50 protein-coding genes, 2 pseudogenes and 2 riboswitches are annotated in these 52,709 nt (G+C 69.7%); of the genes and pseudogenes, 35 read left to right on the top strand and 17 right to left on the bottom strand.

All coding sequences use genetic code 11. The features are described 5' to 3' along the window. Positions 1–444 (top strand): annotated as a pseudogene (locus ACFSCU_RS17780) (hypothetical protein); the annotation flags it as partial. A 35-nt stretch (positions 445–479) separates the two neighbouring features. Further along, positions 480–1,004, top strand: coding sequence for a TssQ family T6SS-associated lipoprotein (locus ACFSCU_RS17775; protein WP_377561291.1), 525 nt, complete (start codon positions 480–482; stop codon positions 1,002–1,004). A 12-nt stretch (positions 1,005–1,016) separates the two neighbouring features. Here the strand turns inward: ACFSCU_RS17775 and ACFSCU_RS17770 are convergent, their stop codons facing one another. Beyond that, positions 1,017–2,192, bottom strand: a complete 1,176-nt coding sequence (locus ACFSCU_RS17770; RefSeq protein WP_180549575.1) for an MFS transporter — start codon at positions 2,190–2,192, stop codon at positions 1,017–1,019. 116 nt (positions 2,193–2,308) lie between these two features. Between ACFSCU_RS17770 and ACFSCU_RS17765 the strand changes: the two genes are divergently transcribed. After that, the gene (locus tag ACFSCU_RS17765; RefSeq protein WP_180549576.1) at positions 2,309–2,845 is read left to right on the top strand and encodes an Mpo1 family 2-hydroxy fatty acid dioxygenase; all 537 of its coding nucleotides are present in this window, start codon (positions 2,309–2,311) and stop codon (positions 2,843–2,845) included. Positions 2,846–2,945: 100 nt separating this feature from the next. Further along, a complete protein-coding gene (locus tag ACFSCU_RS17760) occupies positions 2,946–4,379 on the top strand; it encodes an aldehyde dehydrogenase family protein (RefSeq protein WP_180549577.1) in 1,434 nt (477 codons plus the stop codon). Between the two features lie 91 nt (positions 4,380–4,470). Here the strand turns inward: ACFSCU_RS17760 and ACFSCU_RS17755 are convergent, their stop codons facing one another. Further along, the gene (locus tag ACFSCU_RS17755; RefSeq protein WP_377561290.1) at positions 4,471–5,157 is read right to left on the bottom strand and encodes a DUF937 domain-containing protein; all 687 of its coding nucleotides are present in this window, start codon (positions 5,155–5,157) and stop codon (positions 4,471–4,473) included. Positions 5,158–5,304: 147 nt separating this feature from the next. On the opposite strand from ACFSCU_RS17755, the gene ACFSCU_RS17750 reads away from it, so the two are divergent. Further along, positions 5,305–6,066: an SDR family oxidoreductase gene (locus ACFSCU_RS17750; protein WP_180549578.1), complete on the top strand. Its 762-nt coding sequence runs from the start codon at positions 5,305–5,307 to the stop codon at positions 6,064–6,066. A 435-nt stretch (positions 6,067–6,501) separates the two neighbouring features. After that, entirely contained in the window at positions 6,502–7,974 is a 1,473-nt protein-coding gene (locus ACFSCU_RS17745; protein WP_377561289.1) for an IPTL-CTERM sorting domain-containing protein, read from the top strand. Positions 7,975–8,052: 78 nt separating this feature from the next. On the opposite strand, the gene ACFSCU_RS17740 is transcribed toward ACFSCU_RS17745, so the two are convergent. Beyond that, the gene (locus tag ACFSCU_RS17740) at positions 8,053–8,574 is read right to left on the bottom strand and encodes a TlpA family protein disulfide reductase (RefSeq protein WP_377561288.1); all 522 of its coding nucleotides are present in this window, start codon (positions 8,572–8,574) and stop codon (positions 8,053–8,055) included. 104 nt (positions 8,575–8,678) lie between these two features. Between ACFSCU_RS17740 and moaA the strand changes: the two genes are divergently transcribed. The 6 genes from moaA (at position 8,679) to ACFSCU_RS17710 (ending at position 13,961) form a co-directional block, all read left to right on the top strand. Next, positions 8,679–9,836: a GTP 3',8-cyclase MoaA gene (gene moaA, locus ACFSCU_RS17735; protein ID WP_377561287.1), complete on the top strand. Its 1,158-nt coding sequence runs from the start codon at positions 8,679–8,681 to the stop codon at positions 9,834–9,836. A gap of 174 nt (positions 9,837–10,010) precedes the next feature. Continuing rightward, a complete protein-coding gene (locus tag ACFSCU_RS17730; RefSeq protein ID WP_180549583.1) occupies positions 10,011–10,958 on the top strand; it encodes a GSU2403 family nucleotidyltransferase fold protein in 948 nt (315 codons plus the stop codon). 7 nt (positions 10,959–10,965) lie between these two features. Next, positions 10,966–11,604: a molybdenum cofactor guanylyltransferase MobA gene (mobA, locus tag ACFSCU_RS17725; RefSeq protein WP_180549584.1), complete on the top strand. Its 639-nt coding sequence runs from the start codon at positions 10,966–10,968 to the stop codon at positions 11,602–11,604. A 17-nt stretch (positions 11,605–11,621) separates the two neighbouring features. Then, positions 11,622–12,143, top strand: a complete 522-nt coding sequence (locus ACFSCU_RS17720; RefSeq protein ID WP_180549585.1) for a GNAT family N-acetyltransferase — start codon at positions 11,622–11,624, stop codon at positions 12,141–12,143. 64 nt (positions 12,144–12,207) lie between these two features. Continuing rightward, positions 12,208–13,548, top strand: coding sequence for a molybdopterin molybdotransferase MoeA (gene moeA, locus ACFSCU_RS17715; protein ID WP_180549586.1), 1,341 nt, complete (start codon positions 12,208–12,210; stop codon positions 13,546–13,548). Between the two features lie 86 nt (positions 13,549–13,634). Beyond that, positions 13,635–13,961 carry a thioredoxin family protein gene (locus tag ACFSCU_RS17710; RefSeq protein WP_180549587.1) on the top strand — a complete coding sequence of 109 codons (327 nt, stop codon included), beginning with the start codon at positions 13,635–13,637 and terminating at the stop codon, positions 13,959–13,961. 142 nt (positions 13,962–14,103) lie between these two features. Here ACFSCU_RS17710 and ACFSCU_RS17705 read toward each other — a convergent pair whose 3' ends face one another. The 3 genes from ACFSCU_RS17705 to ACFSCU_RS17695 form a co-directional block, all read right to left on the bottom strand. Further along, positions 14,104–14,526: an acyl-CoA thioesterase gene (locus ACFSCU_RS17705; RefSeq protein ID WP_180549588.1), complete on the bottom strand. Its 423-nt coding sequence runs from the start codon at positions 14,524–14,526 to the stop codon at positions 14,104–14,106. Positions 14,527–14,549: 23 nt separating this feature from the next. Next, a complete protein-coding gene (locus ACFSCU_RS17700; RefSeq protein WP_180549589.1) occupies positions 14,550–15,467 on the bottom strand; it encodes a DMT family transporter in 918 nt (305 codons plus the stop codon). A gap of 141 nt (positions 15,468–15,608) precedes the next feature. Next, positions 15,609–16,391 carry an SDR family oxidoreductase gene (locus ACFSCU_RS17695; protein WP_180549590.1) on the bottom strand — a complete coding sequence of 261 codons (783 nt, stop codon included), beginning with the start codon at positions 16,389–16,391 and terminating at the stop codon, positions 15,609–15,611. A 147-nt stretch (positions 16,392–16,538) separates the two neighbouring features. On the opposite strand from ACFSCU_RS17695, the gene ACFSCU_RS17690 reads away from it, so the two are divergent. From ACFSCU_RS17690 to ACFSCU_RS17645, 10 genes are all read left to right on the top strand, one after another. Continuing rightward, entirely contained in the window at positions 16,539–18,242 is a 1,704-nt protein-coding gene (locus tag ACFSCU_RS17690) for an electron transfer flavoprotein-ubiquinone oxidoreductase (protein ID WP_377561286.1), read from the top strand. Positions 18,243–18,405: 163 nt separating this feature from the next. Next, on the top strand, positions 18,406–19,419 hold the full coding sequence (denD, locus tag ACFSCU_RS17685; RefSeq protein WP_377561285.1) for a D-erythronate dehydrogenase: 1,014 nt from the start codon (positions 18,406–18,408) through the stop codon (positions 19,417–19,419). Positions 19,420–19,532: 113 nt separating this feature from the next. Then, a complete protein-coding gene (locus tag ACFSCU_RS17680; RefSeq protein ID WP_180549592.1) occupies positions 19,533–20,504 on the top strand; it encodes a TRAP transporter substrate-binding protein in 972 nt (323 codons plus the stop codon). Between the two features lie 136 nt (positions 20,505–20,640). Further along, positions 20,641–21,612, top strand: a complete 972-nt coding sequence (locus ACFSCU_RS17675) for a TRAP transporter substrate-binding protein (RefSeq protein ID WP_180549593.1) — start codon at positions 20,641–20,643, stop codon at positions 21,610–21,612. A 90-nt stretch (positions 21,613–21,702) separates the two neighbouring features. After that, positions 21,703–22,197, top strand: a complete 495-nt coding sequence (locus ACFSCU_RS17670) for a TRAP transporter small permease (protein ID WP_180549594.1) — start codon at positions 21,703–21,705, stop codon at positions 22,195–22,197. 79 nt (positions 22,198–22,276) lie between these two features. Beyond that, positions 22,277–23,551, top strand: coding sequence for a TRAP transporter large permease (locus ACFSCU_RS17665; RefSeq protein ID WP_180549595.1), 1,275 nt, complete (start codon positions 22,277–22,279; stop codon positions 23,549–23,551). A gap of 121 nt (positions 23,552–23,672) precedes the next feature. Next, positions 23,673–23,750: riboswitch (glycine riboswitch) on the top strand. Further along, a riboswitch (glycine riboswitch) is annotated at positions 23,751–23,864 on the top strand. 64 nt (positions 23,865–23,928) lie between these two features. Then, positions 23,929–25,134, top strand: coding sequence for a glycine cleavage system aminomethyltransferase GcvT (gcvT, locus tag ACFSCU_RS17660; RefSeq protein ID WP_377561284.1), 1,206 nt, complete (start codon positions 23,929–23,931; stop codon positions 25,132–25,134). 67 nt (positions 25,135–25,201) lie between these two features. Then, complete coding sequence (gene gcvH, locus ACFSCU_RS17655; protein ID WP_180549597.1) at positions 25,202–25,567, top strand: glycine cleavage system protein GcvH; 366 nt, start codon at positions 25,202–25,204, stop codon at positions 25,565–25,567. Between the two features lie 78 nt (positions 25,568–25,645). Beyond that, positions 25,646–28,549: an aminomethyl-transferring glycine dehydrogenase gene (gene gcvP, locus ACFSCU_RS17650; RefSeq protein ID WP_377561283.1), complete on the top strand. Its 2,904-nt coding sequence runs from the start codon at positions 25,646–25,648 to the stop codon at positions 28,547–28,549. Beyond that, positions 28,546–29,037, top strand: coding sequence for a GNAT family N-acetyltransferase (locus tag ACFSCU_RS17645; protein WP_308645757.1), 492 nt, complete (start codon positions 28,546–28,548; stop codon positions 29,035–29,037). Before gcvP ends, ACFSCU_RS17645 begins: the two co-directional genes overlap by 4 nt. Positions 29,038–29,405: 368 nt before the next feature. Here ACFSCU_RS17645 and ACFSCU_RS17640 read toward each other — a convergent pair whose 3' ends face one another. The 3 genes from ACFSCU_RS17640 to ACFSCU_RS17630 form a co-directional block, all read right to left on the bottom strand. Next, entirely contained in the window at positions 29,406–30,530 is a 1,125-nt protein-coding gene (locus ACFSCU_RS17640) for a cytochrome P450 (protein WP_377561282.1), read from the bottom strand. Beyond that, the gene (locus ACFSCU_RS17635; RefSeq protein WP_180549598.1) at positions 30,514–30,957 is read right to left on the bottom strand and encodes a group III truncated hemoglobin; all 444 of its coding nucleotides are present in this window, start codon (positions 30,955–30,957) and stop codon (positions 30,514–30,516) included. The genes ACFSCU_RS17640 and ACFSCU_RS17635 overlap by 17 nt, the downstream gene beginning before the upstream one ends. 101 nt (positions 30,958–31,058) lie before the next feature. Next, positions 31,059–31,610 carry a DUF2889 domain-containing protein gene (locus tag ACFSCU_RS17630; protein WP_180549599.1) on the bottom strand — a complete coding sequence of 184 codons (552 nt, stop codon included), beginning with the start codon at positions 31,608–31,610 and terminating at the stop codon, positions 31,059–31,061. Positions 31,611–32,003: 393 nt separating this feature from the next. On the opposite strand from ACFSCU_RS17630, the gene ACFSCU_RS17625 reads away from it, so the two are divergent. The 3 genes from ACFSCU_RS17625 (at position 32,004) to ACFSCU_RS17615 (ending at position 35,082) form a co-directional block, all read left to right on the top strand. After that, positions 32,004–32,567, top strand: coding sequence for a DUF2062 domain-containing protein (locus ACFSCU_RS17625; protein ID WP_180549600.1), 564 nt, complete (start codon positions 32,004–32,006; stop codon positions 32,565–32,567). A 65-nt stretch (positions 32,568–32,632) separates the two neighbouring features. Continuing rightward, the gene (locus tag ACFSCU_RS17620) at positions 32,633–33,682 is read left to right on the top strand and encodes a P1 family peptidase (RefSeq protein WP_377561292.1); all 1,050 of its coding nucleotides are present in this window, start codon (positions 32,633–32,635) and stop codon (positions 33,680–33,682) included. Next, positions 33,679–35,082, top strand: a complete 1,404-nt coding sequence (locus tag ACFSCU_RS17615) for a TAXI family TRAP transporter solute-binding subunit (RefSeq protein WP_377561281.1) — start codon at positions 33,679–33,681, stop codon at positions 35,080–35,082. Before ACFSCU_RS17620 ends, ACFSCU_RS17615 begins: the two co-directional genes overlap by 4 nt. Before the next feature lie 253 nt (positions 35,083–35,335). Here the strand turns inward: ACFSCU_RS17615 and ACFSCU_RS17610 are convergent, their stop codons facing one another. Beyond that, complete coding sequence (locus tag ACFSCU_RS17610; protein ID WP_377561280.1) at positions 35,336–36,352, bottom strand: asparaginase; 1,017 nt, start codon at positions 36,350–36,352, stop codon at positions 35,336–35,338. A gap of 112 nt (positions 36,353–36,464) precedes the next feature. On the opposite strand from ACFSCU_RS17610, the gene ACFSCU_RS17605 reads away from it, so the two are divergent. The 3 genes from ACFSCU_RS17605 (at position 36,465) to ACFSCU_RS17595 (ending at position 39,021) form a co-directional block, all read left to right on the top strand. Next, complete coding sequence (locus ACFSCU_RS17605) at positions 36,465–36,800, top strand: hypothetical protein (RefSeq protein ID WP_180549601.1); 336 nt, start codon at positions 36,465–36,467, stop codon at positions 36,798–36,800. A 172-nt stretch (positions 36,801–36,972) separates the two neighbouring features. Further along, positions 36,973–37,509 carry a peroxiredoxin gene (locus tag ACFSCU_RS17600; protein WP_180549602.1) on the top strand — a complete coding sequence of 179 codons (537 nt, stop codon included), beginning with the start codon at positions 36,973–36,975 and terminating at the stop codon, positions 37,507–37,509. Between the two features lie 150 nt (positions 37,510–37,659). Further along, entirely contained in the window at positions 37,660–39,021 is a 1,362-nt protein-coding gene (locus tag ACFSCU_RS17595) for a DUF11 domain-containing protein (protein ID WP_377561279.1), read from the top strand. A 16-nt stretch (positions 39,022–39,037) separates the two neighbouring features. Here ACFSCU_RS17595 and ACFSCU_RS17590 read toward each other — a convergent pair whose 3' ends face one another. After that, the gene (locus tag ACFSCU_RS17590; protein WP_377561278.1) at positions 39,038–39,442 is read right to left on the bottom strand and encodes a hypothetical protein; all 405 of its coding nucleotides are present in this window, start codon (positions 39,440–39,442) and stop codon (positions 39,038–39,040) included. A gap of 75 nt (positions 39,443–39,517) precedes the next feature. Between ACFSCU_RS17590 and ACFSCU_RS17585 the strand changes: the two genes are divergently transcribed. Next, positions 39,518–40,546 carry a tripartite tricarboxylate transporter substrate-binding protein gene (locus ACFSCU_RS17585; protein WP_377561277.1) on the top strand — a complete coding sequence of 343 codons (1,029 nt, stop codon included), beginning with the start codon at positions 39,518–39,520 and terminating at the stop codon, positions 40,544–40,546. An 88-nt stretch (positions 40,547–40,634) separates the two neighbouring features. On the opposite strand, the gene ACFSCU_RS17580 is transcribed toward ACFSCU_RS17585, so the two are convergent. Further along, entirely contained in the window at positions 40,635–41,156 is a 522-nt protein-coding gene (locus ACFSCU_RS17580) for a DUF421 domain-containing protein (RefSeq protein WP_180549607.1), read from the bottom strand. 194 nt (positions 41,157–41,350) lie between these two features. Here ACFSCU_RS17580 and ACFSCU_RS17575 point away from each other — a divergent pair, with 194 nt between their 5' ends. Then, positions 41,351–41,635, top strand: a complete 285-nt coding sequence (locus ACFSCU_RS17575; RefSeq protein ID WP_377561276.1) for a hypothetical protein — start codon at positions 41,351–41,353, stop codon at positions 41,633–41,635. Positions 41,636–41,671: 36 nt separating this feature from the next. Here ACFSCU_RS17575 and ACFSCU_RS17570 read toward each other — a convergent pair whose 3' ends face one another. The 4 genes from ACFSCU_RS17570 to ACFSCU_RS17555 all read right to left on the bottom strand — a co-directional run bounded on the left by ACFSCU_RS17570 (position 41,672) and on the right by ACFSCU_RS17555 (position 46,039). After that, complete coding sequence (locus ACFSCU_RS17570; protein WP_377561275.1) at positions 41,672–42,523, bottom strand: hypothetical protein; 852 nt, start codon at positions 42,521–42,523, stop codon at positions 41,672–41,674. Between the two features lie 350 nt (positions 42,524–42,873). Then, complete coding sequence (locus ACFSCU_RS17565; protein WP_180549609.1) at positions 42,874–43,368, bottom strand: redoxin domain-containing protein; 495 nt, start codon at positions 43,366–43,368, stop codon at positions 42,874–42,876. Between the two features lie 257 nt (positions 43,369–43,625). Next, positions 43,626–45,287 (bottom strand): energy-dependent translational throttle protein EttA, encoded by a 1,662-nt coding sequence (gene ettA, locus ACFSCU_RS17560; protein ID WP_377561274.1) that lies wholly within the window; start codon positions 45,285–45,287, stop codon positions 43,626–43,628. 161 nt (positions 45,288–45,448) lie between these two features. Continuing rightward, entirely contained in the window at positions 45,449–46,039 is a 591-nt protein-coding gene (locus ACFSCU_RS17555; protein ID WP_377561273.1) for a hypothetical protein, read from the bottom strand. A 213-nt stretch (positions 46,040–46,252) separates the two neighbouring features. Between ACFSCU_RS17555 and ACFSCU_RS17550 the strand changes: the two genes are divergently transcribed. Next, positions 46,253–48,088 (top strand): DEAD/DEAH box helicase, encoded by a 1,836-nt coding sequence (locus ACFSCU_RS17550; protein ID WP_377561272.1) that lies wholly within the window; start codon positions 46,253–46,255, stop codon positions 48,086–48,088. A 378-nt stretch (positions 48,089–48,466) separates the two neighbouring features. On the opposite strand, the gene ACFSCU_RS17545 is transcribed toward ACFSCU_RS17550, so the two are convergent. Beyond that, positions 48,467–48,871: a cupin domain-containing protein gene (locus ACFSCU_RS17545; RefSeq protein WP_257645598.1), complete on the bottom strand. Its 405-nt coding sequence runs from the start codon at positions 48,869–48,871 to the stop codon at positions 48,467–48,469. Between the two features lie 134 nt (positions 48,872–49,005). On the opposite strand from ACFSCU_RS17545, the gene ACFSCU_RS17540 reads away from it, so the two are divergent. From ACFSCU_RS17540 to ACFSCU_RS17525, 4 genes and pseudogenes are all read left to right on the top strand, one after another. Then, the gene (locus tag ACFSCU_RS17540) at positions 49,006–50,478 is read left to right on the top strand and encodes an MFS transporter (RefSeq protein ID WP_180549612.1); all 1,473 of its coding nucleotides are present in this window, start codon (positions 49,006–49,008) and stop codon (positions 50,476–50,478) included. A gap of 91 nt (positions 50,479–50,569) precedes the next feature. Then, entirely contained in the window at positions 50,570–51,385 is an 816-nt protein-coding gene (locus ACFSCU_RS17535) for a hypothetical protein (protein WP_377561271.1), read from the top strand. Between the two features lie 54 nt (positions 51,386–51,439). Further along, positions 51,440–52,045, top strand: a complete 606-nt coding sequence (locus ACFSCU_RS17530; RefSeq protein WP_257645600.1) for a sigma-70 family RNA polymerase sigma factor — start codon at positions 51,440–51,442, stop codon at positions 52,043–52,045. Beyond that, positions 52,042–52,709 (top strand): annotated as a pseudogene (locus tag ACFSCU_RS17525) (hypothetical protein); the annotation flags it as partial. The gene ACFSCU_RS17530 and the pseudogene ACFSCU_RS17525, both read left to right, overlap by 4 nt.

Genomic DNA, 52,709 nt, shown 5'->3' with positions numbered 1-52,709 from the left:
GCCGCCGCGCGCGCCCGGCCGCGCGATGCGCGCACGCTGGCCGGCGGCGTTCTGGCCGTGGCCGGCGTGCTGGTGCTGCTGGGCCTGGCCGCCTGGCGCCCGGGCAGCGATGCGCCGGTGCCGCCCCCCGCCTCGCCCGCCACGGCGGCGCCCAGCATTGCGACGGCGACCACGCCGCCGGCCGCTGCCCCGGCCGCCGCAACGCCTGCGCCCGCGCCGGCCGCTGCCGACACCGTCGGCGCGCACCTGCGCCTCGACATCGCGCCCTGGGGCGTGGTGTACGTCGACGGGCAGATGCAGGGCCTGACGCCGCCGCTCAAGCAGTTCTGGCTGCAACCGGGCCAGCACACCATCGAAGTGCGCAACACCGGCCTGCCGAGCCATACCGAAACCATTACCATCGAAGCGGGGAAAGACGTGCAGCTTCGCCATCAGTTCGAGTGAAGCCACGGCCTGGCCCGCAGCAGGGAGACGGTCACATGCTTCGGAGATCTGTGCTGTGCTGGGGTACGCTCGGCCCCTTGACGCTGCTCGGCGGTTGCGCCACGGTGCGCGACAAGCTGGGCATCGGCCAGGCCCCGCAGCCCGCACCGGCCCGCCGCCCGGCCGAGGCGCCCCGCGCCCGCCCTGCCCCACCGGCGGCGCCCGCCCCCGCACCTGCGCCTGAAGCCGCCACCCCACCGGCCGACGAGCCGGCACCACCCACCGGCGAAGCCGTGTACGCCGAGGGCCTGCGCCTGTACCGCGCCGGCCGGTACGACGAAGCCATCGCGCGCTTCGCGGCCGTGCAGGCGCCCACCGCGCTGCGCGTGCAGGCGCTCAAGCACACCGCCTTCAGTTACTGCGTCACCAACCGGCTGCCGTCGTGCCAGCGGGCGTTTCAGGATGCGCTGGCGCTGGCGCCGGGCTTTCGGCTGAGCAAGGCCGAGCGCGGCCACCCGGTGTGGGGCCCGGTGTTCGACAAGGCCCTGCTGCAAAGCCAGCCGGCGCGCCGGCGGCGCTGACGGCGCGCGTGGTCAGCCCCGCCGCCACAGCAGGGCCGCCATGGCCACGGCGCTGAACATGGCGCCGGCGCCAAACGTCCACGCCGGCCCCCAGTACTGCCACAGCAGGCCGGCCACCACGCTGGCGGCCAGCATGGCCAGGCCGCTCATCAGGTTGAAGAAGCCGTAGGCGGTGCCGCGCAGATCGGCCGGCGCGGTGTCGGCCACCATGGCGGCCAGCAGGCCCTGCGTCATGCCCATGTGCACGCCCCACAGCGCCACGCCCAGCAGCAGGCCCGTCCAGTGCGTGCTGGCGGCCAGCACCACGTCGGCCAGCACCAGCACGGCCAGGCCAGCCAGCAGCAGGCGCCGGTGCGACACGCGGTCCGACAGCTTGCCGAACGGGTAGGCGGTGACCGAAAACACGGCGTTCATCGCCACCATCACCAGCGGCACCAGCGCCAGGGCGATGCCGACCTGCTCGGCGCGCAGCACCAGGAAGGCCTCTGAAAACCGCGCCAGCGTGAACACCGCGCCCACGCCCACCACCCACCAGTAGGCGCGCGGCAGGCGCTTCAGGTTGGTGCGGCTGATGGGGTTCACGCGCGGCGCGCCCGCGGGCCGCTCGGGCTCCTGCACGCCCAGCACCAGCAGCAGCACGCACAGCACGGCCGGGATGATCGCGACGGCGAACACGGCGCGGAAATCGTTGGCCCACACCAGCATCAGCCCCACGGCCAGCAGCGGCCCCAGGAAGGCGCCCACGGTGTCCAGCGACTGGCGCAGCCCGAAGGCGGCGCCGCGCTGCTCGGGCGGCGCGATGTCGGCCACCAGCGCGTCGCGCGGCGCGCCGCGGATGCCCTTGCCCACACGGTCGAGCAGGCGCGCCGTGAAGATCATGCCCGGCCCCGTGGCCAGCGCGAACAGCGGCTTGGTGGCGGCGCCCAGGCCGTAGCCCAGCACCGCCAGCGGCTTGCGCTTGCCGAACCAGTCGCTGATGACGCCCGAGAACACCTTCAGGATCAGCGCCGTGGCCTCGGCCAGCCCCTCCAGCAGGCCGACCAGCGCCACGCTCATGCCCAGCGTGCCGACCATGAACAGCGGCAGCAGCGCGTGGATCATCTCGCTGGAGATGTCCATCAGCAGGCTGACGAAGCCCAGCACCCAGATACCGGAGGGCAGGGATGGGCGAGGTGCGGCGGGGTTCATGGCGGTTGGCGCGGGTCGTGATCCGGGGGCGATTGTGCGCCAGCGGGCTGCGGGTTCGCCCGCTTCCGCGCGCCCGGGGCGCGGCCTACCATGCAGGCCAGCCTGGAGACCACCGCATGAAGACCCTGACCGAGCAGCTCGCCCAGTACGCCGACTACCACCGCGACCCGCGCAACATCCTCACGCACTTCATCGGCATCCCGATGATCGTGCTGGCCGTGCAGGTGCTGCTGTCGCGCCCGGCCTGGCCGCTGGGCGCCTTCGTGCTCACGCCGGCGCTGCTGGTCACGCTGCTGGCCTGCCTGTACTACGTCGCGCTCGACCGCCCGCTGGGCGTGCTGATGGCCGCACTGCTGGCCGCCGGCCTGGCGCTGGCGGGGCAGATCGCCGCGCTGCCCACCGGCGCCTGGCTGTGGTGGGGCATCGGCCTGTTCGTGGTCGGCTGGGCGATCCAGTTTGTCGGCCACGTCTACGAAGGGCGCAAACCGGCCTTCGTGGACGACCTGGTCGGCCTCGTCATCGGCCCGCTGTTCGTGGTGGCCGAGGCGGTGTTCGCGCTGGGGCTGCGGCGCGATCTGCACGCCGCCATCGAGCAGCGCGCCGGCCCGGTGCGCCAGCGCGCACCCGCGGGCCGTGGCGCGGCGCGCTCCTGAACTATTATTTCAATAGCTTCCGGCGCTTGATGGACGGGCGCTGCAGGCCAATTTGGCTTGAAACACCGGGTCGTGCGCCGATTTGCCGCAAAATGCCCGGATGCAGCTCAACTTCATCGCCGACCAATCCGTCGCCTCGCATTCCGGCCGCACGCTGCCGGTGATCGACCCGTCCGACGGCCAGCCTTTCGACGACATCCAGCGCAGCGACGAGCGCGACATCGACGACGCCGTGCGCGCCGCGCGCCAATGCTTCGAAGGGCCGTGGAGTGCGCTGAGCGCCGCCGAGCGCGGGCGCCTGCTGATGGCCCTGTCGAACAAGGTGGCCGAGCACGCCGACGAGCTGGCCGCGCTGGAGCAGCGCGACTGCGGCAAACCCACCAAGCAGGCCAAGGCCGACGCCGCCGCGCTGGTGCGCTACTTCGAGTTCTACGCCGGCGCCTGCGACAAGCTGCATGGCGAGACCCTGCCCTACCAGAGCGGCTACAGCGTGTTCACCTGGCGCGAGCCGCACGGCGTGACGGGCCACGTGATCCCGTGGAACTACCCCATGCAGATCTTCGGCCGCAGCGTGGGCGGCGCGCTGGCGGCGGGCAACTGCTGCGTGGTCAAGCCGGCCGAGGACGCGTGCCTGTCGCTGATCCGCGTGGCGCAACTGGCGGCCGAAGTGGGCTTTCCGCCCGGCGCCATCAACATCGTCACCGGCTACGGCCACGAGGTGGGCGACGCGCTGGCGCGCCATGCCGGCATCAACCACATCAGCTTCACCGGCAGCCCCAGGGTGGGCACGCTCATCCAGCAGGTGGCCGCCGAGCGGCACTGCCCGGTGACGCTGGAGCTGGGCGGCAAGAGCCCGCAGATCATCTTTGCCGACGCCGACCTCGACGCCGCGCTGCCAGTGGTCATCAACGCCATCGTGCAGAACGCGGGACAGACGTGCAGCGCCGGCTCGCGCGTGCTGATCGAGCAGCGCATCTACGACGACGTGCTGGCGCGCCTGGGCGAGGCTTTCGAGGCGCTGCGTGTCGGCCCGGCGGCGCTGGACCTCGACGTGGGCCCGCTGATCCGCCAGACGCAGCAGCAGCGCGTGTGGGATTTCCTCAGTGACGCGCAGAGCGCCGGTATCCCCATCGTGGCGCAGGGCACGGTGGTCGACGAGGCGCCCGAAACCGGCTTCTACCAGGCGCCGGTGCTGCTGGCCGACGTGCCGGTGGCGCACCGCGTGGCGCAGGAAGAGGTGTTCGGCCCGGTGCTGTCGGCCATGCCGTTCACCGACGAAGACCACGCGGTCGAACTGGCCAACGCCACTTCCTTCGGCCTGGTGGCCGGCGTGTGGACGCGCGACGGCGCGCGCCAGTTCCGCATGGCACGGCGGATGAAGGCCGGCCAGGTGTTCATCAACAACTACGGCGCCGGCGGCGGCGTGGAGCTGCCCTTCGGCGGCTACAAATCGAGCGGCTACGGGCGCGAAAAGGGCTTCGAGGCGCTGTACGGCTTCACCGTGCTGAAGACCGTGGCGGTGCGCCACGGCTGACTGGCGCGCACGGCAATTTCAAGCAAAAAGAGCTGCCGGCGCTTGTGCAGCAAGCGCTGGCAGCTATTTATTTGGAAGCAAATTCAGCCGATCAGCGGCGACCGCCCAGCAGCGAGCCGCCGATCTTCAGCAGATCGCCCAGGTCGACCTTGCCGTCGCCGTCCTGGTCCAGCACGGCATTCATCAGGCCGCCGCCCAGGCCGCCCTGGCTTTGCACGCGGCTGTGCTCCTGGCCCAGCATGCTGCCCAGGCCGCCGGCGTCCATGTTCTTCGCCATCACCTGCTTAGCCAGGAAGGCCATCACGATGGGCGCCAGGATTTTCAGCAACTGGCCCGACTGGCCGCTATTCAGGCCCGTCGCCTGGCCCAGGCCCGATTCGGCCCGCGGCTGCGCGCCGCCGAAGATGTGGCCCAGGATGCCGCCGGCATCCAGCTGCCGGCTGGCCGGGGCGCCGCCGCCGAGCACGCTGCCCAGCAGGCCGCCCAGGCCACCCAGCGCACCGGCGCTGCCGCCACCACCGCCGCCCAGCAGGCCGCCGAGCATGCCGCCCAGGTCCATGGCGCCGCTGCCGGCGTGGTCGCGCTGCAGCGCGTTGAAGAGGTCGCCCGCGCCACCCGGTTGCTGGGCATTGCGGCCCAGCGCGCCCACGATCATGGGCAGCGCGGCGGCAATGGCGTCCTGCGCGGTGCGGGGGTCGGTGCCCAGTTGCTGCGCAATCTGGCCCGCGGGCGCGCCTTGCAGTTGGCCGAGCAGATCGTCGATGAGGGAGCCGTTCATGAGAAGTCCTTGCTGGTGTGTGAAGGGATGGATCAAACAACGTACATGGTATCCCCAGGGCCGACATCCCCGCGAATCGGTGGGCGCGCGGCGCGACTAAACTGCCCGACCAGCGACCATTTCACGACCATGAGGAGCAAGAGCAACATGCGCGTTTCGGGCAAATCCATCATCGTCACCGGCGCCGGCGGCGGCATCGGCGAAGGCATTGCGCGGCGGCTGGCGGCCGAGGGCGCCGCCGTCATCGTGAACGACATCAACGCCGCGCTGGGCGAGAAGGTGACGGCCGACATCACCGCCGCCGGCGGCCGGGCGCGCTTTGTCGCCGGCGACGTGACCCAGGGCGACGACTGGCACACGCTGGTGGCCGCCGCGCAGGATTTCGGCGGCCGGCTCGACGTGATCGTCAACAACGCCGGCTGGACGCACCGCAACCGCCCCATGCTGGAAGTGAGCGAGGCCGAGTTCGACAAGGTCTACGACGTCAACATGAAGAGCATCTACTGGAGCGCCATCCACGGCGTGCCGGCAATGCAGCAGGCGGGCGGCGGCAGCTTCATCAACATCGCCTCCACCGCCGGCGTGCGCCCGCGCCCGGGGCTGACCTGGTACAACGGCAGCAAGGCGGCGGTGATCGTCACCAGTAAGTCGATGGCGGCCGAGCTGGGACCGCAGAACATCCGCGTGAACTGCATCAACCCCGTGTTCAACCCCGACACCGGCCTGTCGGCCGATTTCGCCGGCGGCCCGGTCGACGAGGCGCGCCGCGCCCGGTTTCTGGCCACCATCCCGCTGGGGCGCTTTTCCACCGCGCTGGACGTGGCCAACGCCGCGCTCTACCTGGCCAGCGACGAGGCCGCCTTCATCAGCGGCGTCTGCATCGAGGTGGACGGCGCGCGCTGCGTCTGACGACCGCCCGGCCCCACGGACCGACCACCCTCCGCCTGAACCCACCGACCACGTCGGGCAGGCGTGTTCGCGCGCCTGCCCGCCTGTTGGCGCGCCCAAACCCGGGCGCAGCCGGCGTGGAGCGCGCCTGCGCGGCAGACCTTGCACGCGCGTTGGTCGCGACAAATCGACCAATACTCCACCGATTTCGTGCAATCTGGCACGGACCAGTGCTGCGCCTGCGCACCCACTGCTTCTTTAGGTGTCCACGCGTCATTACACTTTGAAGCACCAAAACCGCGATGAGTTGACCACCATGCGACCGACCGCCGCCGCGCTTGCCCCCCCGTCCTGCCCCGTCGCTTGCGCCCGAGCGGGGCGCTTGCCGGCGCTACTTTGGCACTGGCCGCGCTGGTGGGCGCGGGCGCGCAAGCGGCCAACGCGCCGTTCCCCACCGTGACGACGCCCGTCAAGCTGGACACCCGGGTGCTGGCATCGGCCAGCTGGTATGAGGCGCTCAACACCATCGTCTACGAGGCCGGGACGTACCACATGTGGTATGTCAACCCCGATCTCACGGGCGTTCGCCACGCCACCTCGTCAGACGGGATCAACTTCACCACCCTCGGGGGCGACCTCACCCTGCCCGCCAACTGGTGGACGGCCTATGGCGCCACGGTGCAGCCCCAGATCAACTACCTGCGCGTCTCGCGCGACGGCGGCGGCAACTGGATCCTGATGATATGGCACCCCAATGGCGCCAACCAGGGCCAGTTCAAATACAACACCAGCCTGTGGCTGCTCGGCAGCAACATCGCCAACACCGCGCCAACGCTGATCGGCCCGCTGCCGATCAGCCCGGGCGGCAACCACGTCGGCCCGTTCGGCATTGTCGGCGACCACCTCTATCTCGGCCAAGACACCGCGCAGGCCTTTGGGCGGTATCTGCTCACGCCCAGCACGACCAGCTCGCCACCCACCACCTGGCCAACCGGGATGGTGGAGGCCGCCAACGCCTATGCCGGCACCGGCCTGTGCTCGTTCGCCATCTGCCCGGGCGACCCTAATTCGTCCTACATCCACAACTACGGCCGCACGCTCGACCAGGGCGGTGTGCTGGGCACCTACTACACGCTTTACAACTACAACTCCTGGACCCGACGCAGCAAACAGCTGTGGTACATGGAAAGCACGGACGGCGGCGACACCTGGGGCAGCGCCCAACCGCTGTTCACCGACGGCAATGCCGTCACCGTGGATGGCCTGCCCAACGCCGGCAACTTCAGCCTGCCCGAGGTCACGGCCCTGGGCGGCGGCCAGTACCGCACCTACTTCAATACCGTGGATGCCTGCGGCAACTTCGTGACCGTGACCGCGCCCCTGGCGGGCACGCAACAGGGCCTGACCGTGACCAAGGGCTTCAGCCCCAGCACCGTGGCGCCCGGCGGCAGCAGCCAGCTCACCGTGACCCTGACGGCCCCGGCGGCCACATGCGCCCCGGCGCCCACCACGCCGATCTACACCGGCCTGGGCTTCACCGACACCCTGCCCGCCGGCATGACCCTGGCCGCCGCGCCGGCCGCCAGCACCACCTGTGCCGGGGCCACGCTTGCGGCCACCGGCGGCGCGGATTCGTTCTCGCTGTCCGGCGCCAGCCTGGCGCCGGGGGCCTCGTGCACGGCGACGGTGACCGTGGCCGTGGCGGGGGCAGGCACCTTCCACAACGTCATCAGCGCGTCGATGGGCCAGCCCGGCGCGGTCACCAACGACCAGGCCGTGCCCGCGCTGGCCGACGCCGTCGCCAACCTGCAGGCGGGCATCGCGCGAGTGGCGCCGGTGCCCACGCTGGGCGAAGCCGCGCTGATGGCCATGGGCCTGCTGCTGGGCGCCATGGGGCTGCGCCGCCTGCGCCCCGCGCGCCGCAGCTGATTCAGAGGTCAAACAGCCATCCGGCGCCCGTCCAACGGGCGCTGGCAGCTATCAAGTCAAAAGCAAACTGCGGCCCAGCTAGAGCCAGCGCGCCAGGTCCACCACGTCCTCGGCAAACAGCTGGCCCTTTTCGGCCTGCACCACGCGGCCGTCCTTGCCGCGCACCACGGTGACGGGCAGGCCCTCGGGCTTGGGGTAGGCCGCGGCCAGTTCAGGGCCGAGCCACGCGGCTGGGAAGGTGTAGCCTTTTTTCTGCAGGTAGGCCACGGCTTCGTCGGGCTTCTTGTCGATGGACAGCGCCAGCATGCGCAGGCCTCGGTCTTTCTGAGCCGCCCACAGCTTCTGCATCTCCGGGCTTTGCTGGGCGCAGAACGGGCACCAACTGGCCCACCAGTACAGCACCAGCGCGCGGCCTTCGGCTTGCGCCGGCTCGAAGCGGCCGCCGCCCAGCAGCGGCACGGCGGCCAGCGGATAGGGCGCGCCCACCGCCGGCAACGGCGTCGCGGCGGCCTTCTGCGCGGGGGCCCAGGGCACGGTCAACACACTCGCAGCGGCGCCCGCTTGCAACAGCTGGCGGCGTGACAAGGCAAGGCGGTGCATGGCGAAATCCTTCGGTGGCTGGCGGCGGACGATGCAGCCCATGGTAGCGCGGCCCGATGGCCTTGCTGCAAGGCGGATTCAGGCGCTTTGGGATAATTTGCCGCATGGGCGAACGCGTCATTCCCTTGGTTGATCACCGCACCGTCGGCTTGGCGGTGCCGGCGCCGGGCGCGCCCGCGCCGGCCGGCACACTGGTCGACACGCGCGGGCGGCCGCTGCGCGACCTGCGCATCAGCGTCACCGACCGCTGCAACTTCCGCTGCAGCTACTGCATGCCCAAGGACGTGTTCAACAACGAATACGCCTACCTGCCGCACAGCGCGCTGCTGTCGTTCGAGGAAACCACGCGTCTGGCCACGCGCTTTGTGGCCCACGGCGTGCACAAGCTGCGCCTGACGGGCGGCGAGCCGCTGCTGCGCAAGGGGCTGGAGACGCTGATCGCGCAATTGGCCGCACTGCGCACACCGGATGGCCAGCCGCTCGACATCACGCTGACCACCAACGGGTCGCTGCTCGCGCGCAAGGCGCAGGCGCTGAAAAGCGCCGGCCTGAATCGCGTCACGGTCAGCCTGGATGGCTTGGATGACGCCACCTTCCGCGCCATGAACGACGTGGACTTTCCAGTCGCCGACGTGCTGGCCGGCATCGAGGCGGCGCGCGCGGCGGGCTTGGGCCAGTACCCGGACGGGCGCCCTGGCGCCCTGAAGGTCAACATGGTCGTCAAGCGCGGCACCAACGACGACCAGATCCTGCCCATGGCGCGGCACTTTCGCGGCACCGGCGTCACGCTGCGCTTCATCGAATACATGGACGTGGGCGCCACCAACGGCTGGCGCATGGACGAGGTGTTGCCATCGGCCGAAGTCGTCAAGCGGCTGCAAGCCGAATTCGCGCTGGTGCCGCTGCAAGCCAGCGCGCCGGGCGAAACCGCCGAGCGCTGGGGTTATGCCGGTGCCGATGGGCGGCACGACCCGCTGCTCGGCGAAGTCGGCTTCATCAGCAGCGTCACGCAGGCTTTCTGCGGCGACTGCAACCGCGCCCGCCTGTCGATGGACGGCAAGCTGTTCCTGTGCCTGTTCGCCGGCCAGGGCTACGACCTGCGCGCCCTGATGCGCGATGGCGCGACAGACGAACAGCTCGATGCCGCCATCGCCGCCATCTGGCAAGGCCGCAGCGACCGCTACAGCGAACTGCGCGCCAGCCTGCCGGCCGACGTGCAGCAGGCGGTGCGGCGGGTGGAGATGAGTTACATCGGGGGATAAACGTTCCCCCCTGAGTCGCCTGTGGCGCCTTCCCCCGGGGGACAACGCTGGCGCTCGGGGGAACCCCGAGCGCGGCGTTCCCGTGTGGCCTGCTCCGCGGCCTTTCGATTGCTGGGGCATTGGCCGTACAATTTTCAAAATTGAAATTTATACGGCCAATTGATTGAGATTGCCATGGACTGGATTGCCCTGCCCGATGCCGCCGTGCGCCAAAGCATCGACAGCGCCACGGTCTTCGCTGAATTCCAGCGCGTACAGGGTGAGGCGCGCAGCGTGGCTGGCGGCATGTACTTCAAACGCCAGGGCCCATATGAATACCTGGTGCGCACCAGCCCCGACAACCGCCAGCAGCGCATCGGCCCCCGAACCGCCGAAACGGAAGACATCCACGCCCGCTTCATCGCCCGGAAAAGCCGCATCGAGGCGCGCCACAAATCCTTGCGCGACGCGGTGCGCGAAGCCGAGCGGCTGAACAAGGCGCTCAAGGTGGGGCGCGTACCCGCCATCGTCGTGGCGCTGCTGCAGGCCCTGCACGAGGCCGGTCTGGCCGAACACTTCCGGGTGGTGGGCACGCACGCGCTGTACGCCTATGAAAGCGCAGCCGGGGTGCGCATCACGCCCGGCGCGCTGGCCACGCAGGACGTCGATCTGCTGTGGGATGCGCGCCGTCGCGTGCGCTTTCTGGCCGACATGGCGCGGCTGGACAGCTCGCTGCTCGACGTGCTGCGCCGGGCCGACCGGAGCTTCGAGCGCAAGGAAGACCAGCTGGAAACCGCGATCAATGCGCGCGGCTTCGAGGTCGACTTTCTGCGCCGCCAGCCGCAGGACGACGACCCCCACCCGTTCCGCTTCTCCGACGACGAGGGCGACCTGTGGCCCGTGCAGGCGCGGCGCGCCGCCGTGCTGGCCAGCGCGCCGGTGTTCGAACAGGTGGTGGTGGCCACCACGGGCGCCATGGCGCTGATGCGCACTGTCGAGCCGCGCACCTTCGTCGAGTTCAAACGCTGGATGGCGACGCAACCCTCGCGCCCCGCCCCGCGGCGCCAGCGCGATGCGCGCCAAGCCGACATCGTGCAGGCCATGCTGGACGACGCGCTCATCGCACCGCACGAACAGGTATAACCCCCGCATGACTTCCACCGACCTGCCCGCCTCCGACGCCATCACCGCCCTCCTGCTCGCCGGCGGTCGCGGCAGCCGCATGGGCGGGGTCGACAAGGGCCTGCAGAACTACCACGGCACGCCGCTGGCGCTGCACGCGCTGATGCGGCTGCAGCAGCAGACGCTGCCGCCCGCCGAGGTGATGATCAACGCCAACCGCAACCTGGGCGCCTACGAAGCCTTCGGCGCGCCGGTGTGGCCCGATTCGCTGCCCGATTTCGCCGGGCCGCTCGCTGGCTTTCTGACCGGGCTGGAGCGCTGCGAGACACCGCTGCTGCTGACGCTGCCGTGCGACGTGCCGAACTTTCCGCTATCGCTTTGCGAGCGCCTGGCGCATGCCCTGCAAGCGCAGGATGCCGACATCGCCATGGCCGCGGCGCCCGAGGAAGATGGTCAGTTGCGCACGCAACCGGTGTTCTGCCTGCTGCGCACCAGCCTGCTGGAGAGCCTGGTGGGCTTCACCCAGAGCGGCGGCCGCAAGATCGACGCCTGGACGGCGCAGCACCAGCAGGTCGTGGTGCCGTTCAACGAACCCGGCGACGACCCGCGCGCCTTCGCCAACGCCAACACGCTGGCCGAATTGCGCGCGCTCGAACACCCACGATAACGCCCAGGAGACACGCCATGCCGCCCGCCGACCTCACCATCCGCCTGCTGACCCACGCCGACCTGCCCGCCTACAAGGCGCTGCGCGACACCGGCCTGCAGCACGACCCGGAAGCCTTCACCAGCGACTTCGACACCGCCAGCGCGCTGCCGCCCGCCACCTACGCCACGCGCCTGGGCCAGCCGCCCGACGACCACTTCATCCTCGGCGCCTTCGACGCCGGCGGCGCCATGCTGGGCGCCGTGGTGTGCGAGCGCGAGGCGCGGCTGAAGAAGCGCCACGAGGCCGAGCTGGTGGGCATGATCATCGCGCCCGCGATGCGCCAACGCGGCATCGGCAAGGCGCTGCTGAAAGAGTTCGACACCCTGGTGCGCAAGCTGCCGGGGCTGGAGCATGTGGTGCTGAGCGTCACCGCCGACCACGCTGCCGCCGTCAAGCTGTACGAGGGCGCGGGCTTCGTGCGCTACGGGCTGCAGCCGCGCGCCATCAAGATCGGTGAGCAGTACCACGACAAGGCGCTGATGCTCAAGCAGCTATGATTTACATAGTTGCCTGCGCTGACTACACAAGCGCTACAGCCCATTTTTGTTCATAAATACAGCCATGAAGACGATCGCCCAGATCGCCGCCGAACTGCAGGGCTACGACCCGCAGGCCCTGCCCGCCGATGCGGTGAACGCCTTCCTCGCCGAGTTGGTCGCACCCGTCACCCAGACCGAGCGCGTGCCCTTGTTCGAAGCCCTCGGCCGCGTGCTGGCCGAGGACATCGTCTCGCCCATCAGCGTGCCGCCGCACGACAACTCGGCCATGGACGGCTTTGCCTTCGACGGCGCGCAACTGGTGCCGGGCCAGCCGCTGGCGCTGAAGATCGTCGGCACCGCCCTGGCCGGCCCCGCCTGGCGCGGCCGCGTGGTGCGCGGCGAGTGCGTGAAGATCATGACCGGCGCCGTGATGCCCGAGGGGCTGGATACGGTGGTGCCGCAGGAGTTCACGCGCGTCGAAGACGACACGGTCACCGTGCCCGCCGACGTGGTGAAACCCGGCGACAACCGCCGCAAGCTCGGCGAAGACCTGATGGCCGGCCAGACCGCGCTGCAAAAAGGCGAGCGCCTGGCGCCTGCCGCGCTAGGCCTGGTGGCCAGTCTGGGGCTGGCGGAGGTGACCGTGTTCCGCCGCCTGCGCGTGGCCTACTTCTCCACCGGCGACGAGATCCTGTCGTTCGGCGAAGCGCCGCGCGAAGGCGCTGTGTACGACAGCAACCGCTACACCGTGTTCGGCCTGCTCACGCGGCTGGGCGGGCAGGTGATCGACCTGGGCGTGGTGAAGGACGACCCGGCGCTGCTCGAAGCCGCCTTCACCCAGGCCGCCGCGCAGGCCGATGCCGTGATCACCAGCGGCGGCGTGAGCGTGGGCGAGGCCGACTACACCAAGGCCATGATGAGGAAGCTGGGCGATGTGGCCTTCTGGCGCATCGCCATGCGGCCCGGGCGGCCCATGGCGGTGGGGCGCATCGCGGGCGGTTCATTGGCCAAATCGGCCTTCAGCGCAGATTCAGCAAGCGCCGACAGCTATTCAGACGATAGCAACCATGCCATCCTGTTCGGCCTGCCCGGCAACCCGGTGGCGGTGATGGTGACCTTCTACGCCTTCGTGCGCCCGGCCCTGCTGCGCATGATGGGCGCGCGCCCTGAAAGCCCCGTGCTGCTGCGCGCCGCCAGCGAAGAGCCAATGCGCAAGAAGCCCGGCCGCACCGAATACCAGCGCGGCATCGTCACGCGCCACGCCGATGGCAGCCTGAGCGTGCGCACCACCGGCAACCAGGGCTCGGGCGTGCTGTCGGGCATGGTGAAGGCGAACGGGCTGATCGTGCTCGGCCATGCGCAAGGCAACGTGGCCGTGGGCGATGCGGTGAGCGTGATGATGTTCGAGGGCGCGACGGGCTGACGGCGGCGCCGCACGCGCCCGGCGGCGGCAGCGCCTTGCGCCGCTGTCCGACAACCGCGCCGCGCCGGCTCCGTAAGATCGGTGCCATGCCCTACACCGCCACCTTCACCCCCGAAACCCTGACCCGCGCCGACGTGGACGCCTCGCGCGGCCCGCTGGTGCTGGAATTCGGCACCAACTGGTGCGGCTGGTGCGGCGGCGCGCAGCCGCATGTGCAGGCCGCGTTCGAGCAGGCCGGCGCCAACGTGCCGCACGTCAAGGTCGAGGACGGTCCGGGCCGGCGGCTGGGGCGCAGCTTCGGCGTCAAGCTGTGGCCGACGCTGGTGTTTCTGCGCGATGGCGTGGAGGTCGAGAAGCTGGTGCGGCCACAGGGCGCCGACGACATCGTGGCGGCGCTTCAGCGCATCGCCTGAACAAGCCGCAGCCTCTTGCCCAGAGGGCGCAAACAGCTATCAAGACCGAAGCAAAAAACAAACCGTCTGCCACACCGGTTGGTGCCGATCGATGATGTCCTGGCAGCGCTGAAAGCGCACGCAAGGCACCACCTGGCGCCGATCAATCCGCCACCACCTGGCGCAGCCAGTCGGGCAGCGGGGCCGACTTCTGGTTGGGGAAGTCGACCCACACCGTGGTGGCGCCGCCGGTGGAGCAGATCACGCCGGGCTGGTCGGTGCGCTCCATGGTGCACCAGCTGTCGAACGAGGTGCGGCCGGCGTTGCTGACGTAGGTCTTGATGAGGATGTCGCCCGGGTACTCGAACTGGCGGATGAAGTTGCAGAACGCGTTGACGATGACCAGACCCTCGCCCGCCGGGTTGGCCACGAAGCCCATCGAGGTGAACCAGTCGATGCGCGCCGTCTCCATGTAGCGGAAGTACACCGTGTTGTTGATGTGGCCCATGGCGTCCATGTCGCCCCAGCGGATGGGGATGGTCATCTCGTAGACCAGTTTCTTCTGCTCGGGAATGTCGATGCGCATGGGCGGCTTTCAGGCGGTGGGGTTCAACGATGGGCGCGGATGGACGCAAGGATACCGGCGGTGAACAGCGCCGCCGCCGCCCACTGCGCCAGCGTGGGCCAGCGGCCGTCCCACAGAAAGGAATAGAGCAGCGCGAACAGCGTCTCGCTCACGATCAGCTGCCCGCACAGGCTGGCCGGCAGGCGCCGGCTGGCCTGGTTCCACAGGATGGTGGCCAGCCAGCTGGAGCCGAAGCCGATGGCCACGGCGATCAGCGCGAACAGCGGCCAGCCAGGGCTGGCCATGAGCTGCGGCAGCGGCGTGCCGAGCGTGAGGGCCAGCAGCAACCCGCCCAGGCCGGTGGCCACGCCCAGCCAGTTGGCCCAGTCGGTGGAGCCCACCTCGGGGTGCTGGCGCAGCCAGCGCGCGTTGAGCAGGGTGAACACCGTCCAGCACACCATGGCCAGCACCGACAGCGCGATGCCGCGCCAGTAGGTGCTGCTGGTCGCTATGCTTTCTGAAGCTGCCGGCGCTTGCTCCGCGCCGGACAGGGCCGCATTCGACATCAGTACCAGCCCCGCCGCCGTGAGCGCCAGCCCCGGCAGCATGGCCGCCCAGCGCAGGCCATGCGGCTTGCCCAGCAGCATGACCCAGATGGGAATGGTGCCGACGATGAGCGCCGGCATCTCGGTGCCGGCATCGCGGATCGACAGCACCAGCACCCAGTAATAACCCGTGAAGCCCAGCACGCTGAGCCACAGCGCGCCCCAGGCCTGCGCCAGCGTGGGCCGCCGCGCGCGCCGCCACGACACGGCCAGCACCGCCACCGACACCGCGCCGTAGACCACGAAACGCCCGGCCGTCAGGTCGATGCCGGCGAAGCCGCTGACCATGCGCGGCGCCACGAACACCAGCCCCCACAGCGCGCCGGCGGCCAGGCCGGCGAGGATGCCGGTCAGCACTGCCCGGCCCCATCGCCCGCGCGCGGGAGAGGGTGGGGGTGAGGGTCAGCGCATCGGGCGCCGCGGTGGCTCGCCCTCACCCCGGCCCTCTCCCGCCAGCGGGAGAGGGAGAAAAACCGAAGCGCTGCGCCGCAGGAAAGATCAGACGGCAAAGCCGTCGTCCGCCGCAATCACCGCGCCGTTCACGAAGTGGCTCTGGTCGCTGGCCAGCATCATCAGCACGGCGTCCAGGTCCTTGGGGTCGCCCACGCGCTTGCGCGGCAGCATGGCGATGAGCTTCTGGCCCTGCTCGGTGCTCCAGTGGTGGTGGTTGATCTCGGTGTCGATGTAGCCGGGGCAGATGGCGTTGACGTTGATGCCGAAGCGGCCCCACTCCAGCGCCATGGCCTTGGTCATCTGGATGACGGCGGCCTTGCTCATGCAATACACGCCGATCTGCGGCAGCACCTTCAGCCCCGCCATGCTGGCGATGTTGATGATGCGCCCGCCGGTGAAGCTGCCCGGCGCCGCGCCCTTGGCCCGCGCGATCATGCGCTTGCCCACTTCCTGCGCCATGAAGAAAGCGCCGCGCACGTTGGTGTCGAAGATGAAGTCGTAGTCGTCCTCGCCCACGTCCTGGATGCGATGGGTGGTGCTGACGCCAGAGTTGTTGACCAGGATGTCGATGGAGCCCATCTCGGTCTCGGCGTGGGCCACGGCGGCCTTGATGGATTGCACGTCGGTCACGTCGCACTCGACCACGTGTGCATCGCCGCCCTCGCCCTCGATGCGCGCGCGCAGGTCCTTCAGCTTTTCCATGCGGCGGCTGGCCAGCACCACGCCGGCGCCGGCCGCGGCCAGCGTGCGGGCAAACTGCGCGCCCAGGCCGCCCGAGGCGCCAGTGACAAGGGCCACGCGGCCGGACAAATCAATGCTGTAGGTCATGTGCTTTTTTCCTTCTGGGATGCGCGTCTGCAATGGGGCATGGATGATGCATGACCCGTGCATAAAATCAGTCACGCACCCGACAAGCCGCGCAGCATGCCCGCGCGGACAATCGACCATTATTTCAAACGCACGAGAGAGGCGCCCATGACCCCCGACGAAATCATCCAGCAGTACGGCCCCCGCGAAGCCATGGAGTACGACGTCGTCATCGTCGGCGCCGGCCCGGCCGGCCTGTCGGCGGCCATCCGCATCAAGCAGCTGGCGGCCGAGAAAGGCCAGGACGTGTCGGTGGTGGTGCTGGAGAAAGGCTCCGAGCCCGGCGCGCACATCCTCTCCGGCGCGGTGATGGACCCGAAGGCGCTGACCGAACTGATCCCCGACTGGAAGGAAAAAGGCGCGCCGCTCAATCAGCTGGTGACCGACGACGCCTACGTGTTCCTGCACGAGGGGGGTGGCGGCACGCGCGTGCCCAACCTGTTCCTGCCGCCGTTCGCGCACAACCACGGCAACTACATCGTCAGCCTGGGCAACGTGGTGCGCTGGCTGGCGCAGCAGGCCGAGGAACTGGGCGTGGAGATCTTCCCCGGCTTTGCCGCCGCCGAGGTGCTGTACAACGAGGACGGCAGCGTGAAGGGCGTGGCCACCGGCAACATGGGCATCGGCAAGGACGGCCAGCCGACCGAGAACTTCCAGCTCGGCATGGAATTGCTGGGCAAGTACACGCTGTTCGCCGAAGGCTCGCGCGGGCACCTGGGCCGCCGCCTGATCGAGCGCTTCAAGCTCGACGCCGACAGTGACCCGCAGAGCTACGCCATCGGCATAAAGGAGCTGTGGGAGATCGACCCCAGCCGCCACACGCCCGGCTTCGTGATGCACAGCGCCGGCTGGCCGATGGACGAGCACACCTACGGCGGCGCCTTCCTCTACCACGCCGAGGACAACAAGGTGTATTGCGGCTACGTGATCGGGTTGAACTACAAGAACCCGTACATGAGCCCGTTCGAGGAGTTCCAGCGCTGGAAGACACACCCGCGCGTGAAGTGGTACTTCACCGACGACAACGGCCAGGTGAACGCCAAGCGGCTGAGCTACGGCGCGCGCGCCATCACCGCTGGCGGCGTGCTGGCGCTGCCCAAGACGGTGTTCCCCGGCGGCGCGCTGCTGGGCTGCGATGCGGGCTTCCTGAACGTGAGCCGCATCAAGGGCAGCCACGCGGCCATCAAGACCGGCGCGCTGGCCGGCGAGGCGGCCTACGAGGCCGTGACCGCCGGCCGCCAGCACGACGAGCTGAGCGCCTACCCCGACGCCTTCCAGCACAGCTGGCTGGCCGCCGAGCTGCACAAGGACCGCAACTTCAAGAACTGGTTCAAGAAGGGCCTGACCACCGGCACGCTGATGAACGGCCTCGACCAGATGGTGTTCCGCGGTCACGCGCCGTGGACGCTGCACCGCGCCGAGCCCGACCACGTGCAGCTCAAGCCCGCGGCCGAGTGCCAGCCCATTGCCTACCCCAAGCCCGATGGCCAGCTGACCTTCGACCGGCTGTCGAGCGTGTTCATCAGCAACACCAGCCACGAGGAGAACCAGCCCGCGCACCTGACGCTGAAAGACCCGACGGTGCCGGTCAACATCAACCTGGCCAAGTTCGCCGGGCCGGAGGCGCGCTACTGCCCCGCCGGCGTGTACGAGTTCGTGCCCGACGAGGCCAAGGGCGGCAGCGCGCAGCGCCTGCAGATCAACGCCGCCAACTGCGTGCACTGCAAGACCTGCGACATCAAGGACCCGACGCAGAACATCGTGTGGGTCACGCCCGAGGGCGGCGGCGGGCCCAACTATTCGGGCATGTGACCGCCACGGCGCCGCGTCCACGCGTGGCGTCGTGCAATTAATTTGATAGCTGTTTGCGCACGTCATATAAGGATTTCAGATACAAAATGATCTGAAATCCTTGTGCATGGGGCGCAAGAAGCTATTGTTTTTTCATCTTTCATCCAGCGCATCAGGAGGCCGCATGCACCTCGTCATCACCGGTGGCGCCGGCTTTCTGGGCGTGAGGCTGGCCCGCACCCTGCTGCAGCGCGGCACGCTGGCGTTGGCGGGCGCGGCGCCGCAGCCCATCACGCGCCTCACGCTGGTCGACCGCGCCGCGCCGCCCGTTGATCTGACGGCCGATGCGCGCGTGCAGGTCGTCACCGGCGACCTGAACGAACTGCTCACCCCCGATGCCCACGGCACCACGCGCGCCGTGCCGGCCGACGCGCAGGCCGTGGTGCACCTGGCCGCCGCCGTCAGCGGCGAGTGCGAGGCCGACTTCGACCTCGGCCTGCGCAGCAACCTCGATGCCACGCGCGCCCTGCTGCAGGCCTGCCGGCGCCTGGGCACGCCGCCGGTGTTCGTGTTCTCGTCGTCGCTGGCCGTGTTCGGCCACACGCTCGAGCAGCCCCTGCCCGCCGTGATCGAGGACGACACCCTGCCCACGCCGCAGAACAGCTACGGCATACAGAAGTTCATGTGCGAGCAGCTGGTGGCCGACTGCACCCGCAAGGGCTTCGTGCGCGGCCGCAGCGTGCGCCTGATGACGGTGAGCGTGCGCCCCGGCAAGCCCAACGCCGCGGCGTCCAGCTTTCTCAGCGGCATGGTGCGCGAGCCGCTGGCCGGCCGGCGCGCCGTGTGCCCCGTGCCGCCGGATACCAAGGTGGCGCTGTCCTCGCCCGCGCGCACCGTCGAAGGCCTGGTCCGCGCGCTGGAAGCCAGCGACGCCGACTGGGGTCCGCGCACCGCCCTGAACCTGCCCGCCGTGGCCACCACCGCGGGCGAGATGGCCGCCGCCCTGGCCCGCGTGGCCGGCGACGACGTGGCCGCGCGCATCGACTGGGTGCCCGACGCAGCCATCACCCGCATCATCGCCAGCTGGCCGGCGGCCATGAACGCGCGCCGCGCCGCGCGGCTGGGCCTGCAGGCCGACGCCAGCTACGACGACATCATCCGCGACCACCTGCGAGAAAACCCCGCTGGCGCTGCCTGAGCTTTCGTCCCCATAATGCTTGCGCCCGCGCGCACCCGGTGCGGGCACCGGCCGGGCCGGCACCCCACACGGCGCCAGGCCTGCGTATTCCAAGCAGTACGGAGACAAACCCCATGACAACCCGTTCCTGGCTCATCGGCGCCTTCTGCGCGCTGGGCCTTGCCGCCGCCGCGTCGGCGCAGACCACCATGAAGATCAACGTCTCGGCGGCGCAGAACAGCCACCACGGCGTCGGCATCGACGTGTTCGCCAAGGAGGTGGAGCAGCGCACCAACGGCCGCTACAAGTTCCAGACCTTCTACAACGGCGCGCTGGGCGGCGAGCGCGAATCGATCGAGGCGGTGCAGCTCGGCACGCAGGAGATGACCTTCTGCACCAGCGGCGCCATCCCTAACTTCGTGCCCGAGACCAAGATCGTCGACGTGCCCTTCCTATTCCGCGACAAGGCGCACGCCCGCGCCGTGTTCGACGGCCCCATCGGCGAGGAGCTGGCGAAGAAATTCGAGGCCAAGGGCTTCAAGGCCCTGGCCTGGGCCGACAACGGCGTGCGCCACATCACCAACAGCAAGCGCGACGTGAAGACGCCCGACGACCTGAAGGGCCTGAAGCTGCGCACCATGGAGAACCCGGTGCACATCGCGGCCTACAAGTCGCTCGGCATCATGCCCACGCCCATGCCCTGGCCCGAGGTGTTCACCGCGCTGCAGCAGGGCACGGTGGACGGGCAGGAGAACCCGCTGTCCGTCATCCTGTCGCAGAAACTGGACCAGGTGCAGAAGCACCTCACGCTCACCGGCCACGTGTATTCGCCCATGGTGTTCCTGATGAACAAGGGCCTGTACGACAAGCTCTCGGCCGCCGACAAGCAGGCTTTCCTCGACGCCGCCAAGGTGGCCGCCAAGGCCAACCGCGCCAAGGTCGACGAGGACGACGCCAAGGGCGTCGCCGAGCTGCGCGCGCGCGGCATGACCGTCATCGACAACATCGACCGCAACCAGTTCGCCGCCGCGCTGGCACCGGCCAATGCCCAGTTCGAGAAGGAATTCGGCAAGGCTGCGATGGACCGCATCCGCGCCGTCAAGTAGGCGACAGCAGCCACCTTTTCATGCGCGAAAACCCCGTGGCCCCCGCGCCAGGGGCGCGCACATAATGGCGGCCGCCGTGCGTGCCCCTGGCGCGCACCCGCAGTTCGCATTCGATACTGAATCAGGAGACCTTTTCATGAAGTTGCACCAACTCGCCCTCGGTTTCGGTCTGGCGTTCGGCCTGGTGGCCGGCGCCGCCGCGCAGACCACCATGCGCATCAGCATCTCGGTGGCGCAGAACTCGCACCAGGGCATCGCCATCGACACCTTCGCCAAGGAAGTGGAGAAGCGCACGCAAGGCCGCTACAAGGTCCAGACCTTCTACAACGGGGCGCTGGGTGGCGAGCGCGAATCCATCGAGGCGGTGCAGCTCGGCACGCAGGAGTTGGCCTTCAGCTCCAGCGGCCCGGTGCCCAACTTCGTGCCCGAGACCAAGATCCTCGACGTGCCCTTCCTGTTCCGCGACAAGGCGCACGCCCGCGCCGTGCTCGACGGCCCGATCGGCGACGAACTGCTGAAGAAGTTCGAGCCCAAGGGCTTCAAGGCCCTGGCCTGGGCCGAGAACGGCTTCCGCCACATGACCAACAGCAAGCGCTCGGTCAACTCGCCCGACGACCTGAAGGGCCTGAAGATGCGCACCATGGAGAACCCGGTGCACATCGCCGCCTACAAGGCCTTCGGCATCATCACCACGCCCATGGCCTTCCCCGAGGTGTTCACCGCGCTGCAGCAAGGCACGGTGGACGGACAGGAGAACCCGCTGCCGGTCATCATCTCGGCCAAGTTCGACCAGGTGCAGAAGCACCTGTCGCTCACGGGCCACGTGTACTCGCCCGCCATCTTCGTGATGAACAAGGGCGCGTTCGACAAGCTCTCGGCCGCCGACAAGCAGGCCTTCATCGACGCCGCCAAGGAAGGCACCAAGGCCAACCGCGCGCGCGTGGACGAGGACGACGCCAAGGGCGTGGCCGACCTGCGCAGCAAGGGCATGACGGTGGTCGACAACGTCGACAAGGCCAAGTTCCAGGCCGCGCTGACCGGCGTGAACGCCCAGTTCGAGAAGGAGTTCGGCAAGGCCAACCTGGACCGCATCCGCAACTTCAAGTGATGCGGGTTGTTCGATCGCTACATTCGATGTAGCACCCAGTGCCCGCCCGCCCTGCGCGGCGGGCATTTTTGTTTCAAGCGATGGTTTGCCATGAAGGCCTTGTTCCTCTCCTTTGAAAGCTGGACCACCCGCATCGCGATGGGGCTGGCCTGCCTGATGTTGGCCGTGGCCTCGGGCCTGGCGGTGTTCCAGGTCATCACCCGTTTCGTGCTGCAGCAGCCGGCGGAATGGACGGAAGTGCTGATCCGCTTCAGCCTGATCTGGATGGTGTTCCTCGGCATCCCCATGGCCTTCCGCCAGGGCGCCATGGTGAGCGTGGACGCGCTCTACCGGGCCGTGCCCACGCACCTCAAGCGCATCCTCGACGCCATCGTGGCGCTGGCCGCACTGACGCTGATGCTGATCATCCTGTGGTGGGGCTACGACTACGCGGTGCGCGGCAGCGTGCAGACCATGGCCGGGCTGGAATCGCTGTCGATGTTCTGGGCCTACATCGCCATGCCGGCGGGCGCGGTGTTCGCCATCATCGCCATCGTCGCCAACTACATCGACCCGCGCCGCATGGAACTGGAGACCGCGCAATGAGCACCGCCGGACCGCTCCAAGGTGCGAAGGCCCCCTCGGGGGGCAGCGCAGACGCGCAGCGTCAAGCGTGGGGGCACGCATGACCACCGCCATGCTCATTACCATGGTGCTGGGCTTCGCGCTCAGCGTCTCGGTCGCGGTGTCGATCGGGCTGGCGTCGATCGTCGGCATCCAGGTCAACAACGCGCACATGCTGATCTCCGCCAAGGAGATCTTCAACTCGATCAACAAGTTTCCGCTCGCCGCCGTGCCCTTCTTCATCCTGGCCGGCAACCTGATGGAGACCGGCGGCATCTCGCGCCGGCTGGTGGAGTTCGCCAAGAGCCTGGTCGGTGGCGTGCAGGGCGGCCTGCCGATGACCTGCGTGCTCACCTGCATGATTTTCGCCGCCGTGTCGGGCTCGTCGGTGGCCACCACCTTCGCCATCGGCGCCATCCTGATCCCGGCGCTGATCAAGCACGGCTATCCCACCAGCTACGCCGCCGCGCTGCAGGCCACCAGCGCCGAGCTGGGCGTGATCATCCCGCCGTCGATCCCGATGATCCTGTACGGCGTGTCGGCCGAGGTGTCGATCGGCGAGCTGTTCATCGCCGGCTTCGGCCCCGGCGTGCTGATCAGCGGCGCGCTGATGCTGTTCGTGTGGATCTACTGCAAGTGGAAGGGCTGGGGCAAGAACGACGGCGATGGCCGCCTGGGCATCTTCGCCGCCACCCGGCAGGCGTTCTGGGCACTGCTGATGCCGGTCATCATCCTCGGCGGCATCTACGGCGGCGTGTTCACGCCCACCGAGGCGTCGGCCGTGGCGGTGCTCTACGCGCTCATCGTCGGCATGCTGATCTACCGCGAGATCGGCGTGAAGGACTTGCTGCCCGTGCTGCGCCGGTCGGTCATGTCGTCGGCGGTGATCATGTTCATCATCGCCAACGCCGGCCTGTTCGCCTTCCTGATCACCCGCGCCGGCGTGCCCGAGGCCATCGGCCACTGGCTGGAGCAGGTGCTGCAAAGCCCCGCCATGTTCCTTCTGGGCATCAACGCCGCCCTGTTCATCATCGGCATGTTCATCGAGACCAGCGCCGCCATCATCGTGCTGGCGCCGATCCTGGCGCCGGTGGCCATGCACTTCGGCGTCGATCCGGTGCACTTCGGCCTGATCATGGTGGTGAACCTGGCGCTGGGCATGATCACGCCGCCCTTCGGCGTCAACCTGTTCGCGGCCTGCACGGTGGCGCGCATCTCGCTCGACAAGATCATCCGGCACCTGCTGCCCTTCGTGGGCGTGATCCTGCTGTGCCTGCTGGTGATCACCTACGTGCCGGCGCTCTCCCTCGGGCTGCGCGATCTCGTGTACAGATAGCCCCCTGAGGCGCTGACGCGCCTTCCCCCAGGGGGACAACGCTGGTGGCCGGGGAGGCCCCGGCCACAGCATTCCCGCACGGCCTGCTCCGCGGCCATCTGATTCACGGGCCGTGGCAGAATCGCTGGTGTCAGGAGAGAGCGCCGTCACACGCGCCGCCGAAGGCCGAACGCTCAGGCAAAAGGACTGGCCAAAACGATTCTGCTGGAGAGAGGCCGCGGCACCAGGCACGCGGCCCACCGAAGGGGCAAGACCTGCGCGCGGCGCCCGCCGCGGCGGGTTGAATCTCTCAGGTAAAGGGGACAGCAGGGTTCCGCCGCCCGCCGCCGACCGGCGTTGGGCAATGCTTTTGAACAACGCATTCGAGGAGCCCTGCCATGTCGGCCCCTGGTACCGAACTTCTGAAAACCCCCTTGCACGCCCTGCACGTCGACCTCGGCGCGCGCATGGTGCCCTTTGCCGGTTACAGCATGCCGGTGCAGTACCCCGCCGGCCTGATCGCCGAGCACCGGCACGTGCGCGAAGCCGCCGGCCTGTTCGACGTTTCGCACATGGGCCAGGTCAAGCTGGTCGGTGCCGATGCCGCCGCCGCGCTCGAATCCCTGATGCCCGTCGACGTGATGAGTCTGGGCGTGGACAAGCAGCGCTACGGCCTGCTGCTGACCGACCAGGGCACCATCATCGACGACCTGATGTTCGTCAACTTCGGCGACCCTGCCGCCCGCACCGGCGAGGCGCTGCCGCGCGCGGCGGGCGAGCGCGAGGGCCCGCAGCTGTTCCTGATCGTCAACGGCGCCTGCAAGGCCGGCGACATCGCGCACATGCAGGCCAGGATCGGCGAGCGCTGCCACGTGCTGCCCATGCCCGAGCGCGCCCTGCTCGCCCTGCAAGGCCCGAAGGCCGTGGATGCGCTGAAGCGCCTGGTGCCCGGCGTCGAGCAACTGGTGTTCATGACCGGCGGCGCCTTCGGCTGGAACGGCACCGACCTGTACGTCACCCGCAGCGGCTACACCGGCGAGGACGGCTTCGAGATCTCGATCCACGAGTCACAGGCCGAGGCCTTCGCACGCGCGCTGCTGGCGCAGCCTGAAGTGGCGCCCATCGGCCTGGGCGCACGCAACAGCCTGCGCCTGGAAGCCGGCCTGTGCCTGTACGGCAACGACATCGACACCACCACCACGCCCATCGAGGCGGGCCTGAACTGGGCCATCCAGAAGGTGCGCCGCACCGGCGGCGAGCGCGCGGGAGGCTTTCCGGGCGCCGACAAGGTTCTGCCCTTCATGCAGGACGCCGCCGGCAACCCGGCCGCGCAAAAGGTGGCCCGCAAGCGCGTGGCGCTGATGGGCAAGGAGCGCGTGCCGGTGCGCGAGCATGTCGAACTGCAGAACGCCGACGGCCAGAAGATCGGCGAAACCACCAGCGGCCTGCTCGGCCCCAGCATCGACCAACCCATCGCCATGGGCTACGTCAGCCCTGAATACGCCGCCGTCGGCACGCCCGTGTTCGCGCTGGTGCGCGGCAAGCAGATTCCCATGGAAGTGGCCGCCACGCCCTTCGTGCCCAACCGTTACCACCGCGGCTGATTTCAAGCCAAATCAGCCGCCAACGCCCACCCCATCTGCGCAACCCACTCTCTTTTTTGGAGCAATCATGACCGTCAAGTACAGCGAAGACCACGAATGGATCAAGGTCGAGGGCGACATCGCCACCGTCGGCATCACGCAGCACGCGCAGGACGCGCTGGGCGACGTGGTGTTCGTCGAACTGCCTGAAGTGGGCAAGACCTACGCCCAGAAAGACACCGCCGGCGTGGTCGAGAGCGTGAAGGCCGCCGCCGATGTGTACATGCCCGTCAGCGGCGAGATCGTCGAGATCAACCAGGCGCTGGCCGACGAACCCAGCCTGGCCAACAGCGACCCCATGGGCGCCGGCTGGTTCTTCAAGGTCAAGCTGTCCGACGCCAGCCAGTTGGACGCGCTGATGGACGAGGCCGCCTACAAGGCTTTCGCCGCCTGATCCGCCGATAAAGCACTGCGTGAGGCGCATCGCGTGCAGCGGTGCGCCTTGCCCATGGTTTTGTCTGGAGCACCCGTCATGTCCCAAGCCCCTTCCCTTGCCAGCCTGGAAAACGCCAGCGAATTCGTCGCCCGCCACATCGGTATCACGCCGGACGAAGAGCAGAAGATGCTCGCCGTCATCGGCGAGAAGTCGCGCCAGTCGCTGATCGACTCCATCGTGCCGCGCAGCATCGCGCGCCAGAGCGCCATGACGCTGCCGCCGGCCTGCACCGAGGCCGATGCGCTGGCCGAACTGAAGGCCATGGCGTCGAAGAACCAGCACCAGATGAAGAGCTTCATCGGCCAGGGCTACTACCCCAACCACCTGCCGGGCGTGATCCTGCGCAACGTGCTGGAGAACCCCGGCTGGTACACCTCGTACACGCCCTACCAGGCCGAGATCAGCCAGGGCCGCATGGAGGCGCTGCTGAACTTCCAGACCATGGTGGCCGACCTGACGGGCATGGACATCGCCAACGCCTCGATGCTGGACGAAGCCACCGCCGCCGCCGAGGCCATGACGCTGGCCAAGCGATCGGTCAAGGCCAAGGGCGACGTGATCGTGGTGAGCGGCGACGCGCACCCGCAGACCATCGAGGTGATGCAGACCCGCGCCGCGCCGCTGGGCCTGACGGTGAAGCTGGCCAACTCGGCCGAAGAGTGGGACGCCGCGATTGCCGCCGACGACTACTTCGCCGCGCTGATCCAGTATCCGTGCAGCAGCGGCTGGCTGATGGACTGGAGCGGCGAGGCGGACAAGATCCACGCCAAGAACGCTGCCGTCATCATGGCCAGCGACCTGCTGGCGCTGACGCTGCTGAAGTCGCCCGGCGAGATGGGCGCTGACATCGTGGTCGGCAACTCGCAGCGCTTCGGCATGCCCATGGGCGCGGGCGGGCCGCACGCGGCGTTCATGGCCTGCAAGGACGCCTTCAAGCGCAGCCTGCCGGGCCGCCTGGTCGGCGTCAGCGTCGACGTGCACGGCAAACCGGCGTATCGCCTGGCGCTGCAGACGCGCGAGCAGCACATCCGCCGCGAGAAGGCCACCAGCAACATCTGCACCGCGCAGGCGCTGCCAGCCATCATCGCCAGCATGTACGGCGTGTACCACGGCCCGGCAGGGCTGAAGCGCATTGCCGAACGCGTGACGCGCCTCGTCAGCATCTTCACCGCCGGCATGCAGTCCATGGGCTTCACGGCCATGCACGCCGACTCCGGCTTCGACACCGTCAGCTTCAAGACCGACGGCGCTACCGATACGATAGCTGCCCGCGCCGTGCAGATGGGCGCCAACCTGCGCAAGGCCTGGGACGTGTACCTGTGCGTGTCACTTGACGAAACCAGCACGCGCGCCGATGTGGAGTTGCTGTGGTCCATCTTCGGTGACGGCAAGCAGCTGCCCGACTTCGCCGCGCTCGAAGGCTCCGCCCCCGCGCTCATCCCCGCCGCACTGCGCCGCACCAGCGCCTTCATGACGCACCCGGTGTTCAACACCCACCACAGCGAAACCGCCATGCTGCGCTACATCCGCCAGCTGTCCGACAAGGACCTGGCGCTCGACCGCAGCATGATCCCGCTGGGCAGCTGCACCATGAAGCTGAACGCCACCAGCGAGATGATTCCCATCACCTGGCCCGAGTTCGGCAACGTGCACCCGTTCGCGCCGGCCGACCAGCAGGCCGGCTATGCCGAACTCGACCAGCAGTTGCGCGCCTGGCTGAGCAGCATCACCGGCTATGCCGACGTGAGCCTGCAGCCCAACGCCGGCAGCCAGGGTGAATACGCCGGCCTGCTGGCCATCAAGGCCTGGCAGGAGGCGCGCGGCCAGGGCCAGCGCGACGTGTGCCTGATCCCCAGCAGCGCGCACGGCACCAACCCGGCCAGCGCCATGATGGCGGGCCTGAAGGTGGTCGTCACCAAGTGCGACGAGGCCGGCAACGTCGACCTCGATGACCTGAAGGCCAAGTGCGCGCAGCACGCCGACCAGCTGGCCTGCATCATGATCACCTACCCCAGCACGCACGGCGTGTTCGAGACGCAGGTGAAGGAAGTGTGCGAAGTCGTGCACCAGCACGGCGGCCGCGTGTACCTGGACGGCGCCAACATGAACGCCATGGTCGGCGTGGCCGCGCCGGGCGAGTTCGGCGGCGACGTGAGCCACCTGAACCTGCACAAGACCTTCTGCATCCCGCACGGCGGCGGCGGCCCCGGCGTCGGCCCCGTGTGCGTGGTGGAAGACCTGGTGCCCTACCTGCCCGGCCACGCCACGGCCGGCGACGTGCGCAAGATCGGCGCTGTCAGCGCGGCGCCCTATGGCAACGCCAGCGTGCTGCCCATCACCTGGATGTACATCCGCATGATGGGTGCCGCCGGCCTGACGCGCGCCACCGAGGTGGCCATTCTGTCGGCCAACTACATCAGCAAGCGCCTGAAGGATCATTACCCCACCCTGTACGCCAGCGCCAACGGCCACGTCGCGCACGAGTGCATCCTGGATTTGCGCGATTTGAAAGAGACCAGCGGCGTGATGGCCGAAGACGTCGCCAAGCGCCTGGCCGACTACGGCTTCCACGCGCCGACGCTGAGCTTCCCCGTCGCCAACACGCTGATGGTGGAGCCCACTGAGAGCGAGCCGCTGGCCGAGATCGACCGCTTCATCGACGCCATGATCGCCATCCGGCAAGAAATCCGCCGCGTCGAGCAAGGCGAATGGCCGCAGGACGACAACCCGCTGAAGAACGCCCCGCACACCGCCGACAGCCTGCTGGCCGCCGACTGGCCGCACCCGTATGCGCGCGAAGTGGGCGCCGCGCTGGCCGGCCGCGTGCCCGGCAGCGTGAAGTACTGGCCGCCCGTGGGCCGCGTCGACAACGTGTACGGCGACCGCAACTTGTTCTGCAGCTGCGTGCCGCTGGACGCCTACGCCGACGCGGCGACGTGAGCTTGCCCGCCCCCGCCATCCGCCGCGTGGATTACACCGCCGCGGCGGATCGTGCCGCGCTCATCACCCTGCTCGACGCCTACGCACAAGACCCGATGGGCGGCGGCACGCCGCTGGCCGATGACGTCAAGGCGCGCCTGTGCGACGAGCTGGCGGCCCTGCCCTCGGCGGCCAGCTTCATCGCCTGGATCGGCGACGAGGCCGTGGGCCTGGTCAACACCTTCGAGGGTTATTCCACCTTCAAGGCGCGGCCGCTGCTGAACGTGCACGACATCGCCGTGCTGCCGGCGCAGCGCGGGCGCGGCGTCGGCCAGGCGCTGCTGGCCGCGTGCGAGGCGCATGCGCGCGAGCGCGGCTGCTGCAAGCTGACGCTGGAGGTGCTGTCGGGCAACCAGCGCGCCCTGCGCAGCTACCAGCGCTTCGGCTTCGCGCCTTACGTGCTCGACCCGGCCGAAGGCCACGCGCTGCTGATGCAGAAATGGCTCTGAAACGCGCTGCAAGGCGCCAAATCAGGCGATAACGGTTTGACGCGGTAGTGCAGTCTCATATTAAGAGCTGCTTGCGCCCGGCGGATGGGCGCCAAAGGCGATTTTCATTGTTGAAATAATTTCCAAGGTCCCCCCTGGTTTTTCAACGTGCGCTGCGCTGCGGCCTGTCGATCCTCACGGCGCGCCGTCGCGCGGCAGGCCCGCACTCATTCCAATTCCAGATCAAAACTGCAATAGCTCGTCATTCCGGCGCAAAGCCTGCCCCGTACCGCGATACGGGGCCGGAATCCAGACGGCGTGTGCGGAGAGCCATGGATCCCGGCCATCGCCGGGATGACGGTGATCGACGCATTGAATTGGAAATGGAATCACACCAGCCGCACCAGCAGCGCCGCGTAGCCGGCGTCGGGGTGCACGGCGCGCACCGGCGGGCGGCTTTCGGCCAGCGTGATGGCGGACGTGCGCGCCAGCAGCTCCTCCATCAGCACGCGCAACTCCAGCCGCGCCAGCGGCGCACCGGGGCAGACGTGGATGCCGGCGCCGTACAGCAGGTTCGGCGACGGATCGCGGTCGATGCGGAAGCTGTCGGGCTCGTCGAAGGCGCGCGGGTCGCGGTTGGCGGCGATCCAGTGGATCGTCAGGCGGTCGCCGGGCTCGAACTGGCGGCCGCCCAATGCCACGGCCCGGCGTACGATGCGGCGGTTGGCCGCCAGCGGCCCGTCGATGCGCAGCACCTCGTCGATGGCCGGCGGCAGCAGCGCGGGCTGCGCGCGCAGGCGCTGCTGCCAGTCGGGCGACGTGGCCAGCCAGTGCACCAGGATGCCGATCGACGCCGCGATGGTGCCGACCTCGCCCACCGTCCAGTTGCGCAGCACGCTGGCCAGCTCGCGCAGGTCCAGCGGGCGCCCGTCCACCTGCAGGTGCATCAGCTCGGCGCTGATGTCCTGGTCGGGCGCCGATTCGCGGCGCGCGGCGCGCATGCGGTCGACCAGGCGCTCGAACTCCTGCGCCACGGCGGCCGTGCTGGCGCGGTCGCCCGAGCGCGTGGCTTCGCGGCTGCGGCGCAGCCAGTCGAGCAGTTCGTCCTGGATCAGCGGCGGCCAGCCCAGGAAGGCCGACTGCACGCGCACGGCGAACGGCAGCGCGAATTCGCGCACCACGTCCAGCTCGCGCAACTGCAGCGCCTGCTGCAGCATAGCGCCCACGATGTCGCGGCAGACCGGCTCGAAGCGCTGCATGCGCGGCGGCGCGAAGAACGGATCGAGCGCGCGCCGGTAGGCGGTGTGCTGCGGCGGGTCGTAGCCGTTGGGCACCGCCGGGTGCGCAGACACGGCGTTGCCGAAAGTCTCGTGCTCGTGCAGCACGCGCAGCACCTCGGCGTGGCGCAGCACCGACCCTTGCCGGGCCTCGCTCCAGGCCACGGGGCACCGTTCGCGCAGGGCGTCGTATTCGATGCGCGGGTCGGCTGCGCTGGCCTCAGGCGGCGCAGGCATCGGCACCCTCCGTCTCGATCCAGTGCTGCAGCGCGCCGGGCGGCGGCAGGCGGCCGAACCAGCCCAGGTGCATCACGCGCGCCACGCCGGTGGCGATGTCCTGCAGCTCCGCCGCGGGCGCCGGCGCGAAGACGGCTTGCGTGTGCACTTGCCACAGTTGCAGCCAGCGCTTGAGGTGGTGCGGCGCGATGCGCGGCAGCGCCATGTGCTTGCCGTACACGTTGCCGCGAAAGCTGCGCGAGACCTTGGTGGCCGTGCACCAGAAGTCGACCATGCGTTCGAGGTGCGGCGCCCAGCGGTCGTGCAACTCGGCCTCGAACACGGGGCCGAGTTCGGCGTCGGCGCGGATCGCGTCGTAGAAGCGGTGCACGAGTTGCGCGATGTGCTCGCGGTCGAACGACAGGCACGATGAGGCGGCGGCAGGCATGGCTTCACCATAGTCCTGTTGCCGCCGGCCGGCCAATGCGCCGCGCTTCCCCATGCGGGCAGTGCTGGCAATGGGCGGTCGGCGTGCCGGCGCCGGCGGCGTCAGCCCTCGCGGCGCGCGTCGCGCAGGTAGAACTTCGGATAGTGCTTTTCCACCACCGGGCCGTCGAAGTCCCAGGTCAGGCACTTGCCCAGGTGCGGCGGTGGGTGCTCGGGGTCGACGGGCGTGACGTCCTGCACCATGGTCTGGAAGGCGGCGGTGGCCATGTTGAACAGCAGCTCGCGCAGGTGCGCGCAACCCTGGATGCCGCCCAGGTGCTGCTCGATGGCGCGCCGCCAGCCGCGCGCCAGGCGGCTGCCCACCATGCGCTGCATCGGCGCCATCGCCTGGGGGCAGGGCCCGTGGGGAAAGTGGTCCATGGCGACTTCGATGGCGTGCACCACGGTGTCGCTGTCCACCGTCAGGCGGATCGCCATGCCGTGGATCGGCTGGCCGGCGGCCCAGCGGCCTTCGCCGGGGATCTCGAACGGCGCGGTCTTGGTGTCGCGCAGCTCGGCCTCGATGTCCCACAGGCCGTCGTCGCGACGGTAGCCGCGAAAGACGACGTGGCGGTCATGCAGGTGCGAGCGGGCAACGGGCGGGGAAAGCGGCACGGGAAGGTCCTGTCACGTGAAAACCATGAAAAGACGGGATTGTTGCGGGTTCTGGGCGCGCTCGCTGCGGTTCGCAGAAACCCGGCGGCGCTGTCTTGCCCCTTCCCCCGCTGGGGGGGCCGGGATGGGGGCCGGCGGCGCTGACCCGGGAAGCGCTGCTGCCCGCCGTGCCCCGCCCCCTCTCCCGCTGGCGGCAGAGGGCTGGGGTGAGGGCCGCGCCGACTCGCGCCCCGCCCTGGCCATCGACAAGCATCTGCCCCAGCACCAGACCCAAGCGCCTCGCCCCTGACTGCCGCAGCCACCCCCCAAACCAATGCCAGAATCCCGCTTTCCCAACGATCCTCCGACGGCGGCGCGGAACCATCCGCCCCACCAGCGACTCATGGAATCACCATGACACTCAGCGCCAGGCTGCAGCGCCTGATCCCCACCCGCGAGCAGCTGCAGGCTGGCCGCTTCACCCGCTGGCTGGCGCCCTGGCTGGGCCAGCGGCGGCTGTGGCGGCTGTCGCGCCATGGCGTGGCGCTGGGCATGGCCATCGGCATCTTCTTCGGGCTGCTGATCCCGATCGCGCAGATTCCCGCCTCGGCCGCCGTCGCCATCGTGCTGCGCGCCAACCTGCCGGCGGCCATGGGCAGCACGCTGGTGACCAACCCGCTCACCTTCGGGCCGATCTACTACCTGGCCTACCAGGCCGGCAGCCGCATCGTCGGCAAGCCGGTGCCCAACGCCGAGGCCGAGATCGCCCGCATCACCGAGGAGCTGGAGGCCGAAGAGCGCGTCACCGGCGAGCCGCCGTCGCCCTGGCAGCGCCTGCAGGCGCTGGGCAAGCCGCTCATCGTGGGGCTGGCAGTGTTCGCCGTCATCGGCGGGCTGCTGACCTACGCGCTGGTGTCGGGCGGCTGGTGGCTGTGGGCGCGCTGGCGCCGCCGCCGGCGCCGACTGCAGCCGTCGTGACGGCCGGGGCGCGCGGCTAACATCGGGCGCATCGCCCTCGGATCGCCCCTGCACCGCCCATGCCCATGCCTTCTGCCCCACCTGCCCTGTTCCCCGGCGCCATCACCCAGGTGCGCGGCCTGGAGGTCGGCCAGTTCACCGACCCGCGCCGCCCCACCGGCTGCAGCGTGGTCATCGCGCGCACCGGCGCCGTGGGCGGGGTGGACGTGCGCGGCGCCGCGCCCGGCACGCGCGAGACCGATCTGCTCGACCCCGCCAACCTGGTGGGCGTGGTGCACGCCGTGCTGCTCACCGGCGGCAGCGCCTGGGGGCTGGATGCCGCCGGCGGCGTGATGCGCTGGCTGGAGGAAGAAGGCGTGGGCCTCTACGTGGGCAGCGCGCCGGGCCAGGTGGTGCCCATCGTGCCGGCGGCGGTGCTGTTCGACCTGCACCTGGGCGATGCCCGCATCCGCCCCGATGCCGCCGCCGGCTACGCCGCCTGCCAGGCCGCCGGCGACGAGATCGCCCAAGGCAACGCCGGCGCCGGCGCCGGCGCCACCGTGGGCAAGCTGTTCGGCATGCCGTATGCCATGAAGGGCGGCATCGGCACCGCATCGGTCACCGTGGACGGCGTGACCGTGGGCGCGCTGATCGCCGTCAACGCGCTGGGCGACGTGGTCGACCCCGCCACCGGCCAGCCCATCGCCGGCGCGCGCACCGAAGACGGCCAGCAACTGCGCGGCAGCGTGGTCGCCGCGCTGGCGGGCGACAAGCCGCTGGCCCTGCTGGCTGGCGCCAACACCACCATCGGCGTCGTCGCCACCGATGCGCCTTTGACCAAGGCGCAGTGCCAGCGCCTGGCCGGCGCCGGGCACGACGGGCTGGCGCGCGCGATCCGCCCCGTGCACACCATGAGCGACGGCGACACGCTGTTCGCGCTGTCCACCGGCATGGCCGGCGCGCTCGACTTCAACGTGCTGTGCACCATGGCCGGCGAGGCCGTGGCGCGTGCCTGCGTGAACGCGGTGCAGTCCGCGCAGGGCATGACCACCGACACGCTGGCGTTGCCAGCCGCTTCCGATCTGATAGCTGCCAGCGCCCGCCCCGCCGGCGCCAGAGCCCGGAAATCGCCATGATCGGCCCGGTACGCCGCACCCTCAAGCTGATCGTGCTGTCGATCCGCGACATGCTGGTCTCGGCCGGCCCGGTGGCGCTGATCGCCGCCGGCGTGCTGGTGGCCGCCTACTGGTGGCTCGACCCGCAACCGCCCAAGACCGTGACGCTGGCCACCGGCCCCGCCGGCAGCGCCTATGCCGAGTTCGGCCAGCGCTACGCGGCAGCGCTGGCCAGGAGCGGCATCACGGTGCAGCAGTCGCCCACCGAAGGCTCGCTGGCCAACCTGCAGGCGCTGCGCGCGGGCACCGCCGGCTCCGCCTTCGTGCGCGGTGGCAGCGCCGATCCGCAGGCCGATGGCGATGCCGGCATCACCTCGCTCGGCGCGCTGTTCTACGAGCCGATCTGGGTGTTCTACCGTACCGATACGATGGCGGCGCCTGCGCCAACCGCTACCGAAACCGCAGCAACCCGCCCGCCCGCCGCCGCCGCCTCAGAGCCCGCGCCGCCCCCGCCGCTGACCACGCTGCCGCAGCTTCGCGGCCTGCGCGTCAACATCGACCAGCCCGGCAGCGGCGTGCCCGACATGCTGCAGCGCCTGCTGCAGGCCAACGGCCTGCGCAGCGACACGCTGGTGCTGAGCCAGCTCGCGCCCGAAGCCGCCGCCGAAGCGCTGCAGGGCGGCCTGCTCGACGCCATGGTGCTGGTCACCGCGCCCGAATCCCCGGTGGTGCGCCAGTTGCTGCACGCCCCCGATATCGCGCTGATGGACGTGGCGCAGGCCGACGCGTATGTGCGGCGCTTTCCGTTTTTGCAATCCATCACGCTGCCGCGCGGCGTGGTCGACCTGGCGGCCGACATTCCGCCGCACGACATCGGCCTGCTGGCCACCACCACCTCGCTGCTGACGCGCGAGGACACGCACCCCGCGCTGCGCCAGTTGTTCGCGCAGGCGGCGCAGGGGCTGCACAGCGACGCGGGCTGGTTCAACCGGGCGCGCGACTTTCCGAACACGCGCACCAGCGAGCTGCCCGTGAGCCCCGAGGGCGACCGCGCCATCAACGGCACGCCGCCGTTCTGGCAGCGCTACCTGCCGTTCTGGGCCAGCAACCTGCTGGAGCGCATGTGGCTGGTCATCGGCGGCCTGATCGTGCTGCTGCTGCCGCTGTCGCGCGTGGTGCCGCCGCTGTACACCTACCGCGTGCGCCAGCGCGTGTTCCGCTGGTATGCGCGGCTGCGCAGCATCGAGGCCAAGGTGGAGGAAGGCCGGGGCGAGCGCGACGAGTTGCTGAACGAGCTGGACGAACTCGACCGCGTGGCCAACCAGACCACCGTGCCGCTGGCGCACGCCGAAGAGCTGTACGCGCTGCGCAACAACATCGACGCCGTGCGCAAGCGGCTGCTGGCCCAGCGGGCGGCGTGAGGCGCTTCGATAACGATAGCTGGCGGCGCTGATTATTCAAGCGCCGGCGCTCGGAACCCGCACGAACCTGTGGGAGCGGGCTTGCCCGCGATGCAGCGCCTCATCACCACGCAAGCCCCATCGCGGGCAAGCCCGTTCCTACAAAAACCGTAGCTGCTTGCGCCCGTTGCGCCTTGATTTCAGATATTTTTCGCTTGAAACCCTTGCTGGATAAGCGCAACCCACTAACGAAACCATAGTTTCGATCACCCCGTCAATAACGGTCGAACACGCCCTGCATCTCCCGCACATCGGGCGAGCGCGTCAGTGCCAGCGCCGCCAGCAGCCGCGCGCGCGGCGGGTTCTGGTCGTCGGCGGCGATGCTGCCGCAGGCGTCGTCGTCGAAATTCGCGTTGCGGATCACCGGCCCCGCGCCCACGCGTGAGCAGCGCACCACCGGCACGCCGCGCGCGCACAGCTCGGCAAACACGGGCTTCAGGTATTCGGGCACCGTGCCGCCGCCGAAGCCCGCGTGCACGATGGCGCGCGCGCCGGCCGCCACCCAGGCGTCGAACAGCTCGCGCCGCATGTGGCCGTGCCCCATGACGACGCCGACCAGCGGCAATGCGTCGATGGCAGTGATGTCGAACGCGCTCGCCGTCGTGTGCGGCCGCGTCACCGCCCGGTACCAGCGCGGCGCACCCTGCACCACCGCGCCCAGCGCGCCGTGCGGCGAGGCGAAGGCATCTAGCCGCTGGCTGTGCACCTTGGCCACGTCGCGCGCGCTGTGGATCTCCTCGTTCATCACCACCAGCACGCCGCGCCCGGCCGACGAGGCGTGCGCCGCCACCGCCACCGCGTGCAGCAGGTTGGCCGGCCCGTCGGCCGCGGGCGCCGTGCCCGGGCGCATGGCGCCCGTCAGCACGATGGGCTTGGCGCTCTTCACCACCAGGTGCAGGAAGTAGGCGCTCTCCTCCATCGTGTCGGTGCCGTGCGTGACGACCACGCCGTCCACGTCATCGCGCGCGCACAGCGCGGCCACGTGGCGCGCCAGCGCCAGCAGCTTGTCGTCGGTGAAGTCGGCCGAGTCGATCTGGAACAGCTGCTCGGCCTGCAGCGCGGCCAGCCGCTGCAGGCCCGGCACGGCGGCCAGCAGCTCGTCGGCCGACACCACGGCCGAGCGGTACGCGGCCGACGCCGCATCGCCCGGCGCCGTGCCGGCACCGGCGATGGTGCCGCCGGTGGCCACCACGGCGATGCGGGGCAGCGAAGCGGTTGGCGTGCGGTTCATGCGCGCGATTGTGCGCCAGCGGCGACACACGTCACGTTGCGGCGCTGTCCGGCATGGCGGCGCGGGCACGAATCGTTACACTGGCGCCAATCCGTCTTTGAGGGAACCCGCCATGAACTTCAAGCCCGTCCTCGTCGCCGCTGCCCTGCTGCTGGGCAGCACCGCCCACGCCGCGCTGAGCGCCCACAACACCGACGACGTGCTGCCCAACTCGCCCTGGAAGGAGCAGGGCCAGCCGGACGCGGGCAAGTTCAACCCCGCCAGCGGCCACGAAGAACTGGCCCCGGCCGTCGTGGTCGTGCCCGTGGCCCCCGCCGCCATGACCTATTACCCGCCCGCCATCGTCATCACCGAGCGCCCGCGCAAGCCCTACGCGCTGGTGGCCGCCCCCACCCTGCCCTGCGCGCCGGCCTACTGCCCGCGCCGTGTGCGGGTGGATCGCAACTGATGCGCTGACACCCCGAATTTTTCGATCAAAAGCAGGCTGGAGCCACCCGCAGCAGGCGCCTCCAGCTTTTTTTTTGCAGCATCCGTGCAGCGCCGTCAGCGCGCCATCCGCATGGCCGCAAGGGCGGTGCTACCCTGCGGCCCTGTCACCACCTGCATGAAAGGCTCTCCGCATGGCCCGCCTGATCGCCTCCTGCACCCTCACCTTCGCCGCGCTGCTGGCGCCCGCCGCGCAGGCGGCGCTGAAACCCGGCGACGCCGCGCCCGCCTTCAAGACCCAGGCCGCGGTCGCCGGCAAGGCGTTCGACTTCGACCTGACCGCCGCGCTGAAAAAGGGCCCGGTGGTGCTGTACTTCTTCCCCAAGGCCTTCACCCGCGGCTGCACCATCGAGGCCAACGCCTTCGCCGAGGCCACGCCCCGGTTCGCCGCGCTGGGCGCCACCGTGGTCGGCATGTCGCACGACGACATCGACACGCTGAAGAAGTTCTCGGTCGAGGAATGCCGCGACCAGTTCGCCGTCGCCTCCGACCCGAAGGCGCAGACCATCAAGGCCTACGACGCCAGCTCGCTGCTGCCCGGCGTGGCCTCGCGCATCTCCTACGTCATCGGGCAGGACGGCAGGATCGCCTTCACCCACGAGGGCAGCAACCCGCTGCAGCATGTCGAGCAGACGCTGAACGCGGTGCAGAAGCTGACGGGCAAGCGTTGAATGTTGTCCTGTTCAAATAACGCGCCAACGCTTGTGCATCAAGCGCAGAATGCTACTATTTAAATAGCTTGTTTCGGGTTGATTAAATTCAGGGGAGTCCCATCGCCCCAACGCCTTGCCGCAGGCTCACCCATGCCAGACAGCCGCACGATGACCATGCCCCGCGATCCATTCCATGCCCTCACCGCCCGGTGCCGCCACATTGCGGCACGCTTCATGGCGCAGTCGCTGTGCAGTCTGTGCCTGGTCGCGGCTGCACAGGCTGCCCCGGTGACAGCCGCCTACGGCACCTTCAGCGGCTTCTGGGATTCGACGACGGGCGTCGTGCCAGACAACCGCAACCAGTTGCTCGGTTTCAGCGTCGGCGGCGTCACCTACTCCACGGGCGTGGACGATGCCGCGCTGCTGGCGCACAACGTCACCGGCTTCAGTGCGCAGCGCTACATTGCCTTCAGCCCCGATGCGCTGCCTGCCACCCAGACCGGCAGCTATATCGGCATCATGCGCAACTGGGACGGCACGACGCAGGGTGTCACCGGCGTCATCCCCGGTTCGACCGACCCGCTGGCCACCTACCTGACCGACGGTGCGCAAGGGCTGGAGCTGGGCACTGCCGTGTTCAACCTCAGCGCTGGAGAACTGCACTTCCCGCTGCAATTGCGACCCGACGCGCTCGCCAGCGGCGCGCCGATCATCCTGGCGACGCAGATGGGCGACCCCGGCAGCTCCGACAGCTTCCACTTCGTCGACGCAGACGACGCCATCGTCGGTCAGGCCGTGCCCGTGAACTTCTCGACAGCATCCTTGCTGGGCCGGCAAAACTGGTCGTTCTACAACGCCACGGGAAGCCGCACCTATGCAACCAGCGTATCCCGCTCGCCCGGGCGCGATGTGCGCATGCAGGCCTTCACCCTTGCGGACTTCGGCATCAACGCCGCCAACATCGGCCAGGTGGCCGGCTTTGTGCAACAGCTGAGCGGGCAGTCCGACAGCGCCTTCGTCGCCTACAACAGCCTGCTGCTCGCCGCCAACCCCACCGACCTGGCGGTGAGCGTGACCGCGCCCGCCACGGCCGCAGTGGGCGATCCGGTCAACCTCAATGTCACGCTCGCCAACCAGGGCACCGATGATGCCAGCGGCATCGTCGTGACGGTGGCGCTGCCGCCCGGCTTCACGTTCGACAGCAGCACGGCGCCCGCAGGCACCAGCTACGACGCAACCACCGGCACGTGGACCGTGCCGTCCCTGCCCGCCGGCGGCAGCCGGACGCTGACCCTGGTGGCCACGGCCGGAACCCAAAGCGGCCCCTTCGGCGCCCAGGTGACAAGGCTCGACCAGGTCGACACGGACCCGACCAACGACAGCGCGAACAGCCCAGTGGTTGTGGCTGCGGCGCCTGCGCCGGGTGGCGGCACCGTGGCCGCCGTCCCCACACTGGATCACCCAGGTCTGTGGGGCCTGATGCTGCTCGTCGTGGCCGCTGCGGCACGCGGGCTGCGCAGACGCGCCTGAGCGCCACAGGCAGGGGTCAGTTCGGCAGGGCACGCCAGGTTTCGATGCAGTGCGCCGCCAGCGCCGTCACCCAGTCGGGCTGGCCGGGCACGAAGGCGAGCCCGAAGCGCGGGCTGACCAGAAAGCCCGCCCGCTCGAACGCCGCACCATCGTGCGCGGGCACAAAAGCGGCCAGCCCGGCGAACGGCACGTCCACCACGTCGCCATCCAGCAGCAGATAGAGCACGGCCGCACGGCGCGTGACTTCTTCCAGGCGGCCGCTGCCATCCTGAAAGCGGAACACCACGTCGCCATAGTCCAGCTCCGTCAGGCCAATGCCATTGCCGCGCTCCCGCAGCGGCGCACCGTGACGGCGCTGCAGGTCGGCACGGCGCACGGTGAACGGCAGGCCATCGACCTCGGCGTAGGGTTTCAGCTTCATGCTCTGTAACCAGTCGTCACAAAATTGGCTTATTATGAGTGTGAATTTTTTCACACTGATTCATCGTTCGCGCCCATGACTGCACCTCGCCCCTTTTCATCTTGCCTGCGCCGCCGCGCCGCCCGCTGGATCGCGGTGGGTGTCAGCGGCGTGGCCTGGGCCCTGGCCGCCGTGCCTGCGGCAGCGCAGCCGGGCGCCGCGCCCATCACCATCGTGGTGCCCTACGCACAGAACGGCCCCACCGACCGCACGCTGCGCGCGATGGTGGCGCCGCTCAGCCAGGCGCTGGGCGGCACGCCGATCACGGTGAAAAACGTGGCCAGCCCCGGGGGCGTGAATGGCCTGGCCGAGGTGGCCGCTGCCAAGCCCGATGGCCGCACGCTGCTGTTCACCAACACCAACGTGGCGCTGCTGCCCGCGCTGGGCGAGAAGCTGCCCTTCGACCCCAAGGACGCCTTCAGCCACCTGGGCCTGGTGCTGGAGTCGCCCATGGTGGTGCTGGGCCGCCCGTCGCTGGAGGCCACGACCTCCAAGGAACTGGCCGACTGGCTGATGCGCTCCGACGGACAGCAGATCCGACTGGCCGACGCGGGCGCGGGTTCGGCCTCGTACCTGTGCGGGATGTTCCTGCAGAGCCTGGCGCGCAAGGCCTTCGCCCGCACCGACTTTCCGGGCAGTGCGCCGGCCATGACGGCGCTGAAGGAGAACAAGGTCGACATCCTGTGCGACCAGACCCCGTCGGTGCGCGCACCGCTGGCCGCCAAGGAGGTGCGCGGCTATGCGTTGACCACCGGCATGCCCATGAGCAGCCCCCCGTTTGCCGGCCTGACCACGCTGCGCCGCATGTTCTCGCGCGAACTCGAATTGAGCATCTGGCACGGCTTCTACGCGCCAAAGGGCCTGGCGCCGGACGTGCAGGCGCGGCTGAACACCGCCATCCGCCAGGCTGCCGCCGACCCGGCCTTCGTGGCCGACCAGCAGGCGCAGGGCGTGGTGATGGTGCGCGGCAGCCGCCTGACGCCTGAGGGACACAAGGCCTACATCGAGGAAACAATTCCGCTGTGGCAGCTCATCGTGTCGGTCAGCAAGGCCGGCGCGCGCTGAACGGCAGCCGCCGCCTCTTTACAAGCCAAATCAGGCTCCAGCGCCCGCCCATCAAGCGCTGCAAGCTATCAATAAAGTAGCACTTTGATCACGTGCCGCTGCCCGCCTGCGGGCCGGGTGGCGGCGTGTTGCCCTGCCACGAATCGCGGTTGCGCAGCACCACGGTGATCTGGCCATTGGTCTCGATGGTGGCGCGCTCCACCTCGTGCGTGTGCAGGCAGCCGGCGGCGCGCAGCGCGGCCTGCACGTCGTCGGCCGTCAGGCGCTCGGTGCGCATCAGTTGCTCGTCCAGCGTGCCGGTGCGAATCAGCACCTGTGGCTTGCCGTCGATCAGCCTCGCCAAGCGCGGGTAGCGCCAGGTCAGCTGCGCCGTCAGCGCGTGGCAGCCGATCAGCGTCAGCGCCGAAATCAGGCCGCCCAACAGCGAGTTGTCGCCCGCGTTCATCGAGTTCTGCACCGCGTTGGACAGGATCAGCAGCAGGATCAGGTCGAACGGGTCGTACTGGCCAATCTGGCGCCGCCCCGTCAGGCGAAGGAAGAACAGCAGAAACAGATACACCACGACACCGCGCAGCACGAATTCCCACCACGGGACGGAAAGCTCGAACATGGCCCTTGCTCCATAAGTTGCTGCGGGCATTGTGACCAACGCACACCACTGCGCAGGCGGCACTGGCGGCGAGGCGTCCGACAGCCGGCGTCGGCAGCGGCCGACAGGGCCCGGGCGCACCCACGCGGAAGATGGGCACACAGCCACCGCCGTGCTGTCCTGCAGTGCCGGCACGGCCATTCAGGAGTCATCTCATGCGCACCGCCACACTGAAACTCGCCCCTGCCCTCGTCATCGCCACGGCCTTTCTGGCCGCCTGCGGCCAGAAGGACGCCGCCACGCCGCAGACCCCCGCACCGGCCGGCGAGGCCATGGTCAAGGCCATCGATGCCGAAGCCGCTGCCAAGCAGGCTGCCGCCGCCACCGCGTCGGCCGCCAGTGCAGCGGCTGAAGCCACCCAAGGCGCCACGGCCGCTTCTGAAGCGGCGCAGGCCACGGCCGATGCGGCGCAGGCACCGTCAACCACCGCCAGCCAGTGATTTCTTAGGGACGGCGCGGCACCCGCGCCACGCTGATCAGTCCCGCTGGGACATGGCGGCCGCATCCGGCGCCACGGCCGCAGGCAGCGGCACCGCCTCGGCGTAGTCCTGCGCTTCGTACTGTCCATCCAGCCACAGTGCCACCGGCCAGCGGTGGCGGCGCAGCCGCTGCTGGAAACCGCGCAGGTCCGCGCGGTGCTGGTGGATGGTGGTCTGCAGCGTCAATGCTTCGTCCATGAAGCTCAGGTTGCGCGCCTCGAAGCGCGTGGGTGCATACGCTTCGGCGCCGACGATCAAGGTCTGCCGCGGGTGCGCCAGCAGCGGCACAAACAGCTCGCGCACCACGCTCGGCAGCGCCGTGTGGCAACCCAGCGCGTACAGCGTAAACGGTGCCGCCGCCTGGCGCTGGATGCGTGCAAACAGGGTCTGCCATTGTTCGCGCGTGACCGACGCCAGCTCACCACGGAAGTAGCCGCCTTCATGGTGGCCCGACACCACCAGCCGGTCGAACTGCGGCACCTGCGCCAGCACGGCCTCGAGCTCGCGCTGCAGATCCTCGAAGCCGTAGTGCCCGGTCGCCGCCTCGCGCTCCAGCTCGGTGCGGCGCAGGTCGTCCCACACGGTGTCGCAACCGCTGGGTCGCTTGCCGGGTTCGGGCGCGGCGCAGTCCTGCGCCAGCAGGCTGAGGCGTTCGTTCTCGACCGCCGCCCGCATCACCGCCGCACGCGCCTCGGGCGTGATGCGTTCAAAGCTCGGCACCACGTACAGCTCGGTGTTGTTGGCGCGCGCACCGGCGCCACCCACCAGGCCGTTCTGCCGCGCCAGCCGCTCGTACACCATGCCGCGCTGACCCGCCGGGCGCTGCGCCGGGTCAACGTGCCATTGCATCACCGCGATTTCGCTGCCGGCGTTATTGAGATCGAGGAACAGCGTCTGGGCCCACGCTGCCGAGGTGGCCAGACACGCCACCGCACCACCCACCAGCGCAGCACGCGCCCTGGCCCACAGCCTGCCGCGGACCTGCCTGCCCTGAACGCCCCCCTGAGCGCACAACCAACGCATACGCCGTTCTTCCTGAGAAAACCGCCCCCTTGACCGGGGATCTGCCCTGTGCCCCCGCTCAAACTCCTCGAGTGGCGCCCAAGAAGTCACCATACCCGAAAAGCTGCAACAGGATGCAAACCACACCGCCCGACGCAGCCAAGCCCGAGGCTGCCGTGACCGAAGCCCGCTCCGCGTCAGTCGGCCGCCACGGCCGGCTCGGCCAGCAGGCGGCCCAGAGCCACGCCCAGTTGCAGGTCGTCCACATGCCCGAAGTGCCGCAGGCGCAAGCGGCCCTGGCGATCCAGCACCAGCGTGGTCGGCGTGCCCTGCAGCCCCAGCCGCGCCATGGTGCGCGGAATCGGCTGGCCGTCGCCTGAAGGTGCATCCACGCCGACGGGAAAGCTCAGCCTGTATTCATGGATGAAGGCCAGCAGCGCGTGCGGCTGCATGGCGTCGTGGTGCTCGAACACCGTGTGCAGACCGACCACCGCCACGCCCTGGTCTCCATACAGCTCATGCAGCTTGCGCGCCTGCGGAATGGCGTGGATCACGCAGCCCGGGCACAGCATCTGGAAGGCATGGATCAGCACCACCTGCCCGCGCAGATCGGCCAGGCGCAATGGCCCGTCGGTGTTGAACCATTGGGCGACGTCCCATTCGGGCATCGCGGCGTCGGTCGCAGCGTTCATGGCGAACTCCCGTTGCAGAAGTCTGGAACGCTAACCCAACCCACATGCACCGGCCAGCAGCAGGGCCATCCGGCAGAAACGCCCGCATCCGGCACATCAGCGAGCCGCTGGAGCGAAACCTGGTTCTTGAAGCGGCTGCGCAGCAAGCCGACCCCATGGCCGCGGAGCAGGCCACGCGGGAACGCCGCGGCCGGGGTCTCCCCGGCCGCCAGCGTTGTCCCCCTTCGGGGGAAGGCGCGCAGCGCCACAGGGGGCGCTTATTTCAACGCCTTGTACCGCATCCGCTTCGGCTTGGCCCCTTCTTCGCCCAGGCGCTTGATCTTGTCGGCCTCGTACTCCTGGTAGTTGCCGTCGAAGAAGGTCCATTGCGAATCACCCTCGGCAGCCAGGATGTGGGTGCAGATGCGGTCGAGGAACCAGCGGTCATGGCTGATGACCATCACGCTGCCGGCAAACTCCAGCAGCGCGTCTTCCAGCGCGCGCAGGGTTTCGACGTCAAGGTCGTTCGAGGGCTCGTCCAGCAGCAGCACGTTGCCGCCCTGCATCAGCGTCTTGGCCAGGTGCAGGCGGCCACGCTCGCCGCCCGACAGCATGCCGACCTTCTTCTGCTGGTCCTGGCCGTTGAAGTTGAAGCGGCCCGCGTAGGCGCGGCTGGGCATCTGGAACTTGCCGACGGTGATGATGTCGAGCCCGCCCGAGATGTCCTCCCACACCGTCTTGTCGGCCGACAGCGCGTCGCGGCTCTGGTCGACGAAGGCCATCTGCACGGTCTTGCCGATGGTGACTTCGCCGCTGTCAGGCTGTTCGATGCCGGCGATCAGCTTGAACAGCGTCGACTTGCCGGCGCCGTTGGGGCCGATGATGCCGACGATGGCACCGGCCGGCACCTTGAAGCTGAGGTTGTCGATCAGCAGACGGTCGCCGAAGCTCTTTGACACGCCCTTGAACTCGATCACTTCGGTGCCCAGGCGTTCGGCTACGGGGATGAAGATCTCCTGCGTTTCGTTGCGCTTCTGGTATTCGTAGTCGCTCAGCTCCTCGAAGCGGGCCAGGCGCGCCTTGCTCTTGGCCTGGCGGCCTTTGGGGTTCTGGCGCGCCCACTCCAGTTCCTTCTTCATGGCCTTGGCGCGGGCGTCCTCGCTGCGCTGCTCCTGGCGCAGGCGCGCTTCCTTCTGCTCCAGCCAGCTCGAGTAGTTGCCCTTGTACGGAATGCCGTGGCCGCGGTCGAGTTCCAGAATCCACTCGGCTGCGTTGTCGAGGAAGTAGCGGTCGTGCGTGATGGCGACGACGGTGCCGGTGAAGCGCTTGAGGAAGATCTCCAACCACTCGACGGATTCGGCGTCCAGGTGGTTGGTGGGTTCGTCCAGCAGCAGCATGTCGGGCTTGGACAGCAGCAGCTTGCACAGCGCCACGCGGCGCTTCTCGCCGCCCGAGAGCTTGCCGATCACCGCATCCCACGGCGGCAGGCGCAGCGCGTCGGCGGCGATTTCCAGCTGGTGCTCGCTGTCGGTGCCGGCGGCGGCGATGACGGCCTCCAGCTTGCCCTGCTCTTCGCTCAGCGCGTCGAAGTCGGCGTCGGGCTCGGCATAGGCGGCGTAGATTTCCTCCAGCCGCGCCTTGGCCGCGTTGACCTCGCCCATCGCCTCTTCCACCGCCTGGCGCACGGTGTGCTCGGGGTTGAGCTGCGGCTCCTGCGGCAGGTAGCCGATGTCCAGGCCCGGCATGGGAATGGCCTCGCCCTCGATGTCCTTGTCGATGCCGGCCATGATCTTCAGCAGCGTCGACTTGCCCGAGCCGTTCAGGCCCAGCACGCCGATCTTGGCGCCCGGGAAGAAGCTGAGCGAGATGTCCTTCAGGATCTGCCGCTTGGGCGGCACGATCTTGCCGACGCGGTTCATGGAAAAAACGTATTGGGCCATTTTTACTCTCGAATCAATAGCTGCCAGCGCACGTCAGTATTGCGCTGCAGGCCAAAAAGGCTTGAAAAAGGGAAGAGGGCGGCGCTGGGGTCAGCCGTGCAGGCGGCGCGCCGGACAGGGGCGATTATCGGCGCTGCGCGGTGGCTCGGCCACGGCGGCCGTCAATCACCGGGCGGCGGCGCGTCGCCTGTGTCCACGTCGTCGTCCAGGCCCGGCCCGCCGGGCGGCAGCGTCAGCAGCGACTGCAGCGCCGGCGGCAGGTAGCTGCGCGTCAGCCAGTCGGGCGCGGCGGGCCAGTCGGCCCAGTCGGTGCCGCGCAGCACCATGTGCAGCGCGTGCAGCCAGCGGTGCAGGCCGGTGCGGGAAAGGCGCAGGCGGCGCTGACCGGCGGGGGTGTGAAACACCAGATCGTGCTGCGCGCCCGGCGCCTCCAGCGCGAACTGGGCGCACAGCACGGCGTGCTGCAGGGCGGGGGCGTTGGCGGCCTCGCGCCCCATCTGCAGCGCCCGGCCCTGCTCACCGGGCTGCGGCTGATTCAGCGAGGCGTCGTGCGCCGCGGCGGCGCGCTCGGTGGCGGGCCGCGCGGCGGCCGCGGGCGACGTGGCGGCCGCCGATTCGAGCACGCCCACCACCGCCTGCACCATGGCGCGCGCCAGCCGGCGCGTGATCCACACGCGCTGCGGCCAGGCGGCGCAGCTGATCCAGATGCGGTCTTCCGAAACGTTGTAGCCAAAAGTGGTGGAAACAGCCATGGCGCGGCGCGAACCGTGAAAGCGGACACCATGCGATAATAGGCGCGTCTGCAGCCCACCAGTTTGCTGCAGGCCAGCTCTTCCGCTGGGGCGTTGCCGGTCACTCCAAACCGCGAGCCCATCCCAAGAAGAACCCGCTGCAGCCTTCAACTGGCCGGCCCCCCGCCGGATCAGGCCCGCGGCACAAGCGCCCAGAGACCGGCGCATCCATTGATGAACTTTGACCAACTGAACCTGGCCCCCGCCATCCTGCGGGCTGTGCAAGAGCAGGGCTACACGGCCCCCACCCCCATCCAGGCGCAAGCCATTCCGCTGGTGCTCGAAGGCCACGACCTGCTGGCCGGCGCGCAGACCGGCACCGGCAAGACGGCCGGCTTCACGCTGCCGATGCTGCACAAGCTCAGCACCACGCCGGCGCGTCAGCCGGGCGCCATCCGCGCCCTGGTGCTGACGCCCACGCGCGAACTCGCGGCCCAAGTCGAGGAGTCGGTGCGCACCTACGGCCAGTATCTCGACCTGAAGTCCACCGTGATCTTCGGCGGCGTGGGCATGAACCCGCAGGTCGACCGCATCCGCCGCGGCGTCGACATCCTGGTGGCCACGCCGGGCCGCCTGCTGGACCTGGAAGGCCAGGACCACATCGACCTGTCGAACATCGAGATCCTGGTCCTCGACGAAGCCGACCGCATGCTCGACATGGGCTTCATCCACGACGTGAAGAAGGTGCTGGCGCTGCTGCCCAGGGACAAGCAGAGCCTGCTGTTCTCGGCCACCTTCAGCGACGAGATCCGCGAGCTGGCCAACGGCCTGCTCAAGAGCCCCAAGAGCGTGCAGGTCACGCCGCCCAACACCACGGTCGAGCGCATCGCGCAGGTCATCTACCCCGTGGGCCGCGCCCGCAAGAAGGACGTGCTGGCGCACCTGATCGGCGAGAACGACTGGAGCCAGGTGCTGGTGTTCACGCGCACCAAGTTCGGCGCCAACAAGGTGGCCGACTTCCTGAACGACCGCGGCATCAAGGCCATGGCGCTGCACGGCAACAAGAGCCAGAGCGCCCGCACCCAGGCGCTGGCCGAGTTCAAGACGGGCGACCTGCGCGCGCTGGTGGCCACCGACATCGCCGCGCGCGGCATCGACATCGACGAGCTGCCGCACGTCGTCAACTTCGACATCCCCAACGTGCCCGAGGACTACGTGCACCGCATCGGCCGCACCGGCCGCGCCGGCGCCAGCGGCGAGGCCGTGAGCCTGGTGTGCATGGACGAGGAAGGCTTCATGCACGAGATCGAGAAGTTCACCAGGCAGCAGATCCCGGTGCGCATGCTCGACGGCTTCGGCCCCGAGGAAGGCGAACGCGCCGAGCCCATCGCCATGGGCCGCCAGACGCTGTGGGGCGGCCTGGGCAAGCCGCCCAGCCGCGAGGTGATGCAGGCCGCCGCCAAGGCCGCGCGCCAGGAGATGATGCAGCGCATCCGCGAGAACAAGGCCGGCCAGGGCCCGCGCGGCGCCGGCCGCGGCCAGCCGCCGGCCCGCCCCAAGCCGCAGGCTCCGCGCACCGCCGCCGAAGGCCAGCCGCTGGTCGAAGGCGCGGTGGAGCTGAATGCCGACGGCACGCCCCTGTCCGCCGCCGACCAGCCGATGGGCCAGCGCACCGGCCGCAACCGCCGCCGCGGCCGCGGCAAGGGCAACGGCCCCGTCGGCGCCAACGGCCCGCAGCAGCAGCCGCGCCCGCAAGGCGCCCACCAGCCGCGCCCCACGCGCGAGTTCGGCTTCGACGACGAGGACGAGCGCGACATCGACCACCTGCCGCGTAACATCGACCCGCTGCAGACCAACCTGCACGGGCGCCGCAACGCCCCGCGCGGCCCCAGCCACGGCGCCGTGGGCCAGCCCGACCCGATGCGCACCAGCATCGACCTGATGGGCAAGGGCGGCGGCGGTGGCCGCAACCGCAACCGCTCCGGCGGGGGTGGCGGTGGCGGCTACGGCGGCAACCGCAGTGGCGGTGGTGGTGGCGGTGGCAACCGCCGCGGCGGCTTCAGCCGCTGATCGACCGCGCCGCACCGGCAACAGGGGCCTTGGAAAGGGCCCCTTTTTTGTACCCGGAAACGGGTTCGGTGCCCGTGCAGCCAGCGCGGCCAGCGGCGACACTCACATTCCGTTTCCAGATCGAAGCGGCATGAATCTCGTCGTTCCGGCGAAAGCCGGAATCCAGACGACGCGCGTGCGCAGCGCATGGATCCCGGCTTGCGCCGGGATGACGATGGCCAACGTCTTGAGGTGGAAACCGGGAACCGTCGTCGAGCTGCGTGCAGCTCGACCGGTCTGCGCTCACTCATGGGGAGTATGCTTGCTCAGATCCCGTCCACCAAGCGCTGCCAGCCATATATAGGGGGAGTATTTGTTGAAGCACGCCCCCAGGCACCGTCACCGCGGCGCGCGCACGAACAGTGTCGCCAGCGGCTCATCGCCCACCTGCCGGCTGCGGTGGCCGTGCACCGCGGCGTCGAAGATGGCGCCGGGCGGCAGGGTGTCGTTCGAGTAGAAGCACTGCCCCGGCCCGAACACGCGCGTGCTGCCGTCCTGCAGGCCGATCTCCATCTGCCCCTGCAGCACCACCAGCCACTGCGGCGTGGTGGTGCAGTGGAAGTCGCTGGCAAAGCCCACCGGGCTCCAGCGGAACTGGCTGCCGCCCGAGGCCGCCAAGGCCGACAGGCGGGCCGCCGGCGTGCCCTCGCTCAGCGGCACGCGCAGATCGCGAAAACGCGCCACGCCGTCGGCGCCGGTGAACAGTTCGGGCAGGGTCATCTCGGCGGCGGGCGATGCGGTCATGGGCGGGCGTGGCGGGTGGACAACGGCGCACCGAGCGTAACGCACCGCGCCTGCGCTGGCGCAAGACAGCGGGCCGTGGGCGATGTGATGATCATCAAACCATCATCTCTCGGGCGCATGCTTGCCCCCTTGCCATGACCACTCCATCCGCTGCCCCGCCCGCCGCCGCCTTCCAGGGCAACGACCGGCTGCTGTTCGGCATGATCGCCGGGCTGGTCACCTTCTGGCTGTTCGCCCAGACCATGCTGAACGTGGCGCCCGACATGCGGCGCGACCTGGGCGTGGCCTCGGGCACCATGAACGTGGCGGTGTCGCTCACTTCGCTGTTCTCGGGCATCTTCACGGTGGTGATGGGTGGCCTGGCCGACCGGCTGGGGCGCATGCGCATCATGCGGCTGGGCTTCGGGCTGTCGATCGCCGGCTCGCTGCTGGTGGCGCTGGCGCCGGCGGGCGCGCTGGCCGCGCCGGTGCTGCTGCTGGGGCGCGCCATCCAGGGGCTGTCGGCGGCGTGCATCATGCCGGCCGGGCTGGCGCTGATCAAGACCTGGTGGCAGGACGCCGGGCGCCAGCGCGCGGTCAGCATGTGGTCGATCGGCTCCTGGGGCGCGTCGGGCCTGTGCTCGCTGTTCGGCGGGCTGATGGCGGCGCAGTTCGGCTGGCGCGCGATCTTCTTCACCTCCATCGCGGTGGCGCTGCTGGGGCTGTGGATGATCCGCGGCGCGCCCGAAAGCAAGGCGCAAGGCAGCGACAACGCCAGGTTCGACCTGGCCGGCGTGCTGCTGTTCATGCTGACCATGATCGCGCTGGAGGTGTTCATCACCCAGGGCAGCAAGCTCGGCTGGGCCAGCGCCGCCACGCTGGGCCTGGCCGCCGCCACGCTGGTGCTGGGCGCGCTGTTCGTGTGGCTGGAGACGCGGCCCGGGCGCCACAACTTCGTCGATTTCAGCCTGTTCAAAAGCCGCACCTACACCGGCGCGGCGCTGTCCAACTTCCTGCTCAACACCGTGGCCGGCACGCTGCTGGTGGCGCTGCAGTTGGTGCAACTGGGCGGCGGCATGAGCGCCCGGCAGGCCGGCCTGCTGACGCTGGGCTACGCCATCGCCATCATCCTGTTCATCCGCGTGGGCGAGAAGCTGCTGCAGCGCTTCGGCCCGCGCCAGCCCATGCTGTGGGGCTGCCTGATCACCGGCTTGGCCATTGCTCTGCTGTCGCCCGCCAACCTGCTGCTGGAGCAGTACCGCGTGCTGTCGGTCATCGGCTTCACGCTGTTCGGCATCGGCCTGGCCTTCTACGCCACGCCGTCGACCGACGCCGCGCTGTCCAGCCTGCCGGCGGCGCAGGCGGGTGCGGGCGCCGGCATCTACAAGATGACCTCGTCGCTCGGCTCGGCGCTGGGCGTGGCCATCTCGGGCTCGATCTTCACCGCCATCAGCAGCACCGGCGCGCCCTGGCTGGAGGGCGTGATCCCCTTCCCCGGCCGGCAGGACAACCTGGCCGTGCGCCAGGCCGCCATGGTGGCGCTGGGCTTCAACGGGGTGATGGTGGCGCTGGCCGCGCTGTCGGTGGTGCTGACCATCCCCAAGGGCAAGCGCGCCGAGCCGTATTGACGATTCGTCACACTTTCGCCGCCCGCGCTTGACCCCGTTGGCGCGGCGGCGCCGTTTCAGCAGACTCCAACACTTGTTTCTGGAGCCCCGCATGAAACCCCTGCCCCCGCTGCTGTCCGCCCTGGCCCTGGCCGCCGGCCTGCTCACCGCCCTGCCCGCCCACGCCGTCGGCGGGCTGGTCGACGTCAACGTGATCGACCGCGACAGCGGCGCCACCCTGCCCGTGTACCGCCACCAAGGCGAGTGGTGGATCGCCGGGCGCCCCGGCGCGCGCTACGCGATCGAGGTGCGCAACGCCGCGCCGGGCCGCGTGCTGGGCGTGATGGCGGTGGACGGCGTCAACGTCATCAGCGGCGACACCGCCTCCTGGGAGCAGACCGGCTACGTGCTGGCGCGTCGGCAGACGGCGCAGATCACCGGCTGGCGCAAGAGCGATGCCGAGGTGGCGGCGTTCCACTTCACGGCGCTGCCGCAGTCCTACGCCGCGCGCACCGGCCGGCCCGACCATGTGGGCGTGATCGGCGTGGCGGTGTTCCGCGAGAAGGCGGTGCCGCCGCCGCCACCCATCGCGCCCCGGCCCTGGCCGCGCGACGGGCGCTTCGGCGGCGGCGCACCCGCTGCCAGCGCCGATGCCGCCGGCCCGGCCGCCGAATCCGCCGCGCGCCAGCGCTCCCCCGCGTCGCCCCAGCTGGGCACCGGCCATGGCGCGCGCGAAGCCTCGTACACCCGCCACACCACGTTCGAGCGCCGCAGCGCGCAGCCCGACGAAGTCATCACCCTCCGCTACGACAGCCGCGAGAACCTGATGGCGCTGGGCATCATCCCGCCCGATGCGCGGCGCCGGCCAGACGCCTTCCCCGACGCCCCGTCGGCGCGCTACGTGCCCGACCCGCCGGCGTGGCGCTGAACCTGCCCTGCACGGGTGATGGCGCGGGCGCGGGGCGTCGACATAATCGGCCCCATGTCCGTGCAGGCCGCCACCGCCGATGAGCAGCTCATGCGCGCCTACGCCGGCGGCGACGCTACCGCGTTCGAAACCCTGTACGACCGCCACGCGGCGCGCGTGTGGCGCTACATTCTTCGAAGCACGGGCGATGCCGCCACGGCCGACGACCTGGCGCAGGAGGTGTGGTTCAGCGTGGCGCGCCAGGCCGGGCAGTACGCGCCGCGCGCCTCGGCCCCCGGCCTGCCGCTGGCGCGCTTCACCACCTGGCTGTTCACCATCGCGCGGCACCGCGTGGTTGACCACCTGCGCGCCACGCGCCCGCAGGCCAGCCTGGATGCGCCCGCGGGCGACGACGCCGGCCAGACCCTGGCCGACACGCTGGCCGCGCCCTCCGGCTTCGGCCCGGTGCGCCGCATCGAGACGCGCCAGCAGGCGGCGCAGCTGCTGGCCGCGCTGGACGCCCTGCCGCCCGAGCAACGCGAGGCCTTTCTGCTGCAGGCCGAGGCCGACATGAGCGTGGCCGACATCGCCAGCACCACCGGCGTGCCGTTCGAAACCGCCAGGAGCCGCCTGCGCTACGCCCGCGCCGCGCTGCGCCGCACGCTGGAGACCATGGCATGACCCCCGACCCGATGCCGCGCCCGACCGAGGACGAACTCGTCGCGTGCTACCACGAGGCCGCGGCGCTCCAGGGCGCCGGCCCCAGTGCCGACCTGCGCGCCGCCGTGCTGGCGCAGGCCGAGGTGACGGCGTGGAAGCACGCCGATGCGGCCGAGAACCCGGATGAAATTGCTATCGAAAAAATAGCTTCCAGCGCAGACACAGCAAGAGCTGAGGCCGAATTTGCCTCTGAACTGCCGCTGCGCGCCGCCGCCGCGGCCGAGGCGGCCAACGACCGCCGCTGGTTCATCCCCGCCGTGGCCAGCGTGGCCGTGCTGGGCCTGGCCGCGCTGCTGGCGCTGCAGTTCGACCGCGGCGATCCGGCCGACCAGGCCGTGGCGTTGGGTCAGCGCGGCGCACCGGCTGCTGAGGTGGCCGACCCCGCGCCCTCCGAACCGACGGCCAGCGACGCCGTGGCGGCAGCGCCGTCTGCCGAAACCGTGCCCGAACCCGCCCCAGCCAGCGCGCTGCCGCCACCTGCCTCACCTGAGCCACCCGCGCCACCGCCCGTGGCCGCGCCGGCCGAACCACTCCGCGCGAGCGGCGAAGCGGCCGCAGGGCCGGCCCGCGAACGCGCGGCCGAGCGCCCCCGCCCCGCGCCCGCCGCCAAGCCCGCGCCCGCCAA

The organism is Ottowia beijingensis, assembly GCF_042680925.1.
GTDB classification, from domain to species: domain Bacteria; phylum Pseudomonadota; class Gammaproteobacteria; order Burkholderiales; family Burkholderiaceae_C; genus Ottowia; species Ottowia beijingensis.
This window is presented reverse-complemented; position numbering and strand designations above follow the sequence as displayed.

Excerpts from the sequence above, each read along its gene's own strand:
- ACFSCU_RS17775 (WP_377561291.1), top strand. The coding sequence starts at position 480 with ATGCTTCGGAGATCTGTGCTGTGCTGGGGTACGCTCGGCCCCTTGACG.
- ACFSCU_RS17770 (WP_180549575.1), bottom strand. The coding sequence starts at position 2,192 with ATGAACCCCGCCGCACCTCGCCCATCCCTGCCCTCCGGTATCTGGGTG.
- ACFSCU_RS17765 (WP_180549576.1), top strand. The coding sequence starts at position 2,309 with ATGAAGACCCTGACCGAGCAGCTCGCCCAGTACGCCGACTACCACCGC.
- ACFSCU_RS17760 (WP_180549577.1), top strand. The coding sequence starts at position 2,946 with ATGCAGCTCAACTTCATCGCCGACCAATCCGTCGCCTCGCATTCCGGC.
- ACFSCU_RS17755 (WP_377561290.1), bottom strand. The coding sequence starts at position 5,157 with ATGAACGGCTCCCTCATCGACGATCTGCTCGGCCAACTGCAAGGCGCG.
- ACFSCU_RS17750 (WP_180549578.1), top strand. The coding sequence starts at position 5,305 with ATGCGCGTTTCGGGCAAATCCATCATCGTCACCGGCGCCGGCGGCGGC.
- ACFSCU_RS17740 (WP_377561288.1), bottom strand. The coding sequence starts at position 8,574 with ATGCACCGCCTTGCCTTGTCACGCCGCCAGCTGTTGCAAGCGGGCGCC.
- moaA (WP_377561287.1), top strand. The coding sequence starts at position 8,679 with ATGGGCGAACGCGTCATTCCCTTGGTTGATCACCGCACCGTCGGCTTG.
- ACFSCU_RS17730 (WP_180549583.1), top strand. The coding sequence starts at position 10,011 with ATGGACTGGATTGCCCTGCCCGATGCCGCCGTGCGCCAAAGCATCGAC.
- mobA (WP_180549584.1), top strand. The coding sequence starts at position 10,966 with ATGACTTCCACCGACCTGCCCGCCTCCGACGCCATCACCGCCCTCCTG.
- ACFSCU_RS17720 (WP_180549585.1), top strand. The coding sequence starts at position 11,622 with ATGCCGCCCGCCGACCTCACCATCCGCCTGCTGACCCACGCCGACCTG.
- moeA (WP_180549586.1), top strand. The coding sequence starts at position 12,208 with ATGAAGACGATCGCCCAGATCGCCGCCGAACTGCAGGGCTACGACCCG.
- ACFSCU_RS17710 (WP_180549587.1), top strand. The coding sequence starts at position 13,635 with ATGCCCTACACCGCCACCTTCACCCCCGAAACCCTGACCCGCGCCGAC.
- ACFSCU_RS17705 (WP_180549588.1), bottom strand. The coding sequence starts at position 14,526 with ATGCGCATCGACATTCCCGAGCAGAAGAAACTGGTCTACGAGATGACC.
- ACFSCU_RS17695 (WP_180549590.1), bottom strand. The coding sequence starts at position 16,391 with ATGACCTACAGCATTGATTTGTCCGGCCGCGTGGCCCTTGTCACTGGC.
- ACFSCU_RS17690 (WP_377561286.1), top strand. The coding sequence starts at position 16,539 with ATGACCCCCGACGAAATCATCCAGCAGTACGGCCCCCGCGAAGCCATG.
- denD (WP_377561285.1), top strand. The coding sequence starts at position 18,406 with ATGCACCTCGTCATCACCGGTGGCGCCGGCTTTCTGGGCGTGAGGCTG.
- ACFSCU_RS17680 (WP_180549592.1), top strand. The coding sequence starts at position 19,533 with ATGACAACCCGTTCCTGGCTCATCGGCGCCTTCTGCGCGCTGGGCCTT.
- ACFSCU_RS17675 (WP_180549593.1), top strand. The coding sequence starts at position 20,641 with ATGAAGTTGCACCAACTCGCCCTCGGTTTCGGTCTGGCGTTCGGCCTG.
- ACFSCU_RS17670 (WP_180549594.1), top strand. The coding sequence starts at position 21,703 with ATGAAGGCCTTGTTCCTCTCCTTTGAAAGCTGGACCACCCGCATCGCG.
- ACFSCU_RS17665 (WP_180549595.1), top strand. The coding sequence starts at position 22,277 with ATGACCACCGCCATGCTCATTACCATGGTGCTGGGCTTCGCGCTCAGC.
- gcvT (WP_377561284.1), top strand. The coding sequence starts at position 23,929 with ATGTCGGCCCCTGGTACCGAACTTCTGAAAACCCCCTTGCACGCCCTG.
- gcvH (WP_180549597.1), top strand. The coding sequence starts at position 25,202 with ATGACCGTCAAGTACAGCGAAGACCACGAATGGATCAAGGTCGAGGGC.
- gcvP (WP_377561283.1), top strand. The coding sequence starts at position 25,646 with ATGTCCCAAGCCCCTTCCCTTGCCAGCCTGGAAAACGCCAGCGAATTC.
- ACFSCU_RS17640 (WP_377561282.1), bottom strand. The coding sequence starts at position 30,530 with ATGCCTGCGCCGCCTGAGGCCAGCGCAGCCGACCCGCGCATCGAATAC.
- ACFSCU_RS17635 (WP_180549598.1), bottom strand. The coding sequence starts at position 30,957 with ATGCCTGCCGCCGCCTCATCGTGCCTGTCGTTCGACCGCGAGCACATC.
- ACFSCU_RS17625 (WP_180549600.1), top strand. The coding sequence starts at position 32,004 with ATGACACTCAGCGCCAGGCTGCAGCGCCTGATCCCCACCCGCGAGCAG.
- ACFSCU_RS17620 (WP_377561292.1), top strand. The coding sequence starts at position 32,633 with ATGCCTTCTGCCCCACCTGCCCTGTTCCCCGGCGCCATCACCCAGGTG.
- ACFSCU_RS17615 (WP_377561281.1), top strand. The coding sequence starts at position 33,679 with ATGATCGGCCCGGTACGCCGCACCCTCAAGCTGATCGTGCTGTCGATC.
- ACFSCU_RS17610 (WP_377561280.1), bottom strand. The coding sequence starts at position 36,352 with ATGAACCGCACGCCAACCGCTTCGCTGCCCCGCATCGCCGTGGTGGCC.
- ACFSCU_RS17605 (WP_180549601.1), top strand. The coding sequence starts at position 36,465 with ATGAACTTCAAGCCCGTCCTCGTCGCCGCTGCCCTGCTGCTGGGCAGC.
- ACFSCU_RS17600 (WP_180549602.1), top strand. The coding sequence starts at position 36,973 with ATGGCCCGCCTGATCGCCTCCTGCACCCTCACCTTCGCCGCGCTGCTG.
- ACFSCU_RS17595 (WP_377561279.1), top strand. The coding sequence starts at position 37,660 with ATGACCATGCCCCGCGATCCATTCCATGCCCTCACCGCCCGGTGCCGC.
- ACFSCU_RS17590 (WP_377561278.1), bottom strand. The coding sequence starts at position 39,442 with ATGAAGCTGAAACCCTACGCCGAGGTCGATGGCCTGCCGTTCACCGTG.
- ACFSCU_RS17585 (WP_377561277.1), top strand. The coding sequence starts at position 39,518 with ATGACTGCACCTCGCCCCTTTTCATCTTGCCTGCGCCGCCGCGCCGCC.
- ACFSCU_RS17580 (WP_180549607.1), bottom strand. The coding sequence starts at position 41,156 with ATGTTCGAGCTTTCCGTCCCGTGGTGGGAATTCGTGCTGCGCGGTGTC.
- ACFSCU_RS17575 (WP_377561276.1), top strand. The coding sequence starts at position 41,351 with ATGCGCACCGCCACACTGAAACTCGCCCCTGCCCTCGTCATCGCCACG.
- ACFSCU_RS17570 (WP_377561275.1), bottom strand. The coding sequence starts at position 42,523 with ATGCAATGGCACGTTGACCCGGCGCAGCGCCCGGCGGGTCAGCGCGGC.
- ACFSCU_RS17565 (WP_180549609.1), bottom strand. The coding sequence starts at position 43,368 with ATGAACGCTGCGACCGACGCCGCGATGCCCGAATGGGACGTCGCCCAA.
- ettA (WP_377561274.1), bottom strand. The coding sequence starts at position 45,287 with ATGGCCCAATACGTTTTTTCCATGAACCGCGTCGGCAAGATCGTGCCG.
- ACFSCU_RS17555 (WP_377561273.1), bottom strand. The coding sequence starts at position 46,039 with ATGGCTGTTTCCACCACTTTTGGCTACAACGTTTCGGAAGACCGCATC.
- ACFSCU_RS17550 (WP_377561272.1), top strand. The coding sequence starts at position 46,253 with ATGAACTTTGACCAACTGAACCTGGCCCCCGCCATCCTGCGGGCTGTG.
- ACFSCU_RS17545 (WP_257645598.1), bottom strand. The coding sequence starts at position 48,871 with ATGACCGCATCGCCCGCCGCCGAGATGACCCTGCCCGAACTGTTCACC.
- ACFSCU_RS17540 (WP_180549612.1), top strand. The coding sequence starts at position 49,006 with ATGACCACTCCATCCGCTGCCCCGCCCGCCGCCGCCTTCCAGGGCAAC.
- ACFSCU_RS17535 (WP_377561271.1), top strand. The coding sequence starts at position 50,570 with ATGAAACCCCTGCCCCCGCTGCTGTCCGCCCTGGCCCTGGCCGCCGGC.
- ACFSCU_RS17530 (WP_257645600.1), top strand. The coding sequence starts at position 51,440 with ATGTCCGTGCAGGCCGCCACCGCCGATGAGCAGCTCATGCGCGCCTAC.